Source organism: Vitreoscilla massiliensis (assembly GCF_001457815.1).
Taxonomy (GTDB): Bacteria; Pseudomonadota; Gammaproteobacteria; order Burkholderiales; family Neisseriaceae; genus Vitreoscilla; species Vitreoscilla massiliensis.
On record NZ_LN898221.1, the window covers coordinates 625728 to 682207 of the forward strand.

Below are 56480 nucleotides of genomic sequence, written 5' to 3' on the forward strand. Positions count from 1 at the left end.
AGGTATCGTTTAATTTCAATGGCTTTTTCAGGCCGATGAGCATCACATGGTAGCCGCCCGGTTGCAGGCTCACGCTTTGACCTGCTGGCACATCGACTTTGGCCACTTGGCGCATGCGCATCACGCCTTTGTCATTGATGTGGTTGTGGATTTCCACTTTCTTCGCCACCGGCGATGAAGCACTGACCAAGGCATCGGCTTGTGGACCAGCATTGTGCAATTGCATAAATACCACGCCAGTAGGCACACTCGGGGCGGTAAAACGTGACCATGCTTGTGAGGCATGGATATCGGCCAAAGCACTGGTCGACAGTGCCATTAAAGCCAAGATACTCAAAGACTTCAACATATCATTCAACTTTCAAAATCAAAACATTCAAAACCACATCGCAATATAATCACGCCACAATGCCAGCAACCATAAGGCTGATAACAAGGTCAAAGCCAAGGTTTGCGCCGCCGAAGCAGTGTCTTTGGCACGCTTGGCCAATTCATGACGGGCTAAAGAGGTATGGTCTACTGCAGCCTCGATGGCGGTATTGAACAATTCCACAATCAAGGTCAAAAATGAGGCAGCCAATAACACCATTTTGGTGGTCACACCAAAATCCAAACATAACAGCAACACAATCAGGACGGTATTGAGCCAAATCAATTGCCGAAAACCTTGTTCTTCATAAGCGGCCTGTAAGCCATCTTTGGAATAGCCACAGGCATTGATGATGCGTTTCAGGCCGGTTTTGCCTTTAATCGCTTGGGCGTATTCTTCTGTAGGCTCTGTACTCATACCGCATGTTCCTCAACCGCATCCATAAACAAAGCCGCCACATCCAAACCGGTTTGCTTCATGATTTCTTGGAAACCAGTCGGACTGGTCACATTCACCTCGGTCAAGCAATCGCCGATGATGTCCAAACCCGCCAACACGATGCCGCGGCGCATCAATTCAGGTGCCAATGTTTCAGCGATTTCCACATCACGTGCACTCATGGCTTGCGCCACGCCTTTGCCACCGGCAGCCAAATTGCCACGGGTTTCACCGTTTTGCGGAATGCGTGCCAAGGCATAAGGCAACGGTTTGCCATTGATGACCAACACACGTTTGTCGCCATGCACAATTTCAGGGATGTAGCGCTGCGCCATGATGGTGCGGGTATTGTTGAGCATCAAGGTTTCCAAAATCGAGCCGATGTTGGCGTCGTCAGGACGCAAACGGAAAATACCCATGCCGCCCATGCCATCCAAAGGTTTCACAATGATGTCGCCATGCTCGGCCAAAAATGCCCGCACTTGCACATCGCTGGTGGTGACCAAGGTCGGTGCGGTGAATTGGCTGAAATTCAAAATCGCCAATTTTTCATTGAAGTCGCGCATCGCCTGCCCGCTGTTAAGCACGCTCGCGCCTTGTTCGGCCGCCATGGTCAACAATTGCGTCGCATACAAATACTGCATGTTAAACGGCGGGTCGGTGCGCATGATGACCGCGCCAAAGTCTTTCAAAGCCACGGTAGTAGCGGCCTGTAACTCAAACCAAGCATGGTCATGGTCGTCTTTTGCGCCCAAGAAATTAAACGCGCGCGCCGTGGTTTGCACCAAACCCTGCGCCACATGCAAATCTTGGCTGAAACAATGAAACAATTGGTGGCCGCGCTTGGCGGCTTCACGCATCATCACATAAGTGGTGTCTTTGTATACTTTGAATGTCGCCATGTCATCGGCGATGAATAAAATATTCATTATAAAAGCGTCCTGTAAGAAGCTGGGATTGTAACACCGACACTGAAGCGGCTGCATTAACAAATAGTGAAGCAATGAGTGCTTGCCAGTCTAAACTTACCACGGGCCAAAACCCGCATTTTAAGCAGTCATACTGTTGCAACGTCCTTGCAGATATGGGCATTGCTAAAGCCGTGCTCTGTGTTCAGTGCCAGCGTCACTGTATTACGATGGCTGGATTTGGCACATGCAAGCACAAGTACCATGCCATCGCATTGAATTCTTTAATCACCCGCGCTGATAGCTGGCTCGATCTATCCACGCTTGCAGCAGCGCATTCACAGCGGCGGCATCGTCCATATTGGCATTGTGCCCTGCTCCGTTTATCACATGCAAAGGCACGCGCTCTTGCTGGTGCCAAGTGATGTTATACGCTTTGACCTTGCCCAAGCCATCGTGCTCGCCAACTATGGCTTGTACCGGCATGTTCAATGGCATTTCATTGGCGCTGTTAATGCCCTCAACCAACACACGCATGATGTGGATTAACTCGTCTTTGCTCACGTCTTGAAAACGCTGCACCACGTATGCTTGCGCCGCAGCAGTAGACGCAATTTTGGCCGCCATTTTCGGGATGGCGCGCTCATTGAAACTGAGTTTGGTGAAAAACGGCACAGTCTTCAAAGCCCAAGCATCGAGTTTGCTGCGATAGCGAGGATTGAGTGGTATGGAATCAATCAGGCTCAATGATTTGATGCGCTGCGGCGCCACTTGCGCCCAATACTGCGCCACCATCCCGCCCATGGACTGCCCCACCACATGCACCGCGCCCATGGCCTCATGTTCGACGATGTCTTCAATAAAGCGTGCCATTTGCAACATGCTCACCGGCATAAACGGCCGCGAAGCCCCATGCATGGGCATGTCCCACACCAGCACACGGTAGGTGTCAGCCAAGGCCTGATATTGCGCTGCAAACAGCGCATGGTCCATCACCGCTCCATGCAATAACACCACTGTTTCACGCGCCGCCGCCTGCGCCTGTTGCCAATACACAATGTCACCATAAGCGGTATGCCACACAGATTGCTGCATAAGCGTCTTCCTGTTTCATCTTATGAATATGAAATAATGACACGAAACACATCTGTTGTGGGCTGGCTTTAAACGAATTGACTTAAGCGCCATACAGATCAACATGCGGCCTGTAAGCGCTACAGGCCGCATGGACAATTAAATGCCTCAAAATATCATTTACTTAAAAATAATCTGCTCATGTACTGTTGACGCACACGCGCACTTCCCTTATGATTCGACTTCTCTTACGGAGGGGTTCCCGAGCGGTCAAAGGGGGCAGACTGTAAATCTGTTGCGCGAGCTTCGAAGGTTCGAATCCTTCTCCCTCCACCATTAAGAGTTCTTACTGCTGTTTATTGGCAAAATCTCAGTTTCAAATCCCGGTGTTTCTTTACTCTCTCTTTTATTTCTTTTGATGAAAAGCTGATCAATAACAGGTGTCATTTTGGTTTCTACCGATTGCCATTTCGTCAAAGACAAACCGCCTTTACCTACCAATTTATATTCAGCATTGGCCACCAACTCATGGTCTTGAAATAATTTCAACTCTGCCCAAGACATGTATGGGGTAAAGTCCCAAGAACGCTTGGCTGAATAATGAAGCTTGTATTGACAAGCCCCAGCCTCTTCTTCAGCCATGACCCTAGATGCAATTCCATGGTGTTGCAGACGTTTTTGCAATACAGGGACAAAATCCACCACCAAGACGGCTGGATTTTTGATAATACACACTTGCTCTATGGCATTCGCTTTATTTTCTGCAACAGCATTGACTTGAACACTGGTACAAGCAGAAACAGCAGTTAAACTAATGGCTAACGCAACACTTCTTTTCATGAAATACTCGATAATGTCATCTGGTTAAAAAGAGCACTCAATTTATCACATTAGCATAAAGTATTAAAAGCCTACACTCATGAATGAGTAAGGCTTTCATTGCGTATTACAGAGCTTATTTAAACAGAAAAATTAGTGATTGACCATCGCTGAACGTGGCACACCAAAAAGCTTGTCAAACGTCCATTGGAATCCAAATTGGTAAAACATAAAGAACAGCATCAGGCCAAAATTGGTGGCCAAGGCCGCTTGCCATGAGATGTCTAGCCAATACGCCACCACAGGTATCACCAAAGCGGCAAATCCGGCTTCAAAACCCAAGGCATGAATCACGCGGCGTTTGAGTGTGCGCTCGCGTTGGCTTTGGCGGATTTCCCACGCTTCAAACAGCGTATTGAAAGCAAAATTCCAAAACAAAGCCAAGAAAGACAAAAACACCGACAGGCCGGCTGCATTAGTTAAACTTTTACCAAACAGCATCGCCACCAACGGCGACACCATGATAACAGCGATGGCCTCATAGCTGATGGCTTGAACAATTTTTCGTTTGATGCCTTGCAATACCATGACAAACCTCTTGATAATGAATTATTTTAGGCCGCCATGATAAAAAAATCGGTGTTAACATACAAACGAGTTTTGTTGCTTTCCATTTAGAAAAACTAATGCGATGTTCAAAGACCTGCCCTTAAATGCCTTGCGCGCTTTTGAAGCCACCGCCCGTTTGGGCGAAATCAAACTGGCCGCGGCCGAATTGTATGTGACTCCCGCAGCGGTGTCGCAGCAATTAAAAAAGCTTGAACACAGCTTAAACCTCAATTTGTGGGTGCGCGTGGGCAATAAAATCAGTTTGACCACCGCTGGCGAGCAGCTGTATGCCATTTGCAATCAGTGTTTGCATGAGTTAAAACAAGGTATCGCATCGCTCAGCCCCAATCCCTCTTATTCCAGCGTGAGTTTGCAAGTGCCGGCCTCGTTTGCCAGCATGTGGCTGATACCGCGCTTGGGTGATTTTTACCGCTCTTATCCCGACATTGATGTCAAAATCCTCACCAGCACCGAATGGCAACACATTGCGCCCGATTTCAGCATAGATGTGTACATCCGCTGCCTGTCTGAGCACGAGTATTTCGATGCCGCTTACAGCCACCAGCAATTGTTTAACGAGCATTTTGGTGTGTATGCGGCGCCACATTTTAATTTGCAGCACAAGATTAACTTAATCGCGATGCAATCGCATGAGAGCGTGTACGACAGCATCAATTGGTCGCAATGGTTGCAGCGCTATCCACATGCGAGCTTGCACCAAGCTGATTTGCGCTATTTTGACAGCGAACACGACATGATACAGGCCGCTATTTCAGGCTATGGCTTGGTATTGGCCAGTAATGTGTTGGTATCAAAAAGTCTGGAACAAGGCTTGCTCAAAGCGGTATTCCCAAAGCAAACCCTGCCTTGGCACGAGTTTTATTACGCTGTGTATCGGTTGAGCAAGCAACGCCACCCTGCTGTGGCAACGCTGCTCAGATGGCTACAAGCACAGGCTTTGAAAGACCAATGAGTCAGCCATATTCCTACCATTGCAGACCCATATAGCCACTTACGGAGGTGCTTGTGATGCTGGCTAATTAATGTCAACGCTGTCATTGGTAAACATTGACTGACTTTAAACATGGTTCGCTCAGACTTATTGGAACTCGCTTTAAACAATACTCACATTAAATGCGTTATGTTATTTTTCGCATTAGTAAAATAAAGCCCAACCAATAAACTCACATCAAGCCACATCAAATTCATCAGCACCCATCCCTTACTGGTTCATACTCTTAAAGCGGCCTGTAAATCAGTTTTCCTAGCACCAAACATGTAACACTGACCTCATACTACGGATTGCTGTGCAATTGGGGGTCAAGACAGCTATATGAACGCCGCCCATAAATCAAGATAGGACTTATAAATATTAAAAATGCGGCCTGTAAATATTTACAGGCCGCATCTGCATTGCTTTAAATGAAAAACTAGAACTGATTCTTCAATTCACGCAAAGAAGCGAAAACCTCACTGCTGCTTGCATGCGGCATGTTTTTGGCGGCAATGCTGGCAATGATTTCTGGCGCTTCCAAACGCAAGAATGGGTTTACCGCTTTCTCATGGCTCAGATTGACGGGCAAAGTGGGGATTTTGCTCGCCGCTTCCAAGGCTTTGCTGGCGGCCTCATTGTTCGGTTCCACGCTCAAGGCAAAACGCAAATTGCTGACAGTATACTCGTGCGCAGGATAGAACAAAGTGTCTTTCGGCAAACCAGCAAAGCGCGCCAAGCTTTGCTCCAATTCGGCCATGGTGCCAGAAAACACGCGCCCACAGCCGGCGCTGAACAAGGTGTCGCCGCAGAACACATGCAAGCGGTTTTTGCCTTCGATGCGCAAGATATAGGCCAAATGGTTGTGGGTATGTCCCGGCACAAACCACACGCGCCACACCTGACCCAATAAATTCAACTCTTGCCCTTCTTTTAAGGCATGGTTGACGCAGTCTATGTCGTCGGGACCGTATACCGCCAAATCGGGCTTGGCCGCTTGCAAGGCTGCCACGCCGCCGATGTGGTCATTGTGATGATGGGTCAACACAACAGCGTCCAAATCCAATTGCTTTTGTTCCAAATACGCCAACACTGGCGCGGCATCGCCTGGGTCCACGCACACCGCCGATTCATCGTCGTGTATCAGCCAAATATAATTGTCGTTAAATGCCGGAATGGGCACGATTTTCATGGTAATTACCTCTTATACAATTAACAACGCACGCACATCGTTAATGTTGGTGCGCGTAGGCCCTGTCACCAGCAATTGGTTCAGCGCCTCAAAATAGCCATAGGCCAAGTCTTGCTGCAACATCTGTGCCGCATCCAAGCCAAAATCCTTGCCTTGTTGCCAAGACGCTGGCTCAAACCATGCGCCGGCATTGTCTTCGCTGCCATCAATGCCATCGGTATCTGCCGCCAAGGCATAAATGCCTTCTTGTCCTTGCAAAGCCTCGACCAAAGCCAATAAAAACGCGGTATTGCGGCCGCCTTTGCCGTGTGGGTTTTTCACCGTCACCGTGGTTTCGCCGCCTGAAAGCAGCAAGGCCGGTTTGGCAATCGGCAGGTTTTGCGCCGCGATGTGTTTGGCAATGCCGGCCATCACTTGCGCCACTTCTTTGGATTCACCACTGATTTGGTCGCCCAAATACAGCACGTTCAAGCCTTGTTCCCTCGCCCACGCTTCGGTATGCAGCAAGGCTTGATTGGGGGTCACCACCAAATGCGCCGTGCTATTGGGCAAGGCTTTCGGCGTTTCATCTGCCGCAGTAGCGGCCTGTAAATACGCGGCCACGGCTGTTGGCAAAGCAATGTCGTATTGGTTTATGATGCGCTTCACATCGTCAAACGTGGTGGCATCGGGCACGGTAGGCCCAGAACCGATGACGCTCAAATCGTCGCCAACCACATCGGAAATTGCCAAGGTCAACACTTGCGCCGGTGCCGCCGCTTGCGCCAAACGCCCGCCTTTGATGGCCGACAGGTGTTTGCGCACCGCATTCATGTGCTCAATCGGCGCACCGCTGTGGAGCAAGGCTTTATTCACCGCGCGTTTGTCTTCCAAGGAAATGTCAGCACACGGCAAAGACAACAGCGCCGAAGCACCGCCAGACATCAGCGCAATGACCAAATCATCGGCCTGTAAGCCTTGCACACTGGCCAAAATGCGTTTGGCAGCCGCTTCACCGGCCGCATCGGGCACAGGATGCGAGGCTTCCACCACCTCGATGTATTGGGTTGGGCATGCATGTTCATAGCGCGTAATCACCAAGCCGCTCAATGCCACTTCAGTATAAGGCCACACCCTCTCCAGTTCGGCTGCCATCGCCGCCGCGCCTTTGCCAGCGCCGACCACCACCACCCGCCCCTTGGGCGCTTGTTTTGGCAAGAAATCGCTGAGTTTGCCTTGCGCCGAAGCGGCATCTAAAGTCACTTGAAAACACTGTTGTAATAATTGTAGGGCTTGTTGCGCGTGCACTGCGTATCCTTTGTGGTTTTATCGTTTTATGGTGTTGTGTGTGTTGCCATGCGGCCTGTAAACATTTGCAGACGCTGGCGTCATGCCCAGCCAATGCCACCGCGGCAAACCTGCATCATAACGGGCTTTGCCCGTGCTGACCATGCTCAATCACGGCCTCAATCGCGTCTCACCCATGTTCATGAACAGGCTGGCTGCATTCTCGCTTGCAAACCACACCTATCAAACATGTTAAAACGCCAATACTACCAAGCCTGTCTTAACATTTGCACCACAGCCCTCTCAAAATACGCAACTTAACAACATCACAATAAATCCTGCACGCTCAAACACTAAGCTGCGCCAAGCTCGCCGGTACTGCGCAGACTGTGGGCAAGGTTTGGGCTTATTTGTTTCTTAATGGTAAACTGGCTTGCAGTGACGGCATCATGACAATATTTTAATTATGGCTATTGCTTGATTTATCGCAGCTTTTCAGCGAAATCGATTTTGCTACAATGCCTCGCAGGGACTAAAATGCATCTATCATTTATAAGGACAACAACATGAGCTCATCGGAAAAAGTCATCGCCTTTTTGCGCACATTACAGCAACATATTTGCACCGAATTGGAGCAAGCCGATGGTTCAGCCACCTTCATCGTCGATGAATGGCAATCGACGCTGGGCACAGGCGTGACGCGGGTATTGAAAGACGGCGCGGTGTTTGAACAAGCTGGTGTCAACTTCTCCCATGTCAAAGGCGACACCATGCCCGCTTCCGCCACCGCCCACCGCCCCGAATTGGCTGGTGCCGCATTTGAAGCGATGGGCGTGTCCTTGGTCATCCATCCGAAAAACCCATATGTGCCCACCAGCCATGCCAATGTGCGCTGCTTTTTTGCCTACCCGAAAGACGGCAGCGAGCCTGTGTGGTGGTTTGGTGGCGGCTTCGATTTGACGCCGTTTTACCCCTTTATCGGCGATGTACAGCATTGGCACGAAGTGGCGTCTTTATTGTGCGAACCGTTTGGCGACGATGTGTATGCCGAACACAAACAATGGTGTGACGACTATTTCTTCTTAAAACACCGCAACGAAACCCGCGGTGTCGGCGGTTTGTTCTTTGATGACTTAAACCAATGGGATTTCCATACCTGCTTCAAATACATCCAAGCCGTCGGCTTGGGCTTTACCGATGCCTACATCCCCATCGTGAACAAACGCAAAAACACTGCCTATGGTGAACGCGAACGCCAATTCCAATTGTACCGCCGCGGTCGCTATGTCGAATTCAATTTGGTGTGGGACCGCGGTACCCATTTCGGCCTGCATAGCGGCGGCCGCACCGAATCCATTTTGATGTCCATGCCACCACTGGTGCGCTTTGAATACCAATACCAACCCGAAGCCGGCTCACCCGAAGCCAAATTAAACGATTATCTGCGCCCACGCGATTGGTTGAATGAAAAAGTGTGATGTCAAAATAGAATGTTTAAAGCGGCCTGTAATACATTTACAGGCCGCTTTTTTGATACTTCAGCGTTTATTATTTGGTTACAGCTATGTGGAATTGGAATACTGCAGCATGTGATATTGAACGGCTGATAATCAAAACCACGGCCAGTTATTGGCTTTTGCTTCAGTACACACATGAAACATGCGGCCTGTAACGCTTACAGGCCGCTTATCCATACCGTAACGGTAACTTTCCCTGTATGCAAGCGTGATTCCACTCCAAGAACAATATAATGGGCTAACAATGATTACCCACCTGCAAAACACTTACCACAGCATGAATCTCGCTGAGTGCATCTTATTGACAGGCCGCATTGACACATTTTTTAATCTGCCCATCACAGCGTTTATCTCTTAAATCGCAATCATCTACCACCGCAAGCTTTTAACACTGGCACCGAAGCCATGCACAGCCATCGATAAGCGACAGCAAAACATAAGCAGCCAACAGTATTGAAACCACAAACCAAAGTGGCCTGTAAACCCTACTAAGGATTTACAGGCCGCTTTGATTCTATTCTCTCCACTTTTCACGCCATCAATGCTGCAAAGCCTGCACCAATAAATCGACATTGTGGCGGTAAAAACTGAAGTAATCGGGCGCATCCGAGCTTAAAGCGTCGGAGTATAACTTGCCATTGATTTGCAAACCGGTTTCGCGACCCAATTGTTGCAACAAGCGCGCATCGTTGACGTTTTCCACAAACACCGCTTGGATATGCTCGCTGCGCACTTGGCGGATTAAATCCACTAGCGTTTTGGCCGAAGCCTCGGCTTCATGGCCGCCGCTGACGGGTGCATAAAACTGGATTTGATAGCGCCGACCCATATACGCAAACGCGGCATGGCTGGTCAAAACTTTACGCTTGGCCACCGGAATGGCCGCAAATTTGCGCACGGTTTCGCCGTGTAATTGCGCCAATTTCAGTTGGTATAGCTGCCATTGCAAACTCAAACGCAGCGCTTGCTCAGGCTGTTGCTTGATCAAAGCCTTGCTGATGTTGGCGGTATACAGTGGCATGTTCAGCGGGTCTAGCCACACATGTGGGTCTAGCGCTGCCGCGTCTTCTGATTCGTGCGCGTGTTCGTCTGCGTGCCCATGTTCTTCGGCATGTTCATGTTCATCGTTATGCTCGTGCCCATCATGCTCATGCCCTGCTTGTGCATGTTGCTGCGCCAAGGCCTCGTGCTCATGCTCGGCGTGTTCAGCAGCGGTTTCACCTGCATGGTCGTGCGCGCCTTCATCGTGGTGGTCGTGACCACCGCGCAGCAGATTTTGCAAACCGGCACCGGCTTCCACTATCGGCAAACGGGTAGACTGCGCGGCGCGTTGCAAAGCGGCCGATTCAAAGCCCAAGCCATTGAAGATGATTAACTGACTTTTTTGCATGGTTTGCACATCGCGGGCGCGCAATTGGTAGGTGTGGCTGTTGCCATTGATGCCAACCAAGGTGTGCACTTGGGTGTTATTCGGCTTGCCCAATAAAGACTGAGTGATGTTTTCCAAGATGCTGAAGCTGGTGGTGACTTGGCGGGTGGGTGCAGCCAAAGCGGCCTGTAAACCCAAACTGGCAAGCACGACTGCAGCCAAAATATGTGTGCGTGTTTTCATGCTTTTTTGTGGCGGCCGCGCACCCATTGCGCCACCAAACCACCCTCTTTACCCAAAAATACCGACAGTAAATACACCAAGCCGCACAACAATATGATCGCAGGGCCAGATGGAATTTCGATGTAAAACGACAGCAGCAAGCCACCATAGCCGCACAGCAAGGCGATAAAAGCGCTGCATGCCAAGATCAGACCCAAGCGTTGCGACCACAAACGTGCGCTGATGGCAGGCAACATCATCAAGCCTACTGACATCAGAGTGCCCAAAGCCTGAAAACCAGCCACCAAATTCAACACCACCAACAGCATAAACAGCAAATGCCACCACGAGCCTTTACCGCCGACCGCACGCAAAAACAGCGGGTCTATGCTTTCTAAGACCAACGGACGGTACATAATCGCCAAAGCCACCACGGTCACGCTGGTGACGCAGGCAATCAAGGCCAATGATGGCGTGTCTATGCCCAAAATCGAACCAAACAGCAAATTCAACAAATCAACATTGTTGCCGCCACGGCTGACCATCAATACCCCTAATGCCAAGCTGCTGAGGTAAAATGCGGCAAAGCTGGCGTCTTCTTTCAGTGTGGTAAAGCGGCTGACCAAACCGGCCAATACTGCCATCACTACCCCGGCGACAAAACCGCCCAAACTCATGGCTGGCACACTCAAACCCGCCAACATATAGCCGGCAGCAGCGCCAGGCAAAACGGCATGGCTTAAGGCATCGCCCATCAAACTCATGCGCCGTATCACCAAAAACACCCCGACAGGCGCCGCACTCAAGGCCAAAAACACCACCGACACCAAGGCCGCACGCATGAATTGAAATTCGGTGAAGGGGCTCACCAACACATCCCACATCATTCTTCCACCAATTTGTTTTGCGGCACTTCACACCACTCTTTGTTTGCATGGCCGGTTTGCAAAGCCGCAAATGCGGCCTGTAAATTGGCATCGGTTAACACTTGCTCAGTTTTGCCACAGGCGATGACTTCACGGGCTATCATCACCGTATTGGGAAAATAGGCGCGCACTTGTTCATAATCGTGCAACACCGCTATCACCGATTTGCCTTGTTTTAAGCACTGTTGCAACACTTCCAATAAGGCAAACGTGGTCGCCGCGTCCACGGCGTTGAAAGGCTCATCCAGCAGCAAAAAGCGCGCGTTTTGCACCAACATGCGTGCAAATAGCACGCGTTGAAACTGGCCATTGGACAAGGCGCCGATGTTTTTATGCGCGACGCTGTCCATGCTGACGCGCTGCAAAGCCTCGTGCACACGCACTTTTTGGGCTTTGTTTACCCGTCCAAAAAAGCCGATTTTATACCACAAGCCCATGGCAGCCAATTCAAACACCGTCATCGGTTGGCTGCGGTCGACATCGGATTGTTGCGGCAGATAGGCAATGTCTTGACGCTGTAATTGTTGAAATTCCACCCGACCGGTATCGGCTTTGACCAAGCCCATCATCGCTTTTAACAAAGTGGATTTGCCCGCGCCATTGGGGCCGAAAATGGCATACGCACGCGCCTCATCAAATTGCACATTGATGTGGTGGATGGCAGGATGGTGGCGATAACTGACGGTCAGGTCTTGTACGGAAATGGGCATGGCTACACCGCCCACCCAAACAGACACCACACCAGCGCCAAAAGAACAGCAGCCATCACCAAACGTAGGGCGAGGCTGCTTAATAATAATGATTGCATGCCCAGAATATTCGTTGCAAAGATGAAATGATACTATATAACATTACATCTTCTCAAGCCTTATTCTGAGAGCATTATTTGTTCAAACGTTTGTGATTGGCGTGAACGCGGCGACTCAATGGTTTGATGGATTGATTGGCACTGCGTAAAGACTTGTTGATGACTTTTTGGTATTGCTGTGTCGACAATGGTTTATAGCAAGCGCTGTACATGATCCAAGGTGCGGTTTGTAACCAAACTTGCCACGCTTCCGCCCAGCCTTGCGCTTTTTCCGCAAACATCAATTCATATTCCGCCACAGTCTGTTCCGTCCATGGTTGACTGAACATCCACATGCGTTGAGACATCACCATAGGCACTTCCAAGGCCATGCGCGCGCTGGTTTGCCACAAATACCAGAAGTTACGGTTGGATGACATAATAATTCCCTTTTCAATAAACTGCACCCATAATTTGTTGCAGCGCACAAATTATAACACCATGACTTCATGGTATTGTATTTTTTACACATTTTGAGATGGTCTTGTGCGTGTTTGGGTACAAGTATAAATTGAAAGGCTGCCTTTGCGGCAGCCTATGGGAATGGGGTACTTGGATTGGATAGCAACTGTCTGGATGAAATGTTTACCAACATTAATGGTTTTGCCTATTACCAAGTAAACCATGTGTTTCTGAAGATACGTACAATAGACGCTCCTAAAGAAGTCACTGCTTGGATTAATCGGATACTGCACCAAATGTGTTACATACACTATGGGCAACTGCCCATCCTGATTCCGGAGTGTTGCGCTTAAACTTGGATGTCTTTCAAATAACGGTACATCTGGTCTTTCAATTGCAACTTCTGCCGTTTGAGTGATTCCAAATCTTCACCTTGCGCCAATAGGGCATCGTTACTTAAACGTTTTATTTGGTCATCTAACTGCTGATGCTGCTGGTACATCATAGAAAACTCCAAATCATCATCACGAAGTTTCAGCGTCAAATCACGGTATTCCGGGAACATCGCAATCCTCCATATTGCACAGGTTCGAATTAGACTAGCCTATGTAAATCAAGTTCTTAATATTAAAAAAACTTTACATTAATGCATTTGGTATATATGAAAACCTATTAACTATTCCCGTATCCATATCAAAACATTCAATAAGCAATGCGCTTACACACCCAATGCAGCCATTTACACATTTAATATAACAACAGCACTGTGCTTTTCATTTTTATACACATTAATTGATTCAGTTACTCCTGCCTTGAAACAAATAGAGAACTGTTACAGGCCGCATCAGTATGGCAAATTCACATTCATATCAATTAACTCTCCCATCTCGAGGCATCACTGCATCTGTCATCTGTCATTCGTCTAAAAACAAATACACTGACCCCACCTACTTTTATTCCAAGCCACACTCAAAGTCTGTTTTGTCTGGTAAGAGAAATCCATCTAGCTGACACATACTGCTATTTTTTGATAGAATTTACGTTTCGGGTTTTGGCATCGCCTTGATGCTGGTCTTGTTTGCCATGTTGATTTCCAAATATCAACAACTCAGTCAGCGCAAACAAGTCACCCATCTGCACAAAGTTCTGTACTAAACACAGACCATATGCAGAATTATTTTGAATTCACGACGTTTTACGACATGCCGTCCAAACAAGCATGCCAAATACTAAAAAGAGGTTTTAAAATGGCTGGTCACAGTAAATGGGCTAATATCAAACACAAAAAAGAACGCCAAGATGCCAAGCGCGGTAAGATTTTTACTCGCATCATTAAGGAAATCACTGTTGCTTCTAAAATGGGTGGCGGCGATCCTAACTCAAATCCTCGTTTGCGTTTGGCCATGGACAAGGCTGTTGATGCCAATATGCCAAAAGACAATATCCAACGCGCCATCGACAAAGGTACGGGCAATTTGGAAGGCGTGGAATACGTAGAATTGCGCTACGAGGGCTATGGCATCGGTGGCGCGGCAGTGATGGTCGATTGCTTAACCGATAACAAAATCCGTACCGTTGCCGATGTGCGCCATGCCTTCACCAAAAATGGTGGCAATTTGGGTACCGATGGCTGTGTGGCGTTTAACTTTAAACACCAAGGTTATTTGGTGTTTGAACCGGGTGTGGATGAAGATGCCTTGATGGAAGCGGCTTTGGAAGCCGGTGCCGAAGACGTGATTACCGATGAAGATGGTACGGTCGAAATCATCACCGATCCTTATGAATACAGCCATGTCAAAGTGGCATTGGAAAGTGCTGGTTTCAAATCGGTAGACGGCGATGTGACCATGCGCGCGCAAAACGAAGCCGTTTTAGAAGGCGATGAAGCAGTACGCATGCAAAAATTGCTCGACGCTTTAGAAGACTTGGATGATGTGCAAGATGTTTACACTTCTGCAGTGATTGAGTTAGATTAAGTCAAGATGGTTGGTTTTTCACTTGAGCTGTAATTTAATAAGGACAAGTATTCGCTTGTCCTTATTTTATTTGAGGTGAAAAATGACCAAATCTGTACTGAAATCATCATTGTTCTGCGCCACAGCAGGTATTTTAGCATTGTCTGCCTGCGCGCAAACCACTGGCCCCCAAGGCAACAATCCTGATCAGTATTTAAGTCAATACCATTGGAACCTGCAATCGGCAGTGAACCAAAGCAATCAAACTTTGCCTGCATTTTACGCAGGAAAACAGCAACCTGCGGTGACTTTGGACATCAATGAAGGTCGTTTTAATTTACACGGCAGTTGTAACCGCCTGATGGGTTCTTACACCACTAGCGCCAATACGTTTACAGGCGGCATGTTGGCCTCTACCAATATGGCGTGCGCGCCAGCGGCGATGGAACAAGATGGCTCTTTGGCTCTGTTTTTCAGTGAACAAAAAATCAATTATAAACTTAATAAACAAGAAGCACCGACCTTGACTTTCACCAACAACAAAGGTGAAAAACTGGTGTTTGTTGGCAGCCCAACCGCCGATACCCGCTATGGCAGCAAACCGGAAACCGTGTTCTTGGCCGTTTCTCATCAAACCCGTGCGTGCAGTGATGGCGTCAGCCGCGGCCGCCAATGTTTGATGGTCAAAGAAATTCGTTATGGTGAAAATGGCGTCAAGACTTATGAAGACAAAGAATGGTCTAATTTTTACGACCACATCGAAGGCTTTACCCACAATAAAAACACCGACACCGTGTTGCGAGTAAAACGCTACACCGTGGCCAATCCGCCAGCCGATGCCAGCAAATACGCTTATGTTTTAGACATGGTCGTCAGCCAAGCATTGGTTAAATAAATCCACAGCAATACCTGAAGCAATCAGACTGGTACAATAGCCACTTTGTTTAAAGTGGCTATTTGTATGTTTGATGTCTTGATTGAAGCCTGTCGCGACGAAGCGGCGGGCACGGTGGCAGAGATTTTGCAATTTTTCCTCGAAGAATGCGAACTTGAACAAGCACCCGATGCGGCAACGGTATTGCAATGCCGCGACATTCTGAGTGCCCGTGGTGGCAAATTCCAACGCTTGGCACAAATGTGCCAAGACTGGCTGGACGAATCATTACCAGAACCGAATTAACATGAACCGATATGCCATTTATGCCTGCGCTTGGTTTGTCCTCAGCGCTTATGGTTTTTTTATGCGCCCACCGAGCATAGGCGTGCCCTTGTTTCCGCATTTTGACAAATTTGTGCACTTTGCCTTGTTCTTTGGGCAATTGTGGTTGGTGGCACGGGCGCATACCTCGCAAATGCGGCCTGTAAATAACCAACTGTGGTTGGGTTTGGCCTTGGTCTGGGCCATTGCCATTGAGCTGATACAAAACACCTTGCCCAATCGCTCTGCCGATGTGTGGGATGCGGTGGCCGATATGGCAGGCGCTGCCTGCGCCTTGTACATCGCCCACAAAGTCATTCAAAACCGTCTGCGCTTACAGAAAGAAACCTCCTTATGAATCCCGATTACTCGGTGTACCGCAGCCGCCGTGAGCGTGTGTACGATGCCATAGGCAACGGCGTGGCCGTGTTGTTTGCCGCGCCCGAACGCATGCGCAGCAACGATACCGAATACCCTTACCGCCAAGACAGCTATTTTTATTATTTAAGCGGCTTTACCGAGCCCGAAGCAGTGTTGATTTTGAATGGGCAAACGCGCACCAGCACTCTGTGCTGCCGCCCCAAAGACCCTGATATGGAAACTTGGGTCGGCTTTCGCTATGGCCCAGATTTGGCTGCCGATGTCTTTGGCTTTGAAGCGGCCTGTAACACCGCAGAATGGCAAAACCGCTTGCAACAAGCACTGCACCACGCCGACAGCATTTACGCCTTGTGGCAACACGATGGCGTGGCCGACGCCGACATCATGGGCTTGTGGCGCAAACTCTGCGCCGATGTCGCTTACCGCAAAATCGATGGCAACATCATCACGCCGGCACAGCAATTGGGTGATTTGTACCCCATCTTGGACGAAATGCGTTTGATTAAAGACGCGCATGAAATCGACTTATTGCGCCGTGCTGGACAACTCAGTGCCGAAGCGCACAATAAAGCGATGCAAGCGGCCTGTAACGGCGTGACTGAATACCAATTGGAAGCCGAGATTCTGTACCACTTCATGCGCCACAATGCCCGCAGCCCTTCGTATAACAGCATTGTCGCCGCTGGCAAAAATGCCTGTACCCTGCACTACGTGCAAAACAATGCCACGCTTGTTGATGGGCAATTGGTGTTGATCGATGCCGGTGCCGAATACGGCTATTACGCTGGTGACATCACCCGTACCTTTCCCGTCAATGGTCGCTTTAGCGGCGCGCAAAAAGCCGTGTACGACATTGTTTTGGCTGCCAACCAACAAGCGATTGCCGCCATTAAACCCGGCGTGCTGTGGCAAGAGGTGTCGGATGTGGCTTTGCAGGTATTGGTACAAGGCTTGGTCGATTTGAAACTGTTGCGCGGCAGTGTCGACGACAACATCGCCACCCAAACCTACCGCCGCTTTTACATGCATGGCATCGGTCATTGGATCGGTTTGGATGTGCACGATGTCGGTGGCCGTTTCTACCAAGGCCAGCCACGCCGCTTGTGCGAAAACATGTGCACCACCATAGAACCCGGCCTGTACATCAATGCCGCCGATGACATTCCCGTTGAATTTCACAACATCGGCATCCGCATCGAAGACAATATTCGCGTCAGCGCCACTGCCGCTGAGGTGTATACCGCTGCCACACCGAAACAATGCAGCGACATCGAAGCCTTAATGCGTGAAAATAGATTCAGCCGTCAGTAAAACACATCGTTTGATGCAAAGCCGCGTAAATAATCACGGTCTGGCCTTGGATACGGCATACGATTTGCACTTGCAGCAACAGTGACACTCAACCAATATTTGGAGAAAGCAATGAAACAATTGTGGCAAAAATGGTATCTGGGCTTGTTGATGGTATTCGCACTGAATTTTGCCATGGCCAATGATTTGAACCACCCTGCGCAGGTTCAAATGCAGCAAAATTCAAAAGACATCATGGCGGTGATTAACAATACCGGCCTGTCCAATCCACAGAAAATCCAGCGTTTGAATGCGTATGGCGATCGCTATTTGGATTACCAACGCATCGCAGCCTTGGCTGTTGGTGTGCAATGGAAAAATTTCACCCCGCAGCAAAAACAAGACTTTATTGCCGCGTTTAAAGACATGATTATTTCCATGTACTCCAATACCGCACTGATGGCGGCGCAAAATGCCAAAATCAATGTCTTGGCCAAAAACAACAGCGCCAACAGCGCCAGCAAAGCCACGGTTTACACCCAAATCGTCAGCAATAAGAACAAGTCTTATGCTGTCGATTACCAAATGTACAAATCTGGCAGCGTGTGGAAAATCTACAATATCAATGTAGAAGGCGCTAGTTTGGTCACGGTATACCGCAATCAATTCAATGAAATCATCCAAAAACAAGGCATAGATGGTTTGATTACCGCCTTGCGCAACAAAGCCATCAAAAAAGTCAATTAAGCCTGTCAACTGTGGCTGGTTCACACAAGCGTCCTGTAAACTGACAGGACGCTTTTTTCATGTTTGCCTTTTGCAAACACCACCACAAGGAGAGAACCATGCACACTACCGCCATACGTTTATGTACCGTCGCTGATGCCCCATTGGTTGGCGAAATGGTTTGCGCCTTGATACACGAACTCAATCCGGAGTCACCGACCACTTTGGCCGAGTTCCAACTACGCGCCGCCAAGGCTTTACAACACCCACACTATGCCGCCTATGTCTTGAGCCTCAATGATGAAGCCATCGGCTTTATCAGCCTGAACGAATGCTGCTCCACTTATGCCGGTGGCGCTTTTGGCGAAATTGCCGAATTTTATGTGCAACCACAACACCGTTCTCGCCAATACGGCGAAGAACTGATTACCCATGTCAAACACATCGGCAAAGCCAAACAATGGCGCGTGCTTGAAGTGGGCGCCCCAGCCTTCCCCCGCTGGAGCCGCACCATCGCGTTTTACAAAAACAACGGCTTCAAAGAAATCGGCCCAAGACTGAATGTGTCTTTGGTGGATGCATAAGCTGTTTGCTTGTAAGTTGGCTGGCTTGATTGCGGTGCAATGAGCTTCTTTGGGTAACAATGTTATTTAAAAATCAAAGTGGTCTATCTTTCACAGAGCGATGGTAATAATTTGATTTTATAAACAATATCAAACCCATCAAAACAATGACTTTTCAGAGTCAATCATTGTTTTGTCTTACTGAGTGAGGCTTAGCAGCATTTTTTATACGGTGAACTGCCGGATAGGTAGCTTAGAAATGATGAGCTGTATCAAACGATAGAGCCTTTGATTGAACTGCCAGATAGGCAGCTTAGAAAGAATTGACCAAACAAATACAGGCCGCATTGCGGTGAACTGCCGCATAGGCAGCTTAGAAAAGTCAATTAACTCAATCAACGACAAGTCGCGCGTGAACTGCCGGATAGGCAGCTTAGAAAATTCAATCATGCGCCCAACTTGAAGAAGCTGGGTGAACTGCCGCATAGGCAGCTTAGAAATTGGTGTATACACAAATAGACGCGCCATTCTTATCCACTGCCGCACAGGCAGCACTCAAACACATATATGTATGCATACAACTTATAATCACTTACAGTTATAATCACTTACAGAACAACTCACTCATTAAAATAAGCGGCCTGTAAATGCATTCCACACATTTACAGGCCGCTTTTAGCTTGCTTAAAGCATGGCTAACTTACATACCCAATTCATTCAAGAAGCGGATGTCGTCGGCCCAGCCGGATTTGACTTTTACCCACACTTTTAAGAACACCTTGGTATCAAACAGTTTTTCCATGTCCATGCGCGCTTCGGTGGAGATTTTTTTCAAACGCTCGCCGCCTTTGCCGATGACGATGGCTTTTTGATTGTCGCGGTCGACCAATACGGCGATGTAAACGCTGTACATGCCGGTTTCGGCGTCTTCTTCAAATTGCTCTACTTCCACGTTCATCGCGTACGGCAGCTCTTCGCCCAAATAGCGGAACAGTTTTTCGCGCACGATTTCCATCGCCAAGAAGCGGCTGGATTTGTCGGTGACCATGTCTTCTGGGTACATGGGCTCGCTGTGCGGCAACATCGGTTTTAACAATTCGATGAGCTGGGTGATGCGCAAGCCGTGTTTGGCGCTGACCACTTCGGTGGCAGCAAAATCATATTCTTTTTCGGCATTGGCGATAAACTCGGCCAAGACTTCGCGGTCTTTGGCCTTGTCCAATTTGTTCACCACAAACACCACGGGCACATTCTTAGGCATTTGTTCCAATACCGCGCGGTCGGCATCGGTAAAGCGCAAGGCTTCGATGACAAACACCACCACATCGACGCCGTGCACGGTCTCGGTGACGTTCAAATTCAAGCGGTCGTTTAAGGCATTGCGGTGGTAGGTTTGGTAGCCTGGGGTATCGACAAACACCAATTGTGCGGTGTTATCGGTGTAAATACCGGTCACTTTGTGGCGCGTGGTTTGCGCTTTTTTACTGGTAATACTGATTTTTTGACCGATTAAATGGTTCATCAAGGTGGATTTGCCCACATTGGGACGGCCCACGATGGCGACAAAGCCGCAGCGGTAATCGGTCGTATCGGTATTCAAATTCATTTATGGCCTTTTAAAGGTACGTTTTTCTGTACGTAAGTTAATGCTTCTTTGGCAGCTGCTTGTTCTGCCAATCGGCGGCTGTGCGCCTGTGCTTGACATTGGAAGCCCAATTCGCCCAAATCACAAACAATCACGAAAGTCTGATCATGTGCTTCACCGAATTGATCCTCGATGCGGTATTTTGGCAATGGCAAACGGCGTGCTTGCAAGGCTTCTTGTAACAAAGTCTTGGAGTCTTTGCCATTGTTGCGCAAGTCTATGTTGCGGATGCGGTTATTGAACAAACGCGTGACCACGTGTTCGGCCTCGTCGAAATTGGCGTCGAAACTCACGGCGGCAAACATCGCTTCCATGGCATCGGCCAAGATAGAAGGCCGGCGAAAACCGCCACTTTTCAATTCGCCCACACCCAAAAACAAGCAATCACCGACGTTCAATTCGGTGGCGATTTCGGCCAAGGTGTCTTGGTTAACCAAATTGGCACGCAAACGCGACAATTCGCCCTCGGTCATGTCTGGGAAGGTCAAAAACAGGATTTTGGCCACGGTGTAATTCAAAATCGAATCACCGATGAATTCCAAACGCTCGTTATTGCGCGCGCCATAACTGCGATGGGTCAAGGCTTTGTGCAATAATTCTATGCGTTTAAAGCGATAACCCAATTTTTTTTGCAAACGTTCAATTTCTTGATTGCGTTGCACCGACAAACTCATGATGTGTCCTTTACCTTTAACAATGTGTCTGTGTGGTATTTAAAAACAGCAGGCTGCTCAAGTGCAGCCTGCTTAATGCTTGTTGCCCGCAAATTATAGCCTTATTTAATATGGGTTCCAATGCGTGACTTGTCACCAAAGTTCATCCACACAAAGAAGGCTTTACCAACGATGTTTTTGTCCGGTACGAAACCCCAATAACGGCTGTCGTCACTGTTGTCCCGGTTGTCACCCATGGCAAAGTAATGGCCTGCCGGCACTTTACAGGTAAACGCTTCACTGCCCTCGTATTGACACGCGCCTTGTTGCAAGACTTCAGGCCGCACCACTTGTGGGCTGAAAGTCGGTGCTTGTGGCAATTGGTAAATTGGGTAAGTGTGTTTGCCCAATTGTTCTTCCAATACCACAGGCTGCATGTTCACCTGCCCCATAGGCGTATTTTCGATGTACTCGTCTTTGCCTTTCGGGGTTTGCGGCACAGGTTTGCCATTGATGCTCAATACTTTATTGCGGTATTCCACGGTGTCGCCAGGCAAACCAATGATGCGTTTGATGAAGCTGACGCTTTCATTCTCTGGATAGACAAACACCACCACATCGCCGTGGTCTATCTTGTTCACCGGAATGACCACTTGGTTGCTGATGGGCATGCGGATGCCGTAGTTGAATTTGTTTACCAGAATAAAGTCGCCAACCACCAAACCCGGGCGCATGGAGCTGGACGGGATTTGAAACGGTTCGGCCACAAAAGTTCTGAGCACAAACACAATCAAAATAATCGGGAAGAATCCGCTCATGTAATCGACAAAATGGCCAACGCGTTTTTCATACGCATCTTGCTGCAAGATTTTGCGTGCTTCTTTGTCTTCAGGCAATTTGCGCCCAGCCAATTCTTGATTGGCCTTGCTGCGCACCATTTTGCTCACGCCCCAAATCACCCCAGTCGCCAGCACAAAAATCAGCAACACGGCGGTGAAAGACAGGAATTTGGCCAACACACCAAACACCCCCACCATCATCAGCAAATAGCCCCATTGCAAGGTATTTGACCATTCGCCGCTGTCTTGGCGCTGCTTATTGCTCAAGGCAAACAACACCACCCCGATAACGAAGGCGGCTATGGCCATGTACAACAAATTTTCACTCATGAATTACTTGTCTCCAACTTGTAAAATCGCCAAGAAGGCCGATTGTGGTATCTCCACATTGCCCACTTGTTTCATGCGACGTTTACCCGCTTTTTGTTTTTCCAACAGTTTCTTCTTACGTGAAATATCGCCACCATAACATTTGGCCAATACGTTTTTGCGCAAGGCTTTGACCGTTTCGCGGGCAATGATTTGCCCACCGATAGCGGCCTGTATGGCAATGTCAAACATTTGGCGGGGAATTTGTTCACGCATTTTAGAAGCCAATTCACGTCCACGATACACCGAGTTGGCACGGTGGACAATCAAACTCAAGGCATCGACTTTCTCACCGTTCACCAAGATGTCGAGTTTGATTAAGTCGGCGGCTTGGAATTCTTTGAATTCGTAATCCAAAGACGCATAACCGCGTGAAGTCGATTTCAATTTGTCAAAGAAATCCATCACCACTTCATTCATCGGCAAATCGTAAGTCAGCATCACTTGGCGACCCATGTATTGCATGTTTTTCTGAATGCCGCGCTTTTGATTGCACAAAGTCATTACCGCGCCGACATATTCTTGTGGCACCAAAATGGTTGAGGTGATAATGGGTTCAAATATCGTATCTATCGTGCCCAAATCCGGCAATTTGGATGGGTTTTCCACCTCAATTTTGCTACCGTCTTTCATCAACACTTCATATACCACCGTCGGCGCCGTGGTAATCAAATCCATGTCGAATTCGCGTTCCAAACGCTCTTGCACGATTTCCAAGTGCAACAAGCCCAAGAAACCACAACGGAAACCAAAGCCCAAAGCCTGCGATACCTCAGGTTCAAATTTGAGCGAGGCATCGTTCAATTGCAGTTTTTCCAAGGCATCGCGCAAAGCCTCGTAATCGTGGCTTTCCACTGGATACAGGCCGGCAAATACTTGCGATTGCACTTCTTTAAAGCCTGGTAAAGGCTTATCGGCTGGTTTGGCAGCCAAAGTCACGGTATCGCCCACTTTAGCGGCCTGTAACTCTTTAATACCGGTAATCAAGAAGCCCACTTCACCGGCAGACAATTGCTGTTTTTGCACCGATTTGGGCGTGAACACACCCAATTGTTCTACCAAGGTTTCAGACTTGGTCGACATGAATTGGACTTTGTCTTTCAGTTTCAACACGCCATCAATCACGCGTATCAACATCACCACGCCAACATAGTTGTCAAACCAAGAATCGACAATCAAGGCTTTCAATGGCGCATCAATCTCGCCCACTGGCGGTGGAATCTTTTTCACCACTTCTTCGAGCACGTCTTCGATGCCCATGCCGCTTTTGGCAGAACATGTCACAGCGTCAACAGCATCAATGCCAATGATGTCTTCAATTTCCTGCGCCACGCGCTCAGGCTCGGCTGCGGGCAAGTCTATCTTGTTTAAAACCGGCACCACTTCCACGCCCAAGTCGATGGCGGTATAGCAGTTGGCCACGGTCTGTGCTTCCACGCCTTGGGAAGCATCCACCACCAACAAAGCGCCTTCACAGGCAGACAAAGAGCGCGACACTTCATATGAAAAGTCAACGTGTCCTGGGGTGTCGATCAAATTCAATTGGTAGGTGACGCCATCACGGGCTTTGTAATGCAAGGCCGCGGTTTGGGCTTTGATGGTAATGCCCCGTTCTTTCTCAATGTCCATGGAGTCGAGCACTTGCGAACTCATCTCGCGCATGTCGAGACCCCCACAGTATTGAATGAATCGGTCGGCCAAGGTGGATTTACCGTGATCGATGTGGGCAATAATAGAGAAATTTCGAATGTGTTTCATATCGTCCAAAAGCGCGGTCTGAAGTTGTAGAGTGTGGCACATAAAAAAGACAGGCCATTGCCTGTCTTCAACGGCCAGCAAAGGGCGTTATTCTAACCCATTCGAGCCAAATATGCACTGAAAGCCGCATCATCAAAATGCCAGTGGCACAATTCTTCCCCAGCATCGTCCACCAACACAGGCACCAATTCATCGTAGCGGGCAATCAAGTCTTCGTCTTCATCAACATCCACAAACTGCACCGAGACCAAACCTTGCTCAATAGCGGCCTGTAAATGCTGCAACATGTGTTGGCACAAGCTGCAATATACACGGCCGTATAGGGTTAACGCATGCGGCTTACTTTTCATGGCTTTTTGGCATCACGCCCATGTCTTGCCAGAATTTCACCGTTTGTTGCTGCAAAGACTGCTGCCATGACAGCATTTGTTGGTTTTGCTGTTTTAAGCCATCGGTAAACGGATTACTGAACCAAGCACTGTTGCCGCTGCCTTGGTCTTGTGCCACTTTTTGCCAATCGTGAAACAGCTTCATGTTTTGCTCCATAAACGGTGCAAAAATAGACTGTGACGCTTGGCCATACATGCGGATGAATTGGCACAACATCAAATTGTTTAAAATGGGCGAACCGCCCGCCTCTTCTTCCAATAAGATTTGCAACAACACTTGGCGGGTCAAGTCTTCACCGGTTTTGGCATCCACCACTTGAATCTCGACAAAATCAATGATCATTTGTTTGACATCAGCCACCGTGATGTAACCACTGATGGCGGTATCATATAAACGTCGGTTGGGGTACTTCTTAATCAAGCGAATCTCTTTAGACATGTTTTCTCCTTTTGGTTTTTTAAACTGTTGTTAACTGTCATTTTGGCCATTTGTCACACATAATGGGCATACCCGCATTTAAATTGCCTCCAGTTTGAAATAAAGTATAGTATTAATATCCAAAATGGGAAATTACTGGCAAATTATCGCAAACTTATTAAATGCTTAGTGATAATGCTTGTGTTTTTGCAGTGCAACATTTATCATCTGTTCACGTCTAGATTGATACACATTACGCCTAGCATGTTACTGCCAGCGTGTTAGCTTGGCAACCGCAGTGCAACATTGTTCTAAAAGTTGTCCTTACCGAGTATTCGAGTTGTAAAACAGTTAAATTGATTCTTTCTACAAATACCATGGAGACCTCTATGTCTAACTTGAACGAAACCTTCAGCAAAACCAGCTTGGACGCTTTGGCTAAATTGAACGAAGCTACCACTTTGGCCTTAAAATCCACCGAAGAATTATTCCGCTTGAACTTGGATTACACCAAAAAAGCATTTGAACAAAACGCTCAAATCGCCGAATCTTTCTTCAAAAACCCGACCAACCCACAAGAAAGCGGCAAAGACGTTTCTCAGTGGGCCAACAAACAAAGCGAACAATTGACTCAACACTTGCAAGCCTTGTACAAATGGTCTGAAGATGTACAACAAAACACCCAAAAATTGGCTGAAAGCCAATTGGCAACTGCTCAAGAAGGCATCAAAACCCAATTGGACGCTTTGAAAGCCGCTGCTCCTGAACAAGCTCAACCTTTGTTCGACCGCGTACAAGCTGCGTTCCAAACCACCCAACAAACCGTTGCCTCTTTGCAAAGCACTGCCAAAGAAGTTCAACGCAACGTGGCTGAAACCGTAAAACAAACGCAAAAAGCGGCCACTGAAGCTGCTAAAAATGCAGGTATCAAAAACTAATTGAGCCAGAATACACACAACGCCTTTCATTTATGAAAGGCGTTTTTTGTTTTACAGGACGCATCAATTTGAATGCGCTACAATGGCTGCTTCACGAAAGGAAATACACACATGAAAATCAGTACCCAGTTTGATGCCGGTGCCATTACTGTATTGGCAGCAGATGATTTTGAAAACATTCGTTTGCGTTTGCGTCCTGACAATGCCTCAGAATTCAAACAGTGGTTTTACTTCCGCTTGCAAGGCGCAGCGTATGAACATTGTGTGTTGAACATTGAGGACGCAGGCGAATCGGCCTACCCAGAAGGCTGGATTGATTACGAAGCCGTGGCTTCCTACGATCGTGTAAATTGGTTCCGCGTGCCTACCCGTTATGAAAACGGTCAGTTGATTATTGATTACACACCTTTGTCTAACAGCATTTATTTTGCGTATTTTGAGCCTTACTCCAGCGAACAGCATTTGAATTTATTGGGTCAAGCCCAAGGCAGCGGACTGTGCCAAATTGATGATTTGGGCTCGACGGTTGAAGGCCGTGACATCAATTTACTGACCATAGGCAACCAAGCCGCCAGTGATAAAAAAATCTGGATTACCGCGCGCCAACACCCTGGCGAAACCATGGCCGAATGGTTTATCGAAGGCTTGTTGGGTCGCTTATTGGACAGCCAAGACCCGACTGCCCGCGCCTTGCTCGACAGCGCCACTTTCTACATCGTGCCGAATATGAATCCCGATGGTTCGGCTTTGGGCAATTTGCGCACCAACGCCGCAGGTGCCAATTTGAACCGCGAATGGGAAAGCCCTAGCATAGAAAAAAGCCCAGAGGTGTATTATGTGCGCCAAAAAATGCAGGAAATCGGCGTGGACATGTTCTTGGACATCCACGGTGATGAAGCCATACCCTATGTGTTTGTTGCCGGCACCGAAGGCGTACCATCTTACAATGAGCGCATCCAAGGCTTGGAAAACGACTTCAAACAGGCTTTATTGAATGCCAGTCCCGATTTTCAAACCGAATACGGCTATGAAGTTGACCAATTCGGCGATGCCAACATGACTTTGGCCACTTCTTGGGTCGGTCACAACTTCCAATGTTTGGCTTACACCTTGGAAATGCCGTTCAAAGACAACCACAATTTGCCTGATGTGGACTTTGGTTGGAACGGTCAACGCTCATTGCGCTTGGGCGAAGCCATGCTCAGCGCTGTTTTAGCGGTTTTAGGAAAAATACGCTAAAACGCAGCACAACACTGACACCGGCCAACAAAACCCGCTATACTCAATGTAAACGTCATCATTTAGGGAGCGGAATATGTTGCCGGTTTCGGTTTTGGATTTAAGTCCCATCAATGTCGGTGCCTCTATCGCCGATTCTTTTGCCCACTCAGTACAATTGGCGCAAACCGCCGAACGCTTGGGCTACAAACGCATTTGGTTCGCAGAACACCACAATATGCCCGGCATCGCCTCAGCCGCCACGTCGGTGTTGCTGTGCCACATTGGCAACCATACCCAAAAAATCCGCATCGGCGCGGGCGGCATCATGTTGCCCAACCACAGCCCTTTGGCCATCGCCGAGCAATTTGGCACGCTGGCAACGCTGTTTGGCGACCGTGTTGACCTAGGCCTAGGCCGTGCCCCCGGCAGCGATCCTGCCACCATGCGTGCCATGCGCCGCCATGGCCACCAAGAAGAAGACAGCTTCCCCGATGATGTGGTCGACATCTTGCATTATTTCGATGATGCCGGCACCTCGCGTATCCAAGCCATCCCAGGCGTGGGCACGCACATACCGGTGTGGATTTTGGGCTCAAGCACTTACGGTGCACAATTGGCCGCTCACCTAGGCTTGCCCTATTCATTCGCCTCGCACTTTGCCCCACAATTGCTTGGCCAAGCGATACACCTCTACCGCAGCAATTTCAAACCCTCCAAACACCTGTCCAAACCGTATGTGACTTTGGCAGTGAATGTGGTGATGGCCGACACCATGGAAGAGGCGCAATACCACTTCACCTCTTTGCAACAATCGTTCTTAAACAACCGCCGTGGCCAACGCACCGCCGTGCCACGTCCAGTAGAAAACATGAATGAAATTTGGAATGAGGCCGAAAAAGCCATGGTGATGCAAGGTTTGTCGTGTTCGTTTGTCGGCACACCAGTGAGCGTGCAAGAGCAATTAAACGCTTTCCGCGCCAATTACCAACCAAATGAAATCATGATCACACAACGGATTTTTGACCATGCCACGCGGTTGCGCAGCTTGGAATTGTTCAAGAGTTTGAATTTCGATTAAACCATCCCGCCGCATCAGGCGGGATATTCATATGCGGCCTGTAAACCATATTAGCATCTATGCCACTCGATTCAATAGCTACAATGACGCTAATCATTAATAGCAACGAAACAGATGGTGCATACACTGGGCCATGGGCAGTAAGCCTTCTAAGTTGATATGGGTAGCACAGCCACATCTCGCTTGCAGTGTTTTCAATACAATGAACCCATCAGAGCACCATTCAAGCCATCCAATAATTGTATCTTCATGATTTACAGGCCGCTTCAATGACAGAGCAAGCAACATATCAAGCCGCAACACCCTCTCATTACAGTGATGCCAATACCGCAAACATGCACACAGACGGCTCAAAAACACCGCATGCACAGCAAAGATGAACAGTAATAAGAACGCCATTAATCAACTGGCAACACACAGATGCGGCCTGTAAACCACATCAAAGCGACAGACAATAAAAAAGACACCCTGATAGGTGTCTTTTTTACGATTTGGCGCGGCGGACGGGACTCGAACCCGCGACCCTCGGCGTGACAGGCCGATACTCTAACCAACTGAGCTACCACCGCGTTTTTCTTGGTGGGTGATGACGGAGTCGAACCGCCGACATCCTGCTTGTAAGGCAGGCGCTCTACCAACTGAGCTAATCACCCTTAAACTGCTTCAATATCACTACTAAATCTTGGCGCGGCGGACGGGACTCGAACCCGCGACCCTCGGCGTGACAGGCCGATACTCTAACCAACTGAGCTACCACCGCGTTTTTTCTGGTGGGTGATGACGGAGTCGAACCGCCGACATCCTGCTTGTAAGGCAGGCGCTCTACCAACTGAGCTAATCACCCTTAAACTGCTTCAATAATACTGCTATAAATCTTGGCGCGGCGGACGGGACTCGAACCCGCGACCCTCGGCGTGACAGGCCGATACTCTAACCAACTGAGCTACCACCGCGTTTTTCTTGGTGGGTGATGACGGAGTCGAACCGCCGACATCCTGCTTGTAAGGCAGGCGCTCTACCAACTGAGCTAATCACCCGTAATTCGTTGAGGGGCGTATTAAACCATATGCATGCTTGCCCTGCAAGCGAAAAACACAACTCTTTTGAAAGGCGCTTGAAGTCTAAAGAAAAATAGTTTTCACTTCATGCAAAAATGAATAAACCACGCCCCATTTGCCTTACAGCATGTGGCCCAATTTATCGTGTTTGGTTTGCAAATACTGCTCATTTTCTTTGTTAAGACCGACTATCAATGGTTCTCGCGCCACCACTTCGATGCCAGTTGCCTCCAAAGTGGCCACTTTTTGCGGATTGTTGGTCATTAACACGATATCGGTGACATGCAAATAATGCAGAATATTGCGCGCCAACACAAAATTGCGCGCATCCACAGGCAAGCCCAGCGCCACATTGGCCTCAACCGTGTCCATGCCTTGATCTTGCAATTGATAAGCACGAATTTTGTTGATTAAGCCTATGCCGCGACCTTCTTGACGCAAATACACGATGCAGCCACGGCCTTTGGCTTGTATCGCTTGCATGGCGGCCTGTAATTGCGGGCCGCAGTCACAGCGCTGTGAAAACAAGGCATCGCCAGTCAAACATTCAGAATGCACGCGCGTGAGCACAGGTTCGCCGTCGTCTATGTCGCCCATGGTCAAAGCCACATGGTCTTGCCCGGTGGCCACTTCTTCAAAACCGTGCATTTGAAATTCGCCCCATTCAGTTGGCAAACGACAAGTGGCAATGTGTTTGACTTCAATGTTGGCTTGGATATTGGCAGGTTTAATTTCCGGTTGGTAAATCATCGTAGTTTTCGTCCTGTTGTCCCCACCAAGAAGCAGGGAAATGATGGTATAAGGCATCGGCCAAGGTCAAACATGCGGCCACCCACCATGCTTGTGCACTGGCATCAAACGCATGTGCTTCGGGTGAACTCACATACAGCAAGCCCAATACCGCACCAGAAGGCGCGCACAAAGGCAATAGCAATTGGCTAAAGCCCAGGCGGCATTCGTCTTCGGTCAATTCTTGGATGCGCAACCAATGCTGCGCGTCTTCGACCACATATGCCCAGCCGGTTTGCGCCGCACGGTGTGCCAACAAATGGCTGTGTTGCTCGTGGTTTAAGCTCGCTGGCAAGGTAAATTGGTTGTGCCACAAGCGCTGTAATTGCACAGGTTCTGACGCTGTTGCTTCGGCATCAGGCTCGACAGCTTGGCGTTCAGCCGTCATGTACAGCGCCACTTTGGCCGGAAAACGGTGCAAAGTGGTGTCGAGTACCGCATACACGGCGCGCAAAAAGGCATTGTTTTCGGCAGATTCGCTTAAAAAAGCGGTGGCATCAAAATAATGGCCTTGTGCCTGCCACAAATTCTCAGGCAAGTCTTTGACTTCGGCCAGATTGAAGACGGCACCCAAAGTCGCGTAGGCAATTTGCACCTCTTCCAAAGACAGCTTCAAACCTTGGGTATGCAAATAATCTTGAATATAAGCTTGACTCATGCTCGCCCTTAAAACTGTTCATCAGGGCGCACAAAACGCCATTGGCCTTGCGGCAAATTGCCCAATTTCACTTGGCCGATGCGGATGCGTTTCAAACCGACCACGCGCAAGCCCACCAATTCGCACATGCGGCGGATTTGGCGTTTCTTGCCTTGGCGCAGCACAAAGCGCAATTGGTCTTCGTTTTGCCATGTGACTTTAGCAGGTTTCAAGGCTTCGCCATCCAAGCTCAAACCATGGTTGAGCAAGGCCAAGCCGTTGGCTATCAAATCACCGCGCACGCGCACCAAATACTCTTTGTCGGTTTTGCTGTGCTCACCTATCAATTGTTTGGCCACACGCCCGTCTTGCGTCAACACCAATAAGCCGGTGGAATCGATGTCCAAACGCCCTGCTGGCGCCAAACCTTTGAGCATGTGTGGTTTGAAGGTGCGGCGACTGGTGTCTTCCGCCCATTGATTGTCAGCCGTAATCAATTCTATGGCCGCCTTATAGTCTTTTTCAGGCGTGCCCGATACAAAGCCCACTGGCTTGTTTAAGACAATGGTCACGCGCTCGGCTTGTGCCTCGTGCGCTTGTTTGGCCAAATCAATGCGGTCGCTGTCGCTGACTTTCTGACCCAAAACCGCCACTTGGCCATTGACTTTGACCAAGCCTTGTTCGATGTAAGAATCTGCTTCACGGCGTGAACACAAACCCAATTGCGCCATCCGTTTGGACAAACGCTGTAATTCTGCTTCCATGTCTTGCTTTCTATCGCCTCACGGCGTTGATTAAGGTTTACAGGCCGCTTGTATCGGCTCTAGGTACTGTGTTTACATCATGCCCAAGCCCGATACCTCGCGTGCCATTTTTGCGGCTGCGTTATCGGTCATGCCGCCAACAAAGTCCAACACCTTCATATAGGCGCGGTACAAGCTGTCTGTTTCGGATATGGGGTCTTCTTTCAATAAATCCAAGACCAAAGATTGGCGCGTATTCACTTGTTTGGTGACGATGAAAGCGTAAGCCGCCGGTATCATCAAATCCAATATCTGCCCCAAACATGGAAACGCGGCGATTTCCGTCATCAATTTGCTTGGATGGCGGAAGATATATATGCGTGCCGCTTCTTTGGCCACTTCCAAGGTTTCGCGCACCTCATCGGAGCAAAATGACAGCAAGTCTTTGCCTTGGAATTCGCCATTGAGCAAATCTTGCTGGTGCAGCATAAACGTGTGCGCCACATCGTCTACGGCGCGACCAATGGCAATGCCACGCAACATCGCGCATTTTTGCCGTGGCGATTGCGCTTGCCATGTCGACTCAATAAACGTCAGCTTGGACAAGATGGCTTCTACTTGCAAATCGGAAATCAAACCGATTTCCACCGCGTCTTCCAAATCCAGCAAGGCATAACAAATGTCGTCGGCCGCCTCCATCAAATAAGACAGCGGATGGCGCACCCAGCGGTCTTGGCCGTAAGCCAACAAGCCCAACTCAGCGGCGATGCGGCGCACATACGGCAGCTCGGCTTGGTAAATATTGAATTTGTGGTTGCCAATATTCGGCTCGGAGCTGGTCCAGGGGTATTTGAGCAGGCTGCCGATGGTGGCTGCGGTCAAACGCATGCCGCCGCGATGGCGGTACATTTCCAGTGCCGCCACCATGCGCAAGCTGTGCGAATTGCCCTCATACGTCTGCACATCATTGCGCTCGGCCACACTCAAAGGCGCCAACCAATGCGCGTGTGCCGGCGCCCGCATCCATTCGCGCAGCGCCTCTTCACCAGTGTGCCCAAATGGCGGATTGCCCAAATCGTGCGCCAAACACGCCACTTGCACCACCCCGCCTATGTCTTGGGCGCTGTTGTTGGCGGGCAAAAAGCCACCGCCACGCAACATCGCTCCGACACGGTTGCCTATGCTGCGGCCGACACTGGCCACTTCCACACTGTGGGTCAAACGATTGTGGGTCAAATCGTTTTCGGCAAACGGGTGCACCTGCGTTTTGCGCCCCAAGCGCCGAAAGCCGCCGGAAAACACCACACGGTCATAATCAATGTGAAAATCGGTGCGCAAAGCGTCTATGCCCTCATCGGTAGACGGGGTCTTGGTGGGCACCACCTCATCGCCGATTTGTTTGAAACGCTGCGCACTCAATAATTGCTGCCAATTCATTGCCATAGACACACCTCGTTGAAGACTGACCATTTTACAGGACGCTTACTCTGATGACAAAGCGGCCTGTAAACCGTTGATGGCTGTTGTACGGCAAGCAGATGACCAACAGATGACAATCTGCACAGACAAGTGAACGCACAACTCCCATCAAATCATGTTGGCAGCCCTTGAAAACATCTCCGTCATACCCTCAAGCGGCCTGTAAGCCGATAAGCTAATGACCACAGGCATTGCAAACGCACAATGTACTTAAACTTACGCCACTGCACGCTACCAAGCCCATAAAAAAAGCCTTGCGCCCAAAGGCACAAGGCTGATGTTTCAAGCACTGTTATTAAGCGTTTAAAGCGGCCTGTACTTTGGCAGCCACCGCATCCACAGCCACGGCTTGTGATTCAGCATCGCGGCGGGCTTGGTATTCGACCTCACCGTTTTTCAAACCACGGTCGCCTATGACGATGCGGTGTGGAATGCCCAACAATTCTGAGTCATTCAACAACACGCCGGCACGCTCATCGCGGTCGTCCAACAACACATCCACGCCAACAGCTTTCAATTGCGCATACAAAGCATCGGCGGCTTCACGCACGGCGTCGGATTTTTTGTAATTCATCGGCACAATCACCGCTTGGAACGGCGCCATCGCAGCGGTCCAGATGATGCCACGCTCGTCGTTGTTTTGTTCAATCGCGGCGGCAACAATGCGGGTAATGCCGATACCGTAGCAACCCATTTCCATCACTTGCGCTTTGCCGTTTTGGTCCAAGAAAGTCGCGTTCATTGCTTCTGAGTATTTGGTGCGCAATTGGAACACATGGCCCACTTCAATGCCACGCACCAATTTCAACACGCCTTGGCCATCTGGGCTGGCATCGCCATCAATGACATTGCGCAAATCGACAAACTCAGGCTCAGCCGCATCGCGACCGAAGTTAAAGCCGGTGTAGTGGTAATCGTCTTCATTGGCGCCCACCACGGTATCAGACAGCAATTCCACCGCATAATCGGCATAGACCTTGCCTTTGAAACCAATAGGGCCCAAAGAACCACCATTGGCACCAAACGCGTCTTTGATGGCCGCAGGCGTGGCCATGACCAATGGTGATTTCACACCGGCCAATTTTTCGGCTTTGATGTCGTTGAATTCATGGTCACCACGCAATAACAACAATACCAATGAACCTTCTTCTTCGCCCTCAACCACGATGGATTTCACGGTTTTCTCAATAGAGATGTTCAACAAGTCCACCAAGGCTTGGATGGTTTTGGTATTGGGGGTGTGGATTTTGGTTAAGGCTTCGGCAGCGGCGGCGCGCTCGCCTTGTTGACGCAAGGTAGGCGCCAATTCGATGTTGGCGGCGTAATCAGAACCGGTGCTGTAAGCAATCACGTCTTCACCGCTTGCTGCCAACACTTGGAATTCATGCGAACCGGTGCCGCCTATGCTGCCGGTATCGGCGGCCACAGGACGGTAGTCCAAACCCAAACGGTCAAACACATTGCAATACGCTTGGTACATCACATCGTAAGTGGCTTTCAAAGAAGCAAAATCGGCGTGGAATGAGTAAGCGTCTTTCATCACAAACTCACGCGCACGCATCACGCCAAAACGTGGGCGCACTTCGTCGCGGAATTTGGTTTGAATTTGGAAAAAGTTTTTTGGCAATTGTTTGTAAGAATTGATTTCGCGGCGCACGGTGTCGGTAATCACCTCTTCATGGGTAGGGCCCACGCAGAAATCACGCTCATGACGGTCTTTCAAGCGCAACAATTCTTTGCCGTAAAATTCCCAACGACCAGACTCTTGCCACAATTCAGCAGGCTGAATGGCCGGCATCAACACTTCAATCGAACCGGCTTGGTTCATTTCATCGCGCACAATGGCCTCAACTTTGCGCACCACGCGCAAACCCATCGGCATCCAAGTGTACAAACCCGAAGCCACGCGCTTGATCAAGCCGGCACGCAACATCAATTTGTGGCTAGGCAATTCCGCCTCAGCAGGGGCTTCTTTTAAAGTTGAAATAAAATATTGACTGGCTTTCATCACATTCTTTCCGCACCCAAATCAGTGCTGTTTTAATTGCTTGTCAAGCAAATTTTTTATCTTTAATCCTTGACAAAGACCCATTCATACACAGTGCTTACTTATTGTCAGAATAAGTTCATTTATCGAATAAAACAGGCTTGACAAGACCTACAATCATATTATCTTTTTGATTTTATTTGATAATTTTTAAAAGTCTATATTTTAGGCAAAGACGCTGCCAAGCTTGATTTTACTATCATTTTGGCAGCCACCCACAACTTATCTACATACTTATCCACAGGGAATGTGGACAATTGCCAAAAGCTTGATGGGACGGTACTTAGAGCCAAGATACAGCTTAGAGGCCTTATTCCAATTTGTTAAAATTGCCCAACAGCTTCAAAAATTATTAACATCAAATTATTTCACGCGAGTGAACACCAAATCCCATACGCCGTGCCCCAAACGCAGGCCACGGGCTTCAAATTTGGTTTCAGGACGGTAGTCTGGCGTTGGCGCATAGTCTTGTGCCGTGTTTTGCAAAGCGTCTATGCCTGACAACACTTCCAACATTTGCACTGCGTATTCTTCCCAATCGGTGGCCAAATGGATGTAGCCGCCAATTTTCAGTTTTGGCAGCAATTGTTCCACGAATGGGGTTTGGATTAAGCGGCGTTTGTTATGGCGCTTCTTGTGCCAAGGATCGGGGAAAAACACATGGATGCCGGCCAAACTCGCGTCGGCCAACATGTGCGTTACCACTTCGACCGCATCGTAACGCATCACACGCAAATTGGTCAGCTCGTTTTCATCAATCAGCTTCAGCAAATTGCCCACGCCTGGCGCGTGTACATCAATGGCAACAAAGTCTTTTTCTGGCAAGACTTTGGCAATGTGTGCGGTGGCCGTGCCCATGCCAAAACCAATTTCAAAGATTTTGTCATTGTCGCGGCCAAACACCGCGTTCAAATCGATGGTTTCAGGCTGGTATTCTATGCCCCATTTGGGCAGACCCTCGGCCATCGCCGCTTTTTGCGCATCACTCATGTGACCTTGGCGCAAAACATAACTGCGGATGCCGCGTTTGTGACTGACTTCATTGTCGATATCGGAGGTTTGGTAGTGCTTGTCTGGTTCTTGTTCGCTCATGCTCAAAACTGCATTTGATTTCAAAGATTGCCATTATACAAAATAAGCGGCCTGTAAGGTTACAGGCCGCTTATTTATTTCAAGTAAACTCATCTAGCAAAGAATTCTTTTTATCCTAAACCTCATATTTTATGAAGCAACATCATTCCGTTTTCACTTACACAACCAGTTTACCCAAATTGTTGACTTTAAAATACCCACTAAAATAATCACACCATGCCGACTATTAATAAGGATAAAAGGAATAAAAAACACATTAAAACTAGAGTCTACACCTCACTTGCGAGAATGTGTCTGTATGTCCAATTTTTCATTCTTGTATATACTCAACTGCAAGGCATTCTGTCTGCAGAATTGGAATTCAATGATAAATTTTAACACAACGATGTGATTTAATTTTTCCGTCCAAAATACTTTGAAAAGGCCACAGCTATGCTCATACGTTTAAGTGATATTGTTATTAATATAATTTTACCTGTTGTTCTTTTTGTGGTCATTGCCATTATATCAAAGAAAGTTTATCCCAAAGCCCTCAAAATATCAGTCCAACTTTACATTGCACTTTGGGTCATCCTGCTCATAATTTTAACTTTATACATGGTTATCACAGGGATTAGTGATAATTTTGACAAATTTGCTAGTTGGATGATAGTGTTAACAATGATAGTACTGCTACCTTTTTTTGAAATAGTGATGTTGCCTATACTAATGTTCATACATAAAAAAGATACCAGAACATTTAGCTTACTCTTATTAGTATTGTTTCTTGCATTTTTGTTTTATAAGAATTCTTAATCCAAAGTTTAACTATCATTTATCATACTTAAACCTCGATTCATTTTTCAATTTTCATGTCAAATACTATACATGGGCTCAATCTACTTACAAAATAGCGCGCCCAAAATGCACATGTTAAAAAGCGGCCTGTAAACATTTACAGGCCGCTTTTTTATCTAATCATCGATAACCGATATTAGTTTTTCTCTTGGTCTACCAATTTGTTTTTGGCAATCCAAGGCATCATGTCACGCAATTGTTTGCCGACGATTTCGATAGGATGTTCTGCATTCATGCGACGACGGGCAGTCATTGATGGGTAGTTCAACTGACCTTCGTTGATGAACATCTTCGCGTATTCGCCAGATTGGATGCGGTACAAGGCTTTTTTCATCGCCGCTTTGGTTTCAGAAGTCACCACTTCTGGGCCAGTCACGTATTCGCCGTACTCAGCATTGTTAGAGATTGAGTAGTTCATGTTGGCGATACCGCCTTCGTACATCAAGTCCACAATCAATTTCAATTCGTGCAAGCACTCGAAGTAAGCCATTTCTGGCGCGTAGCCGCCTTCAACCAAAGTCTCGAAGCCTGCTTTAACCAATTCAACCGCGCCACCGCACAATACGGCTTGTTCGCCGAACAAGTCGGTTTCGGTTTCTTCTTTGAAGTTGGTTTCAATCACGCCACCTTTGGTGCCGCCATTGGCTGCTGCGTAAGACAAAGCGATGTCACGAGCGCGACCGGTGTTGTCTTGGTAAACGGCGATCAAAGATGGTACACCGCCACCTTTCAAGTATTCACTGCGCACAGTGTGGCCTGGGCCTTTAGGCGCAACCATGATCACGTCCACGTTTTTAGGTGGCACGATTTGGTTGTAGTGAATGTTAAAACCGTGAGCGAAAGCCAATGCTGCGCCTTCTTTCAAGTTAGGAGCGATAGCATCGCGGTAAACAGCGGGTTGGCTTTCGTCTGGCAACAAAATCATCACCACGTCGGCTGAAGCAGTTGCTTGTGCCACTTCTTGTACATTGTGACCTGCGTTCTCGGCTTTTTTCCAAGAAGCGCCGTCTTTGCGCAAGCCCACTACCACGTTCACACCTGAATCTTTCAAGTTTTGAGCGTGTGCATGACCTTGTGAACCATAACCAATAATGGCAACGGTTTTACCCTTGATCAAAGATAAATCCGCGTCTTTATCGTAATAAACTTTCATTGTGTTTCCTTTATTTCCAAACAGGTGTTATATAAGGCGGCCTGTAAACGACTGCCTTGTGTGTCATCAATTAAATTCGCAACATTCTTTCACCGCGACCGATGCCAGCAGCGCCGGTACGTACGGTTTCCAAAATCAGGCTTTTCGTCAAGGCTTGCAAGAACGAATCGAGCTTCTCAGTCGTACCGGTCACTTCGATGGTGTAAGTGCGTTCACTCACATCAATCACACGGCCACGGTAGATTTCGGCCAAACGCAAGAACTCATCACGGTCTTTGCCGACGGCGCGCACTTTCACCAACATCAGTTCGCGCTCCACAAAGTGTGAGTCATTCAAATCAATCACTTTCACCACTTCAATCAATTTGTTCAATTGCTTGGTGATTTGCTCAATGATTTCCTCATCGCCACGCGTTGAAATGGTCATGCGCGACAAGGTTGGGTCTTCGGTCATTGCCACTGACAAAGAATCAATGTTGTAACCACGGGCAGAAAACAAGCCAATCACACGGGACATCGCGCCAGATTCATTTTCCATTAAAATCGATAAAATGTGTCTCATTATGGCACGCTCCGAGTATCGTAATCGCGGTCGTTAACGTCGTTAACGTCTGAGTCTGCAATGGTTTCACGCATGTGCGGTGGCAGAACCATTTCGTTCAAGCCTTTACCATTGCCCACCATAGGGAACACGTTTTGTTTTCTATCGGTAATGAAGTCCATAAACACCATGCGGTCTTTCATGGCCAAGGCTTCACGCAAAGCCCCTTCCACATCGCTTGGTTTTTCAATGCGCATGCCGACATGTCCATAGGCCTCGGCCAATTTCACAAAGTCTGGCAATGAATCCATGTAAGACTCAGAATAGCGGTCGTGGTAATAAAACTCTTGCCATTGGCGTACCATGCCCAAATAACCGTTGTTCAGGTTAATCACTTTCACTGGAATGCGGTATTGGTAACACGTCGACAATTCCTGAATGTTCATTTGTATCGAGCCTTCGCCGGTGATACAGCAAACATCTTGCTCAGGATTGGCCAATTTCGCGCCCATTGCATACGGCAAGCCCACACCCATGGTGCCCAAACCACCGGAATTCAACCATTGGCGTGTGCGTGTAAACGGATAGTGTTGCGCCGCGTACATTTGGTGTTGGCCCACGTCAGAAGTGATGATGGCTTGGTTGCCGGTCACTTTGGCCAAGGTTTGCACCACGTATTGCGGCAAAATCACATCGTCGCCTTGGTCGAAATACATGCAATCGCGTGCACGCCAAGCTTCGATGGTTTTCCACCATTTGTCTAACGCACCTGGATTAAGCATCAATTCTTGCTCTTTCCACAGCGCAATCATCTCTTGCAACACCAGTTTCACATCACCCACGATGGGCACGTTCACCTTCACACGTTTGGCAATACTGGATGGGTCGACATCAATGTGAATGACTTTTTTCGGCGTGGCCAAGAATTTGCTTGGTACTGAAATCACGCGGTCGTCGAAACGTGCGCCCACAGCCACCACCACGTCGGCTTCTTGCATGGCCAAATTGGCCTCGTAATAACCGTGCATGCCGAGCATACCAATGAATTGGCGGTCGGTAGAATCGTAAGCACCCAAGCCCATCAAGGTACCGGTAGTCGGTGCGCCCAACAATTTCACCAATTCGGTCAATTCACCGGCAGCATTGCCCAATACCACGCCACCACCGAAATAAATCAATGGGCGTTTGGCACCTGCCAACACTTGTAAGGCTTTTTTGATTTGACCGGTATGGCCTTTGGTTGCAGGCTGATACGAACGAATAAACACTTCTTCAGGATAGCTGAATTTCGCCATCGCTTGGGTAATGTCTTTCGGAATATCAATCACCACAGGACCTGGACGACCAGACTCGGCGATGTAGAAGGCTTTTTTGATGGTTTCGGCCAAATCGGCAATGTCGGTCACCAAGAAATTGTGTTTCACGCATGGACGGCTCACGCCCACCATGTCCACTTCTTGGAATGCATCCGAACCGATGGCAGGTGTGCCCACTTGACCTGAAATCACCACCAAAGGGATGGAATCGGTGTAAGCAGTGGCAATACCGGTAATGGCATTGGTGGCACCCGGACCCGAAGTTACCAGCGCCACGCCGGCTTTGCCTGTGCCACGCGAACGGGCAAACGCATCAGCAGCATGAATCGCAGCTTGTTCGTGTCTTACCAAAACATGTCGAAATTGTTCTTGCTGATAGATGGCATCATAAATCTCAAGTACTGCACCACCTGGATAACCAAAAACGTATTCAACGCCTTCGGCTATGAGAGATTGCACAATGATTTGTGCACCTGATAATTGCATAAACACCTCTTTGTATCACGGGGGCTTCAAAAGGCATAAACGATTTCACACAAGGCCCGCTAGCAAGAGCCACCGAATGTTGACGACGATTTAGGTACGTGCCAGCATTCTAGTCATGACAATCCATTTACACAGTCATTTAAAACAGCCGTTATGGGTTTGAACAAGAAAACTTGTGTCCAAGATACTGCAATGCAGCATTATTGGCAAGCCATTAAGCTGACACTTTTTAACAGAAAGTTACAAAGAGATAGTAAATGCCAATGTTAAAATAGTTTTAAGCATTTAATGCGATTGTTTTAGTCGATATTGGCATTTATTTTATAGGCACAATTCAAATTTATTTGGGCTTAAATCTTGATTCACAAGGATAAAATAGACAGATTGTCTAATCATTAAGATATTTACTCAAGAGGCGGCCTGTAAATCCGGATAATGCCTGCTTACAGGCCACATTCATCCTGTATCCTGCTTCACACAGCAGGTAATGAGCATTGATAAATGCGCGATGTCTCACCCCAAGGATGCCAACCGTCTGCCACATAAGCAAAGCCATAGCGCTCATACAAACCCACGTTGTCGGTACACAAATACAAGCTGTCAAAGCCTGCGCTCGCAGCATCGTGTTGACAACGCTCTATCAATAAACGCGCATAACCACGACCGCGTTCAGACTCTGTCACATGCAAAGCACACAGCCACGGATACAAATCCATGCGGCTGATGAAATCATTGCTGATTAAACCGGCACAAGCGATGATTTGCCCATCCAATAGCAATAGATACCATTGCGGCAAGGCCAGTGGCGCGTTCACGCTGTGCGCTATCGCATCTGCATACATGGCAGGCAAAACTTCTGGCCAGCTGTGTTGAAAATACGCAATCGCCGCGGTGGCATATTCGGGTTGTTCACGCACAGACACCAGCACAGGGCTGGCATTATCATTGGCAGTGGGCATAGTGTTTCTCTGATTTAAAATGATGAAGGTAGGTCAACAGTCTGCTTCCATCTGAGTCTTACAGGCCGCTGCTTAACACTGTTTGAACCTACTTCTAAACCATACAGTACAGATAGGCACCTGCATACAAGCGGCCTGTAAACCCTTAAAACGATGAATTCGGTTGCTGTAAGAACGCTTGCTCAGCCGCCGTAGAAACACGCCCCAACACGGCATTGCGATGCGGGAAGCGGCCAAATTCGGCCACGATATTGCGGTGGCGCACGGCAAAGTCATAAGTATTGGCATCGCAATAGCGCTGAAACAGCGGCAAAGACGCGTCTTGTATGGCCAAAGATTCCGAGTGCATCATCGGCAATAAGGCAAATTGGTGTTCAGTTTGGCTTAAAGCTGCAAAGCCGACTTGCGCTTGCAATTCTTGGCTGAGCACCAACGCCATGCCGTCTTGCGCAAACGAGCGCGCATCGCCGCGCCACAGATTGCGGCTGAATTGGTCTAACACGATGATTTCCGCCAAACGGCCACTCAAACGCGCACGCCAAGCCGACAATTCACCGCCAGCAGCGGCTTGCCATGTGGCGAAAAACTCACGGCGGATGCTGTTGTCTATGGCCTCGTCTTTGGCAAAGCGTTGCTCGGGACTTAAGCGTTCAAACCAAAAATTCAACACCTGCTCGGGATGGCAAACTGACATGGCAACTCCTTTCTGCATGTAAAAGACATATTCATCACAAAAACAAAGCATTTATTCCAAGCGCGCAGCATAGCACAAGACCAGTGCCCACAGGCTGTGCTAATCTTGTTGGCATCTGTATAAGGAGTGTTGTCATGGCCCAACTGGAAATCACCGTATTAAACAGCAGCGAATTGAGCCCCGGCTTTCAAATCCAACGCGCCCTGCCGCAACGCGGCTTGCGCCGTGTTGGTGCGTGGGCGTTTTTAGACCACATCGGCCCAGTCGAATTGAGTCCGACTTTGGGCATGCACGTGCATTCGCACCCGCACATCGGCTTGTCGACCTTTACTTGGATGATCAGTGGCCAAATCCAACACCACGACAGCTTGGGTCACAATCTGGCCATCAAACCCGGCCAAGTGAACTTGATGACGGCCGGCAATGGCATTGCCCATACCGAGGTCAGCATAGGCGAATCCGGCTGTTTGCATGCCGCCCAATTGTGGATAGCCTTGCCCGAACACGCCAAAGACATGCCGGCCGAATTCACCAATTATCCAGAATTGCCGCGCATCGCCAATGAGCATTTGACCGAAACGGTGTTAATCGGCCAGTGGCAAGACTGCATTTCGCCAGTGACAGCACATACGCCCATCGTCGGTGTGGACTTGGAAGCGCACGGCGATTACGCGCAAAGCTTTGAACTCAATCCCGAGTTTGAATACGGTTTCTTACCGATGATAGGCGATTTGAGCGTCAACGGCAGCTTGGTGAAAACCGGCGAATTTGCCTATTTGCCACAAGGCGAAGGCAGCGTGCACTTAGAGGCCAGCGCTGGCAGTCGCGCCTTATTGATCGGCGGCGAGCCTTTGGATGAGGAATTGATTTTGTGGTGGAATTTGATTGCACGCACACAGGCTGAAATCGAACAAGCCCGCAACGATTGGGAAGCGCAAAGCGAGCGCTATGGCGAATTGACCCAATTGGGCGACGGCTGGCTGCACGCACCTGAGATTGCAAACAAACTGATTGCCAGTAAAGGGCACCGTTAAGCCTTATTGGCTGGATATGGACTGGATGGATATGGGTATCACTGCCACCATCCATCACAGCTGATACACATCCATTCGGTGACAGCTGCCAATCCTTAATAAGCGGCCTGTAAATGTTTACAGGCCGCTTATTTGTGCTCTAAGACTCTGTGCTGATTGAAAACCCTTACAACTCGCTGACACCACCTAAACACAAGTCGTTAGAAGCACCTCTTATAGTATTGCCACAATAACCGCCTCAGCGCGCCAAACAGCTTTGTTCTGTGTCCTTCTCTTCGCCAACCCAATCTCAGTGGTTTTCATACTGTCGCCATCCACCACTATTATCGCCATAACAGGGCAAAAGCATTGCCAATCATCACAGCAATAACAGCACCGCGCTCACCTAAACCGCTTCATCACTGTGGATTTCATGTCCTCAGCAAACACAGCACTGTTTCGAGCCCAAACACAGAGAATTGTATAACTGGCTTGAAGCTGTTAGGCTGAGCTAACAATAAGGTGCGGCCTGAAGGTTTACAGGCCGCCTGTCTGGCAACACATGCTACAAATCAGAACCTATTTATAGAGAGAGCAAACATGCAGTTCGGCAAAAAAATCGACACCGTAGAAGTTCATACTGGCGGCGAAGCGTTTCGCATCGTCACCTCTGGCCTGCCCAAATTCCCTGGCGACACCATCGTGGCGCGCCGACAATGGATTAAAGAGCACATCGACCACATCCGCACCGCCTTGATTTTTGAGCCGCGCGGCCATGCCGACATGTATGCAGGCTATTTGACCGAAGCGGTATCGCCCAGCGCCGATTTCGGCGTGATTTTTGTGCACAACGAAGGCTATAGCGACCACTGCGGTCACGGCGTCATCGCCTTGTCGACCGCGGCGGTGGAATTGGGCTGGGTCACCCCTACCCAGCCGGAAACCCGCGTCGGCATTGATGCGCCATGCGGTTTTATCGAGGCTTTTGTACAGTGGGATGGCGAACGCGCTGGCCAAGTGCGCTTTGTCAACGTGCCGTCGTTTATCTACCAACGCGATGTCAGTGTCGACACACCGACCTTCGGTAAGGTCACCGGCGACATCGCTTTTGGTGGCGCGTTTTACTTTTATACCGACGGCCGCGCCCACGGTTTGGACATCAACGAGGCCAATGTGGCGCGCTTGATTCAGTTTGGCGACGAGGTCAAACAAGCGGCCAATCAAGCCTATCCGGTGGTACACCCGCACATTCCTGAACTCAATCACATTTATGGCACCATCGTCGATGGCGCGCCGCGCCATGCCGATTCCAGTCAGGCCAATTGCTGCATCTTCGCCGACCGCCAAGTCGACCGTTCACCGACAGGCTCAGGCACGGCAGGTCGGGTGGCGCAATTGTATTTGCGCGGCTTATTGGGCAAAGACGAGGTCTTGGTCAATGAATCCATTGTTGGCTCGGTGTTCCAAGGCAAGGTCTTATCCGAAACCCAAGTGGCCGACTTTGCCGCGGTCATCCCCGAAGTCACGGGTGATGCGCATGTGTACGGTTTTGCCAGTTGGTTGATGAATGAGCGCGACCCATTGGATGCGGGCTTCTTGGTGCGTTAAGCGCTGCAACACCTGTACCACTGATGCAAATGCGGCCTGTAAGCTTTTACAGGCCGCATTTTATTTACCAGCTCATGTAACACAAGGCATATAGTATCTCTAGCAGCGCGTGGCTTGATTGCTGACAATCTTTACCTCAGGCCGCCATGCAAATAGAATAAGGGCACGTGAATTGCATGCGAAACGGTGTTGTGTGGCTGTGCGCTTGTAAACCAAGCGCGCCAGCCGCTACCGAATGACAGACCAGACTCTCAGACAAAAAGGAATGATGATGAATGTAAAATTGACCGCTGCGTTGCTGTGTTCAAGCGTGTTTTTGGGCGCGTGTGCCAACAATATGACCACAGGCGATATGTTGAGCTTGGGTGCTTCGGGCATGCAAGCCTTGACCTTAAGCGACAGCCAATTGCGCGACACCGCCAATTTGTCGTGTGCGCAAATGGACAAGGCCAACAGCGTTGCCGCCGCTGGCAGCAAATACAACCAACGCCTGAACAACATCAAAAAAGGCTTGCCCACCAGCATAGACGGCGTGGCCTTGAATTACAAAGTCTACCAAACACGTGACATCAATGCTTGGGCCATGCCCAATGGCTGCATCCGCGTCTACTCTGGCTTGATGGACATGATGACAGACGACGAAGTGCGCGGCGTGTTGGGCCATGAAATCGGCCACGTGCAATTGGGCCACAGCAAAAACCGCTTCCGTGTTGCCGCCTTGGCCTCATTGGGTCGCGAAGTGTTGGCCAAGAGTGGCAACAGCACCATCGCCAATTTGAATGCGTCGGAATTGGGTGATTTGTCGGAAAAATTCTTGAATGCACAGTTCTCGCAAAAACAAGAATCCGATGCCGATGATTATTCATACAATTTATTGGTCAGCAAAGGCTTGAGCCCAAAACCACTGGCAACCAGTTTTGAAAAACTGTCGAAAATGTCGGGCGGCAAAGGCTCGGTGTTTGACAGCCACCCCGGCTCAGACAAACGTGCCCAACGCATATACGAACGCATGGCCAAAGACGGTAAGAAATAAGCCGTATTATTGCTGGTAAGGTGACTGTGCGGCCTGTAAACGTTTTATAGGCCGCATTTGAGCACAAACAGCATTGAGTCAGTGCGCATTTTCTCATACCATGCACAAGTCAATGCAAATGGCCTAACCATGCTCGCAGCAAAGAGAGCGTGGTGGTGTTGGCAGTATTATTTGCAGTATTGCGTTGCACTGGTCGTGTCAGCTGCTGCTACCGATGCAAGCGAACGCTGCACCAATGGCACGACGCCATTATGATGCACCCGATTCAGCCCCAAACCCGCCGTGTTACCGTATCATCGACAGAGGACAGCCATCATGAGTCGCAATCAAGTCAATTTCATCATCGGCGCTGTGTGCGTGTTTATCTTGCTGGGCTTTGCCTTGGCCTTTCATTACATCAGCAGCCAAAAAGACCCCAGCCTGACTCAGGCCAAAGCCGCCATTGAAGCGTCTGGGCCGGAAATCATCACCTTGGGAGAAGGGGCTTCGGTGCCGCTTACAGCCAGTGAGCCGCAAGATTCAGGCCGCTTGGCGCAATTGTTCAACCTGAAAACCATAGGCAGCAGCAAAAAAACCGTCGAAGCGATTACCGGCAAACCCGTACAAGCCAACGAGTTTGGCATGAGCGAATATGAACTCGATGGCTGTAACATCAGCGTGGTTTACGATGGCAACAAGCTCAAAAACATCGGCTTGTTGTTAAGCCCGACTTGTCGCGTCAGCCTGGCCTCGTTTGGCATTCCCAATACCGAAGCTGGCCCCAATCTGACTTATGGCCAAATTGAAGAAGCCTTGGGCGCGGGCAGCATCCGCAAATTCCAAGCCAGTTGCTTAATCGGCTGTGGCAATGCCGCCGACCCAACTGTGTCGGCCTTGTATGCGATAGATTCCAACCCAAACGAGCCTCAACCCTTGGAAATCCAATTGGAAACCGTGCAAGTGGGTGACACGACCTTAAATGCGGTCGAAAAATGGAGCAAAACCTTGGTCGATCAAGAGGGTGAAGACTGGGTGACCAATGGCGAATACAATTGTGAAGACCGCTACAATTATGTGGCTCAGCAATTGTTCAACAATGTCGAAGTGCACGCCATCACCATCGGTTACGACATCGCTACTGAGACTTGCCAATCGGCAGCCGGTTAAGTGGTGCATCCAAAAAAGCGGCCTGTAAACGTTTACAGGCCGCTTTTTGATTGTGTTTCAGCGCATTTCAGAACAGCGCGTTTAATCTGCCGAGTGCTCCGCTGGCAAACGCCGCGCATAGCGCTGCGCCAATACCGCGCACACCATCAATTGTATCTGATGAAAAATCATCAACGGCAATAACATCACCCCCACCACCGAGGCTGGAAACAACACATTTGCCATCGGCACCCCATTGGCCATGCTTTTTTTGGAACCGCAAAACACAATGGTGATTTCGTCTTCCTTATTGAAACGCAACACCCGCGCCGCATAAGTGTTAACGGTAATCACCACCGCCAATAACACACACGAAATCAGCGCAATCATCAGCAAGGAGTGGGCATCGACTTTGTGCCATATCCCTTCCACCACCGCCTCACTGAACGCCACATACACCACCAACAAAATAGACGATTGGTCGGTAATGCCCACCAGCTTGCGGTGGCGCGCAATCCAAGCGGCAATCCACGGCCGCGCCAAATGCCCAAGCACAAACGGCAACATCAATTGTAATAAGATAGAACCGATGGCACCGGCCGTGTCCAAAGCCTCGCTATTGCCATCGGTACTCATTAACCAGCCCACCAAAATCGGCGATAAAAACACCCCCAAGATGCTCGATGCCGATGCGCTGCACACCGCCGCGGCAATATTGCCACCCGCCACCGAGGTAAACGCAATTGCCGATTGCACCGTCGCTGGCAAGGCACACATGTACAAGAAACCCATGTACACCGTCATCGACATCCACATTGGCACCATAAAATGCAGCGCCAAACCCAATAAGGGAAACAGCACAAACGTGCTGGCAAACACCAATACGTGCAAACGCCAATGCCCCATGCCTTGCTTAATCGCCTCGCGCGACAACTTGGCACCATGCATGAAAAACAATAAGGCGATGGCGGCAGTGGTCAGGTGTTCAAAGCCGATTTTGACTTGGCCGCGCACCGGCAAAACACTGGCCAACACGATCACGCCGATTAACAGCAGTAAAAAACGGTCTATTTTCAGCTTTTGCAGCCAATTTTTCATTTTATCCTCGATTTTCTGTGTGTGTGCGGCCTGTAAACCCTCACCGCCTTATGCAAAAAAGCTTAAGCACAGACAGCGTGTTTGTCAAAATTTGGCCAACATCGGCATTTTGTTCAGCAAAATCAAGCAAAACCGCTGCAAAAATTCGGGTTTTGCAAGCGCAGCTTGCTTTTTATCCGTCATGTTTGCTCCAAATCATGGCCAGCGCACACACAATTACTGCACCCGCGACTTGCATTTGGCCTGCGCACTGGGCATGCTGTGGTTTTTTGTGAATCGAATCCGCCTTATGCGCATCAGTTTTATCGGTGCAGGCCGCCTCGCCAGCCAATTGGCACCTGCCCTCGCCGCCCACCATACCATCGACTGCGTCTACAGCCGCGACCTCGCCAAAGCGCAAAGCTTGGCCACACGCGTGAATGCATTGGCTTGCAACGATTTGGCCGCCATCCCAGTTAACACCGACTTGGTCATCATCGCCGTCAGCGACCGCGCCATCGCCGAAGTCGTGGCGGCGCTGCATCAACATCTGCCCCACACCCTCATCGTGCACACCTCAGGCAGCACCGCCATGTCGGTATTAAGCGCCATCCACCCGCGCGCCGGCGTGTTTTACCCCTTGCAAACCTTCAGCTTTGAACGCGCCACCGCGTGGGAGCAAACACCCTTACTCATCGAGGCGGTGCAAGACGCGGATTTGGCCAGTTTGCACAGCTTGGCGACGGCATTGAGCCCACGCGTGTACCACTACACCAGCGCACAACGCTTGAGCCTGCATTTGGCCGCCGTGTTTGCCTGCAATTTCAGCAATTATTGCTATGATATGGCCAAACAAATCTTGGACGCTCAACACGCCGACTTCGGTTTGCTCTACCCATTGATGCTGGAAACCGCCCACAAAGCCACGCAAGCCGACCCCAAAACCATGCAAACCGGCCCCGCCATGCGCGGCGACGATGCCATCATCGCCATGCACCAAACCATGTTGGAGCAAGCCGGACAAACCGACTTGCTCGCCACCTACCAATTGCTCAGCCAACAAATCGGGCAACGCCATCCAGTTTAAGCCCAGTGCAAACGACTTAAATCAATAAACAAGCGGCCTGTAAGCGTTTACAGGCCGCATTCTTTGTTACAATCAAGCCATAATATTGCCAAGTACTTGAACACATTCCCGCCTCGTCGCCACTGACCATGCGCCTTTTTGGAGACCCATGCTCAATTATTACCACTTGCTGTGCCTACACCCCAGCGCCAGTCGCAGCGACATACAAGCGGCTTTGGACAAGCAACAGGCCTTGGGCAAACTGCCGCCAGCGACCTTAAAACTCGCGGCCAATGCCTTGTTGTCACCAGAAAACCGCCAAATCTACGATGCACAATTGGCGGCCTTGCCGGAAATGCAGCAAACCTATGCGCAAGACACGAGCGAATGGCGCGCCGATGCTGCCAGCAACTCGGTTTCCGCCTATGCACAAGGCCAAAGTGCCGCTGCCACAGCAGCAGAAGAGCAAGACGACAGCGATGGCGTCACGCTTTACCACAACATCCGCCGCCCCGACACGCCTGCACGCGCTTTTTCACTGGCCAAAATGCGCGAAAACATCCTCAAATCGCCACTAACTTGGTTTGTGTTAGCGCTGTTATTATATGGTGCTTACCAACACATCACCGCCGCCACCGCTTTGCCACAACAAGCACAAGCCGCTTGTTTGGAAGCCATCCATGCCCAATTGCCACAACCGGACAGCTTTCAACAAAGTGCTGCACAACGCGAACGTCAATTGGTTTGGTCTACCCAAGAAGACATTGTTTTGGTCAGCATCCATTACAGCGCCACCGCCCCCAAGCAACAGCCCAGCCACTACGCCGCCCACTGTATTTACGATGGCGTGAATGCAAGCTTAAGTGACATCAGCATCACCACCCGTTCAGAATAAATTCAATGTAGGAAAACACAAACAAAGCGGCCTGTAAACGTATACAGGCCGCTTTGTTTGCTACAATAAACCCAAATTCACATTTTCTATGTTAAGAACAATGTGCTGCTTCGTCCCCACAGCCCCTTTGGAGACCCATGCTTAATTATTACCAGCTGCTCAATCTTGCCCCTACCGCCAGCCGCAGTGACATCGAAGCGGCTTTGGACAAACAACAGGCCTTGGGTACCTTGCCACCGGCCACACTCAAGCTCGTCGCCGATGTCTTATTGTCGGTTGAAAACCGTCAACTGTATGACGAAAAATTATCCACCTTGCCGGAAATGAACCAAGAATACGCATTGGCAAGCGAAGAATTGGCGCTCAGTCACAGCCCAAACGCACCAACAACACCCTCAAGCCAACAACTGCCTTATCAAGAGCCGCCGCGTCGCGCCGCAGTGGATGAAACAGCTGATGAAGATGCAGTTTTGGTGTACCCGCCGATTCGTCAGCCCGACGCGCACAGCCGCACATTCTCTATGGCCAAAGTCAAACACACCATCATGACATCGCCAATGATTTGGCTGTTGTTTGCGGTGTTAATCTTCAAATTGGTGGGCATGGCCACACAAGAAACCGATTTTGATGTGGCCGAACAACACTGCATCGCCGCCATTCAACAACAATTGGCTTATCCAGATAGTTTGCACATCAATACCGAAGAAGAAGTGGAGCGACCATGGCGGCACCGAAGGGTCGAATACCCTGTCACCATTGATTACAGCGCCCAACCGGTGTTCAACCAAACCCAAAATTACCGCGCCGAGTGTGTGTACAATTCAGACACAAAAAGCTTAAGCGACATCAAAATCAGCGCACTGTAAACCGCGAATAGGGAGATGCAGAATAACAGCAACCCTATTCTGCCGCTCGATCAACTCTGGCTGCTTCATGTGTGGGGAAATATCGAATGCACTTACAAGCAGCGTCAAGCTGCCAATTTCTGGACAATAACACGAGTGACAGTAAGCAAATTCTTTCACCTTGATAGACTTACTTGCAGACACTTACAGGCCGCATTGTGCTGATTGCACCCACTTGATTTAAGTTAAATAAATAAAGCTCAGTATTTTCATTTCTTTAAACTGGGCTTACTGAAATACGGGCAAGCGACTGCTATCATCAAGATGTCTTGCACTTGTAAAGCCATTCGCCATCTGTTGCTGATTCATGCTCTTGAAAATCGAGGTTTGCCATGTTGAATTTTTATGAACTCTTGGACATTACACCGTATGCCAAGCAGCAAGACATCAACACAGCGCTCGCGCAGCAACACAGCTTGGGGAAGGTGCCTACGCAAACGCTGCAACTGGCTGCCGCCACCTTGCTGTCTGAGCAACATCGTCAAAACTACGATTTGCAATTGATGGCTTTGGCGGATGAGCATCTGTCTGCCAAGCTCAATTCACCGACTTCACCCTATCCTGCGCTAACGAATAGCCACGCTGTGGATACTGCGGACTTTGCTGCTGCAAACACCCATACCAATGCCAGCGATGACATTGTTTTTTACAACAGCTTGCACCCACAGCGGCCAACGCAATCCCATCACGCCTCGATGCCAGGCAATATTGCCGACTCTTATTTGGCTGTAGATGCCGTCATCAGTGTGTTGGGTGATGTATTGGATGTGTCTTAATGCCATCGCCATGGATGGGTTTGAATCAACACATCCAGCACCATTTAAATATGCATGCAAAAAGCGGCCTGTAAACATTTACAGGCCGCTTTTAAAACATTGTGCTTCAATCTGAAGCATTCATGCGAGATTTAGATGCCGCGCAACAAGTCATTAACGCTGGTTTTGCTGCGGGTTTGTGCATCGACTTTTTTCACAATCACGGCGCAGTACAAGCTGTGGCTGCCGTCTTTGCTAGGCATAGAACCAGACACCACTACCGAACCGGCTGGTACGCGGCCGTAAGAGATTTCGCCGGTTTCGCGGTCCAAGATTTTGGTCGATTGACCGATGAACACGCCCATGGAAATCACTGAACCTTCGCCGACAATCACGCCTTCAACGATTTCAGAACGTGCGCCGATAAAGCAATTGTCTTCAATGATGGTAGGGCTCGCTTGCAATGGCTCCAATACGCCACCGATGCCGACGCCACCTGACAAGTGCACGTTTTTACCGATTTGTGCGCAAGAGCCAACGGTGGCCCAAGTGTCGACCATGGTGCCTTCGTCCACATAAGCACCGATGTTGACGAATGAAGGCATCAATACCACGTTTTTACCGATGAATGAGCCGGTACGGGCAACCGCACCTGGCACCACGCGGAAACCGCCTTGACGGAAATCTTGTTCGCTGTAGCCGTCGAAACGGGTAGGCACTTTATCGAAATACTCGCTGACGCCGTCGTTCAACACGATGTTGTCGTTCAAACGGAAAGACAGTAAAACCGCTTTCTTCACCCACTCATTCACCACCCAAGCACCGTCTTGCTTTTGGGCGCAACGCAATTCACCGCTGTTCAATTGAGTGATGACTTGGTTGACCGCTTCTTTCACGTCGGCAGGCGCAGCTGCAGGGGTGATTTCGGCACGGTTTTCAAATGCTTGTTCGATGATGGTTTGTAATGTAGACATGATGCTCCCTAGTTGATTTGATTCACCAACAATTTGGCTGAAACCATTTCAGGCAAATCTTGTTGGCAATACAGATTCAAAGCGCGCTGAAACTCATCAAAATGGATTTCTTCAGCGCCAAAACGTGCCAAATGTGGCGTGTTCATTTGGCAATCGATCAATGCGATGCCGCATGATTGTAAGTATTTCACCGCGTGGACGAAAGCAATTTTTGAGGCGTCGCCCGTTAAGGCAAACATCGATTCGCCAAAAAACACCCGCCCAATTTGGATGCCGTACAGGCCGCCCAGCAATTGCAAGGTGTTGGCATCGGCCTCGCTGGCTTGCCAGTATTCAAAGCTGTGCGCATGGCCGGCGCGGTACATTTGCGTCAAGGCCCATTGCAATTCGTGTGTGAGCCAAGTGCCGTCTTGGCCGGGGCGCGAGATGCGTGCACACGCGCTGATAACGGCTTTAAACTGCTGGTTTACACTGATGGCATAGTGGCGATTACGGATGTTTTTCGCCAACGAGCGGCCAACATGCAGATTTTCAGGTTTGAGCACCATGCGCGGCGACAGCGCCCACCAACAAATCGGCTGGTCTTCGCTGTACCACGGAAAAATGCCGCGTTGGTACGCGGCAAGCAGGCGCTCTACACTTAAATCGCCGCCAACGGCCACCAAACCATCGCGTTGTTGCTGTGCTTCGGTAAGGTCTGGCCAGTCGTTGACGTCTTCATCCAGCCACTGTAAGGCCATGGTTTATTTTTTGGCTTTGCTTTGGCAATCGGCGCACACACCGTACATGTACAGCGAGTGGTCGACAATTTTGTAGCCACGTTCGGTGGCGATTTGTTCTTGAATTTCCTCAATGCGTGGATCGAAGAATTCGGTCACTTGATTGCATTTCACGCACACGATGTGGTCGTGATGACCGCCGCGATTGAGTTCATACACGGCTTTACCGGTTTCAAAATGGTGGCGGATGAGGATTTCCGCTTGTTCAAATTGGGTTAACACGCGGTATATGGTTGCCACACCGATGTCACTGTCATCCTCGAGCAACAAGCGGTACACATCTTCAGCACTCAAATGCGCTTCAGGGCGCTGTTCAAACAAGTCCAAAATTTTCAGACGTGGACCGGTGACTTTCAGGCCGCTGTCTTTTAATTGGGCAATATTGTTGTTGTGATCCATGATGATTCCCACGAATTGGCATAAGTCGCTATAATACCCACTTTCTGAGTGATAGACCACCTTGATTGCCGCCATTGATGGGCTTCATAGTGGTTCATACCGAAACCGCACATCCCGTTTTGAATCGAGGAAACCAGTGAATAAATTTATCATCCTGACTTTGGCTGTGGCCGCCATGGGTTTAAGTGCCTGTTCTTCAGAACGCGTTTCCAACTTCCCTTCTTACAAATTGAAGGTAGAGCAAGGCAATGAATTGGATGCCAACAAGGTCAAACAATTACAGGCCGGCATGACACGCGAGCAAGTGCGTTTGTTATTGGGCACCCCAAGCATCCGCTCTGCCTTCCATGCCAACCGTTGGGATTACCAATTCCTGATTTCACGCAATGGCGTGGTCAAAGAAAACCACAATTTGACCGTGTATTTTGACGGTGATTTGTTAAGCCGCGTTGAAGGCTCAGCCGTCGATGCAGCGGCACAAGCCACACCAGCGGCAGCCGAATAAAGCCAGCAGTGGCGAGAGGCCACTGCGGCGGTGTTTTAGCCAACTGCACAACCTTAAAGTAGAGAAACATGTCTGAATTATTGAATGTCGCCATCGTCGGCGCCAATGGCCGCATGGGCCGCGCTTTGGTACAAGCCATCCACGATCACCCACATTGCCGCTTGTCTGGCGCTTTGGAACACGATGAATCGCCTGCCTTGGGCATGGATGCGGGTTTTACCTTGGGTTTGGAAACCGGCGTGCTCATCAGCCACGATGCGGTCAAAGTCTTGAGCCAAAGCGATGTGTTGATTGATTTTAGCCGTCCAGAATCCACTTTAAACTACCTCACTGCCTGCGAAAAATTGGGCATCAACATGATCATCGGCACCACCGGTTTTGACGACGCAGGCAAGGCGCGCATTGCCGAAGCGGCCAAGAAAATTGGCATCGTATTCGCCGCAAATTACAGCGTCGGGGTGAATTTGACTTTCGCCTTGATTCACAAAGCGGCGCAAGTGTTGAACGAAGGCTTTGACATTGAAGTCATCGAAGCGCACCACCGCCACAAAGTCGATGCCCCATCAGGTACGGCGCTGCGCATGGGTGAAGTCTTGGCCGATGCCATCGGCAAAGACTTGAAAGAAGTCGGCGTGTTTGCGCGCGAAGGCATTACTGGCCCACGCGAGGCTGGCAGCATCGGTTTTGCTACTGTGCGTGGTGGCGACATTGTTGGCGACCACACGGTGATGTTTGCCGCCGATGGCGAACGCGTGGAAGTGACGCACAAAGCCTCTAGCCGCGCCACTTTTGCCAACGGCGCGGTGCGTGCAGCCGCATGGTTGCGCAACCAGCCTGTGGCTTTGTACGACATGCAAGACGTCCTTGATTTGCGCTGGTAAGCCATTCATCCATCTGCATTAATTTAAAGCCAAAGCGGCCTGTAACTGAGTTTACAGGCCGCTTTGTTATATTCCATCAATATTTATTTATGTAGAGTAAATACCTGCACCCTCATGCAACTATTTATTGAGTATAAACGTCATAATCTCATTCTTCACACCCATCATGTTTGTCCGCGGTTCTCTCACGCCGTATCAATAGCAATCTATCTCTTGAGTAGTCACAAACATGGATACACTGACAATGCGAGACTATTATGGCTTCTGATTCTTCCAACCACAATCCACTCTGGACCGTGGCCATTCCCATCGCCGCCATGCTGATTTTGGGCATGTATGCGTTCAATTCCACCTTCCCCGGCGTGGTGGTGTTATTGTCACTGGGCTTAATTGGCTCGGTGGTGACCGCCGTGCACCATGCGGAAGTGATTGCGCACAAAGTGGGCGAACCGTTTGGCACTTTGGTATTGGCCTTGGCCGTGACCATCATTGAAGTGGCGCTCATCGTGTCGATGATGATGTCGGGCGGTGACGGTGCCATGGGCTTGGCGCGCGACACCATTTTTGCAGCGGTCATGATTATTTTGAACGGCATCATCGGTGCCAGTTTGCTGATGGGCGGGCGCAAACACATGGTGCAAAACTTCAGCTTGGAAGGTGTGACCGCCGCTTTGGGCGTCATGACCGTCATTGTCACCTTTGCCTTAATCGTGCCCACTTTCTCGACCACTGCCCCCGGCCCGGTCTACACCAGCAAACAATTGATGTTTGTGGCAGTGGTGACCTTGATTTTGTTTACCGCCTTCACTTTTTTCCAAACCGTGCGCCACCGCGAATACTTTTTGCCCGTCAATAAAAAAGGTGAAATCAAAGTCATCGAACATGGCGAGCGCCCGAGCGGCAAAGACACTGCCATCAGTTTTGTGTTTTTATTGGTGTCGTTGGTGGCCGTGGTCTTGAGCGCCAAAGGCATTTCGCCGTATTTGGAAAGCCTGCTCGCGACCGTGGGCGCACCGGCCGCGACCTTGGGCATCATTATTGCCGCGATTGTGTTGATGCCAGAATTCGGTGCCGCCATGCGCGCCGCCCGCGCCAATCGTTTGCAAACCAGCTTGAATTTGGCCATAGGTTCGGCCATCGCCAGCATAGGTTTGACCATCCCGGTGGTGGCGACGGTGGCCTTGGTGATGGAATGGCCATTGGAGCTGGGTTTGGACGCCAAATCCATCACCTTATTGGTCTTGTCTTTGTTTGTGGTGTCCA

58 protein-coding genes and 7 tRNA genes (2 of these 65 cut by a window edge) are annotated in these 56480 nt (G+C 49.3%); 24 read left to right on the forward strand and 41 right to left on the reverse strand.

The genetic code is table 11. The features are described from left to right. The 4 genes from BN3003_RS14580 to BN3003_RS14595 all read right to left on the reverse strand — a co-directional run. Window positions 1-349 carry the 5' portion of a copper chaperone PCu(A)C gene (locus BN3003_RS14580; protein ID WP_058357371.1) on the reverse strand. The gene continues 98 nt to the left of window position 1, outside the view, so 349 of the gene's 447 nt are visible here — the first part of the coding sequence; the start codon lies at window positions 347-349; its stop codon lies beyond the left edge, outside the window. 27 nt (window positions 350-376) lie between these two features. Continuing rightward, window positions 377-787 carry a diacylglycerol kinase gene (locus BN3003_RS14585; RefSeq protein WP_058357372.1) on the reverse strand — a complete coding sequence of 137 codons (411 nt, stop codon included), beginning with the start codon at window positions 785-787 and terminating at the stop codon, window positions 377-379. Further along, window positions 784-1740, reverse strand: coding sequence for a glutathione synthase (gene gshB, locus BN3003_RS14590; protein ID WP_456154791.1), 957 nt, complete (start codon window positions 1738-1740; stop codon window positions 784-786). Before gshB ends, BN3003_RS14585 begins: the two co-directional genes overlap by 4 nt. 264 nt (window positions 1741-2004) lie before the next feature. Further along, the gene (locus BN3003_RS14595) at window positions 2005-2811 is read right to left on the reverse strand and encodes an alpha/beta fold hydrolase (RefSeq protein WP_058357374.1); all 807 of its coding nucleotides are present in this window, start codon (window positions 2809-2811) and stop codon (window positions 2005-2007) included. A gap of 231 nt (window positions 2812-3042) precedes the next feature. Here BN3003_RS14595 and BN3003_RS14600 point away from each other — a divergent pair. Then, window positions 3043-3126: transfer RNA gene (locus tag BN3003_RS14600), tRNA-Tyr, on the forward strand. Here BN3003_RS14600 and BN3003_RS14605 read toward each other — a convergent pair. Together BN3003_RS14605 and BN3003_RS14610 are read right to left on the reverse strand one after the other, a co-directional pair. Continuing rightward, a complete protein-coding gene (locus BN3003_RS14605) occupies window positions 3127-3630 on the reverse strand; it encodes an Sbal_3080 family lipoprotein (RefSeq protein ID WP_058357375.1) in 504 nt (167 codons plus the stop codon). Between the two features lie 132 nt (window positions 3631-3762). Next, a complete protein-coding gene (locus BN3003_RS14610; RefSeq protein ID WP_199822601.1) occupies window positions 3763-4197 on the reverse strand; it encodes a PACE efflux transporter in 435 nt (144 codons plus the stop codon). 103 nt (window positions 4198-4300) lie between these two features. On the opposite strand from BN3003_RS14610, the gene BN3003_RS14615 reads away from it, so the two are divergent. Continuing rightward, window positions 4301-5191 (forward strand): LysR family transcriptional regulator, encoded by an 891-nt coding sequence (locus tag BN3003_RS14615; RefSeq protein ID WP_058357376.1) that lies wholly within the window; start codon window positions 4301-4303, stop codon window positions 5189-5191. 457 nt (window positions 5192-5648) lie between these two features. Here BN3003_RS14615 and gloB read toward each other — a convergent pair whose 3' ends face one another. Both gloB and BN3003_RS14625 read right to left on the reverse strand, forming a co-directional pair. Further along, entirely contained in the window at window positions 5649-6401 is a 753-nt protein-coding gene (gene gloB / locus BN3003_RS14620) for a hydroxyacylglutathione hydrolase (protein ID WP_058357377.1), read from the reverse strand. Window positions 6402-6413: 12 nt separating this feature from the next. Beyond that, complete coding sequence (locus tag BN3003_RS14625) at window positions 6414-7688, reverse strand: glycerate kinase type-2 family protein (protein WP_058357378.1); 1275 nt, start codon at window positions 7686-7688, stop codon at window positions 6414-6416. Window positions 7689-8233: 545 nt separating this feature from the next. On the opposite strand from BN3003_RS14625, the gene hemF reads away from it, so the two are divergent. Next, window positions 8234-9145 carry an oxygen-dependent coproporphyrinogen oxidase gene (gene hemF / locus BN3003_RS14630; protein WP_058357379.1) on the forward strand — a complete coding sequence of 304 codons (912 nt, stop codon included), beginning with the start codon at window positions 8234-8236 and terminating at the stop codon, window positions 9143-9145. Between the two features lie 577 nt (window positions 9146-9722). Here hemF and BN3003_RS14635 read toward each other — a convergent pair. The 5 genes from BN3003_RS14635 to BN3003_RS14655 all read right to left on the reverse strand — a co-directional run bounded on the left by BN3003_RS14635 (window position 9723) and on the right by BN3003_RS14655 (window position 13515). Further along, window positions 9723-10796, reverse strand: coding sequence for a metal ABC transporter solute-binding protein, Zn/Mn family (locus tag BN3003_RS14635; protein ID WP_159061468.1), 1074 nt, complete (start codon window positions 10794-10796; stop codon window positions 9723-9725). Further along, the gene (locus BN3003_RS14640; protein ID WP_082625685.1) at window positions 10793-11659 is read right to left on the reverse strand and encodes a metal ABC transporter permease; all 867 of its coding nucleotides are present in this window, start codon (window positions 11657-11659) and stop codon (window positions 10793-10795) included. Before BN3003_RS14640 ends, BN3003_RS14635 begins: the two co-directional genes overlap by 4 nt. After that, a complete protein-coding gene (locus tag BN3003_RS14645) occupies window positions 11659-12411 on the reverse strand; it encodes a metal ABC transporter ATP-binding protein (RefSeq protein WP_058358072.1) in 753 nt (250 codons plus the stop codon). Before BN3003_RS14645 ends, BN3003_RS14640 begins: the two co-directional genes overlap by 1 nt. A 172-nt stretch (window positions 12412-12583) precedes the next feature. Next, complete coding sequence (locus BN3003_RS14650) at window positions 12584-12928, reverse strand: hypothetical protein (protein ID WP_058357382.1); 345 nt, start codon at window positions 12926-12928, stop codon at window positions 12584-12586. 371 nt (window positions 12929-13299) lie between these two features. Next, entirely contained in the window at window positions 13300-13515 is a 216-nt protein-coding gene (locus BN3003_RS14655; RefSeq protein WP_058357383.1) for an HP1242/YdcH family protein, read from the reverse strand. A gap of 682 nt (window positions 13516-14197) precedes the next feature. On the opposite strand from BN3003_RS14655, the gene BN3003_RS14660 reads away from it, so the two are divergent. The 7 genes from BN3003_RS14660 to BN3003_RS14690 all read left to right on the forward strand — a co-directional run bounded on the left by BN3003_RS14660 (window position 14198) and on the right by BN3003_RS14690 (window position 19084). After that, the gene (locus BN3003_RS14660) at window positions 14198-14926 is read left to right on the forward strand and encodes a YebC/PmpR family DNA-binding transcriptional regulator (protein WP_058357384.1); all 729 of its coding nucleotides are present in this window, start codon (window positions 14198-14200) and stop codon (window positions 14924-14926) included. 82 nt (window positions 14927-15008) lie between these two features. Continuing rightward, the gene (locus tag BN3003_RS14665) at window positions 15009-15800 is read left to right on the forward strand and encodes an META and DUF4377 domain-containing protein (protein WP_058357385.1); all 792 of its coding nucleotides are present in this window, start codon (window positions 15009-15011) and stop codon (window positions 15798-15800) included. Window positions 15801-15866: 66 nt separating this feature from the next. Then, window positions 15867-16085 carry a hypothetical protein gene (locus BN3003_RS14670; RefSeq protein WP_058357386.1) on the forward strand — a complete coding sequence of 73 codons (219 nt, stop codon included), beginning with the start codon at window positions 15867-15869 and terminating at the stop codon, window positions 16083-16085. Between the two features lies 1 nt (window position 16086). Beyond that, window positions 16087-16461 carry a VanZ family protein gene (locus BN3003_RS14675; RefSeq protein ID WP_058357387.1) on the forward strand — a complete coding sequence of 125 codons (375 nt, stop codon included), beginning with the start codon at window positions 16087-16089 and terminating at the stop codon, window positions 16459-16461. Further along, window positions 16458-17795: an aminopeptidase P N-terminal domain-containing protein gene (locus BN3003_RS14680; protein WP_058357388.1), complete on the forward strand. Its 1338-nt coding sequence runs from the start codon at window positions 16458-16460 to the stop codon at window positions 17793-17795. The genes BN3003_RS14675 and BN3003_RS14680 overlap by 4 nt, the downstream gene beginning before the upstream one ends. A gap of 111 nt (window positions 17796-17906) precedes the next feature. Then, the gene (locus tag BN3003_RS14685) at window positions 17907-18521 is read left to right on the forward strand and encodes an MlaC/ttg2D family ABC transporter substrate-binding protein (RefSeq protein ID WP_058357389.1); all 615 of its coding nucleotides are present in this window, start codon (window positions 17907-17909) and stop codon (window positions 18519-18521) included. Between the two features lie 98 nt (window positions 18522-18619). Then, the gene (locus BN3003_RS14690) at window positions 18620-19084 is read left to right on the forward strand and encodes a GNAT family N-acetyltransferase (RefSeq protein ID WP_058357390.1); all 465 of its coding nucleotides are present in this window, start codon (window positions 18620-18622) and stop codon (window positions 19082-19084) included. A gap of 204 nt (window positions 19085-19288) precedes the next feature. Here BN3003_RS14690 and BN3003_RS14695 read toward each other — a convergent pair whose 3' ends face one another. The 7 genes from BN3003_RS14695 to phaR all read right to left on the reverse strand — a co-directional run bounded on the left by BN3003_RS14695 (window position 19289) and on the right by phaR (window position 25155). After that, a complete protein-coding gene (locus BN3003_RS14695; protein ID WP_058357391.1) occupies window positions 19289-19591 on the reverse strand; it encodes a hypothetical protein in 303 nt (100 codons plus the stop codon). 172 nt (window positions 19592-19763) lie between these two features. Next, window positions 19764-20669 carry a GTPase Era gene (era, locus tag BN3003_RS14700; protein ID WP_058357392.1) on the reverse strand — a complete coding sequence of 302 codons (906 nt, stop codon included), beginning with the start codon at window positions 20667-20669 and terminating at the stop codon, window positions 19764-19766. Continuing rightward, window positions 20666-21382 (reverse strand): ribonuclease III, encoded by a 717-nt coding sequence (gene rnc / locus BN3003_RS14705; protein WP_058357393.1) that lies wholly within the window; start codon window positions 21380-21382, stop codon window positions 20666-20668. The genes era and rnc overlap by 4 nt, the downstream gene beginning before the upstream one ends. A 101-nt stretch (window positions 21383-21483) precedes the next feature. Further along, complete coding sequence (lepB, locus tag BN3003_RS14710) at window positions 21484-22530, reverse strand: signal peptidase I (protein ID WP_058357394.1); 1047 nt, start codon at window positions 22528-22530, stop codon at window positions 21484-21486. A gap of 3 nt (window positions 22531-22533) precedes the next feature. Next, on the reverse strand, window positions 22534-24327 hold the full coding sequence (gene lepA, locus BN3003_RS14715; protein WP_058357395.1) for a translation elongation factor 4: 1794 nt from the start codon (window positions 24325-24327) through the stop codon (window positions 22534-22536). Between the two features lie 92 nt (window positions 24328-24419). Continuing rightward, window positions 24420-24677 carry a glutaredoxin family protein gene (locus tag BN3003_RS14720; protein ID WP_058357396.1) on the reverse strand — a complete coding sequence of 86 codons (258 nt, stop codon included), beginning with the start codon at window positions 24675-24677 and terminating at the stop codon, window positions 24420-24422. After that, the gene (gene phaR / locus BN3003_RS14725) at window positions 24667-25155 is read right to left on the reverse strand and encodes a polyhydroxyalkanoate synthesis repressor PhaR (protein WP_058357397.1); all 489 of its coding nucleotides are present in this window, start codon (window positions 25153-25155) and stop codon (window positions 24667-24669) included. The genes BN3003_RS14720 and phaR overlap by 11 nt, the downstream gene beginning before the upstream one ends. Before the next feature lie 368 nt (window positions 25156-25523). Here phaR and BN3003_RS14730 point away from each other — a divergent pair, with 368 nt between their 5' ends. The 3 genes from BN3003_RS14730 (at window position 25524) to BN3003_RS14740 (ending at window position 28371) form a co-directional block, all read left to right on the forward strand. Next, on the forward strand, window positions 25524-26072 hold the full coding sequence (locus BN3003_RS14730) for a phasin family protein (RefSeq protein ID WP_058357398.1): 549 nt from the start codon (window positions 25524-25526) through the stop codon (window positions 26070-26072). Between the two features lie 111 nt (window positions 26073-26183). Beyond that, on the forward strand, window positions 26184-27311 hold the full coding sequence (locus BN3003_RS14735) for a M14 family metallopeptidase (protein ID WP_058357399.1): 1128 nt from the start codon (window positions 26184-26186) through the stop codon (window positions 27309-27311). A gap of 76 nt (window positions 27312-27387) precedes the next feature. After that, complete coding sequence (locus tag BN3003_RS14740) at window positions 27388-28371, forward strand: LLM class flavin-dependent oxidoreductase (RefSeq protein ID WP_058357400.1); 984 nt, start codon at window positions 27388-27390, stop codon at window positions 28369-28371. Between the two features lie 492 nt (window positions 28372-28863). Here the strand turns inward: BN3003_RS14740 and BN3003_RS14745 are convergent. The 17 genes from BN3003_RS14745 to BN3003_RS14830 form a co-directional block, all read right to left on the reverse strand. After that, window positions 28864-28940 (reverse strand) — tRNA-Asp (locus BN3003_RS14745). A gap of 8 nt (window positions 28941-28948) precedes the next feature. Further along, window positions 28949-29024, reverse strand: a tRNA-Val gene (locus BN3003_RS14750). A gap of 30 nt (window positions 29025-29054) precedes the next feature. Continuing rightward, window positions 29055-29131: transfer RNA gene (locus BN3003_RS14755), tRNA-Asp, on the reverse strand. An 8-nt stretch (window positions 29132-29139) separates the two neighbouring features. Beyond that, window positions 29140-29215 (reverse strand) — tRNA-Val (locus BN3003_RS14760). Window positions 29216-29247: 32 nt separating this feature from the next. After that, window positions 29248-29324 (reverse strand) — tRNA-Asp (locus BN3003_RS14765). An 8-nt stretch (window positions 29325-29332) separates the two neighbouring features. Continuing rightward, window positions 29333-29408: transfer RNA gene (locus BN3003_RS14770), tRNA-Val, on the reverse strand. Between the two features lie 141 nt (window positions 29409-29549). Continuing rightward, window positions 29550-30179: a GTP cyclohydrolase II gene (gene ribA / locus BN3003_RS14775; RefSeq protein WP_058357401.1), complete on the reverse strand. Its 630-nt coding sequence runs from the start codon at window positions 30177-30179 to the stop codon at window positions 29550-29552. After that, entirely contained in the window at window positions 30157-30876 is a 720-nt protein-coding gene (locus BN3003_RS14780; protein WP_058357402.1) for a GAF domain-containing protein, read from the reverse strand. Before BN3003_RS14780 ends, ribA begins: the two co-directional genes overlap by 23 nt. A gap of 8 nt (window positions 30877-30884) precedes the next feature. Further along, on the reverse strand, window positions 30885-31619 hold the full coding sequence (locus BN3003_RS14785) for a pseudouridine synthase (protein WP_058357403.1): 735 nt from the start codon (window positions 31617-31619) through the stop codon (window positions 30885-30887). 72 nt (window positions 31620-31691) lie between these two features. Beyond that, the gene (locus tag BN3003_RS14790; RefSeq protein WP_187119864.1) at window positions 31692-33041 is read right to left on the reverse strand and encodes a deoxyguanosinetriphosphate triphosphohydrolase; all 1350 of its coding nucleotides are present in this window, start codon (window positions 33039-33041) and stop codon (window positions 31692-31694) included. 331 nt (window positions 33042-33372) lie between these two features. Continuing rightward, window positions 33373-35085: a proline--tRNA ligase gene (locus tag BN3003_RS14795; protein WP_058357405.1), complete on the reverse strand. Its 1713-nt coding sequence runs from the start codon at window positions 35083-35085 to the stop codon at window positions 33373-33375. Between the two features lie 402 nt (window positions 35086-35487). After that, on the reverse strand, window positions 35488-36216 hold the full coding sequence (gene trmB / locus BN3003_RS14800) for a tRNA (guanosine(46)-N7)-methyltransferase TrmB (protein WP_058357406.1): 729 nt from the start codon (window positions 36214-36216) through the stop codon (window positions 35488-35490). A gap of 973 nt (window positions 36217-37189) precedes the next feature. Beyond that, window positions 37190-38206 carry a ketol-acid reductoisomerase gene (ilvC, locus tag BN3003_RS14810; RefSeq protein ID WP_058357408.1) on the reverse strand — a complete coding sequence of 339 codons (1017 nt, stop codon included), beginning with the start codon at window positions 38204-38206 and terminating at the stop codon, window positions 37190-37192. Between the two features lie 70 nt (window positions 38207-38276). Next, a complete protein-coding gene (gene ilvN, locus BN3003_RS14815; RefSeq protein WP_082625688.1) occupies window positions 38277-38768 on the reverse strand; it encodes an acetolactate synthase small subunit in 492 nt (163 codons plus the stop codon). Continuing rightward, window positions 38768-40549, reverse strand: coding sequence for a biosynthetic-type acetolactate synthase large subunit (gene ilvB, locus BN3003_RS14820; protein ID WP_058357410.1), 1782 nt, complete (start codon window positions 40547-40549; stop codon window positions 38768-38770). Before ilvB ends, ilvN begins: the two co-directional genes overlap by 1 nt. 473 nt (window positions 40550-41022) lie before the next feature. Continuing rightward, complete coding sequence (locus BN3003_RS14825; RefSeq protein WP_058357411.1) at window positions 41023-41508, reverse strand: GNAT family N-acetyltransferase; 486 nt, start codon at window positions 41506-41508, stop codon at window positions 41023-41025. A 145-nt stretch (window positions 41509-41653) separates the two neighbouring features. After that, window positions 41654-42202: a DUF924 family protein gene (locus BN3003_RS14830; protein ID WP_058357412.1), complete on the reverse strand. Its 549-nt coding sequence runs from the start codon at window positions 42200-42202 to the stop codon at window positions 41654-41656. A gap of 134 nt (window positions 42203-42336) precedes the next feature. Here BN3003_RS14830 and BN3003_RS14835 point away from each other — a divergent pair, with 134 nt between their 5' ends. The 4 genes from BN3003_RS14835 (at window position 42337) to BN3003_RS14850 (ending at window position 47002) form a co-directional block, all read left to right on the forward strand. Continuing rightward, window positions 42337-43236 carry a pirin family protein gene (locus BN3003_RS14835; protein WP_058357413.1) on the forward strand — a complete coding sequence of 300 codons (900 nt, stop codon included), beginning with the start codon at window positions 42337-42339 and terminating at the stop codon, window positions 43234-43236. A gap of 579 nt (window positions 43237-43815) precedes the next feature. Continuing rightward, complete coding sequence (gene lhpH, locus BN3003_RS14840) at window positions 43816-44823, forward strand: trans-3-hydroxy-L-proline dehydratase (RefSeq protein WP_058357414.1); 1008 nt, start codon at window positions 43816-43818, stop codon at window positions 44821-44823. A gap of 271 nt (window positions 44824-45094) precedes the next feature. Further along, entirely contained in the window at window positions 45095-45856 is a 762-nt protein-coding gene (locus tag BN3003_RS14845) for a M48 family metallopeptidase (RefSeq protein WP_058357415.1), read from the forward strand. A 315-nt stretch (window positions 45857-46171) separates the two neighbouring features. Next, entirely contained in the window at window positions 46172-47002 is an 831-nt protein-coding gene (locus BN3003_RS14850) for a hypothetical protein (RefSeq protein WP_058357416.1), read from the forward strand. 81 nt (window positions 47003-47083) lie between these two features. Here BN3003_RS14850 and BN3003_RS14855 read toward each other — a convergent pair whose 3' ends face one another. Continuing rightward, on the reverse strand, window positions 47084-48079 hold the full coding sequence (locus BN3003_RS14855; protein ID WP_058357417.1) for a bile acid:sodium symporter family protein: 996 nt from the start codon (window positions 48077-48079) through the stop codon (window positions 47084-47086). 289 nt (window positions 48080-48368) lie between these two features. On the opposite strand from BN3003_RS14855, the gene BN3003_RS14860 reads away from it, so the two are divergent. The 4 genes from BN3003_RS14860 to BN3003_RS14875 all read left to right on the forward strand — a co-directional run bounded on the left by BN3003_RS14860 (window position 48369) and on the right by BN3003_RS14875 (window position 51700). Beyond that, a complete protein-coding gene (locus BN3003_RS14860) occupies window positions 48369-49145 on the forward strand; it encodes a Rossmann-like and DUF2520 domain-containing protein (RefSeq protein WP_058358073.1) in 777 nt (258 codons plus the stop codon). 148 nt (window positions 49146-49293) lie between these two features. Beyond that, complete coding sequence (locus BN3003_RS14865; protein WP_058357418.1) at window positions 49294-50019, forward strand: hypothetical protein; 726 nt, start codon at window positions 49294-49296, stop codon at window positions 50017-50019. A 137-nt stretch (window positions 50020-50156) separates the two neighbouring features. After that, the gene (locus BN3003_RS14870) at window positions 50157-50885 is read left to right on the forward strand and encodes a hypothetical protein (protein WP_058357419.1); all 729 of its coding nucleotides are present in this window, start codon (window positions 50157-50159) and stop codon (window positions 50883-50885) included. A gap of 371 nt (window positions 50886-51256) precedes the next feature. After that, on the forward strand, window positions 51257-51700 hold the full coding sequence (locus BN3003_RS14875) for a hypothetical protein (protein ID WP_058357420.1): 444 nt from the start codon (window positions 51257-51259) through the stop codon (window positions 51698-51700). 131 nt (window positions 51701-51831) lie between these two features. On the opposite strand, the gene dapD is transcribed toward BN3003_RS14875, so the two are convergent. The 3 genes from dapD to fur are packed head-to-tail and all read right to left on the reverse strand — an operon-like array spanning window position 51832 to window position 53831. Further along, window positions 51832-52653 carry a 2,3,4,5-tetrahydropyridine-2,6-dicarboxylate N-succinyltransferase gene (dapD, locus tag BN3003_RS14880; protein ID WP_058357421.1) on the reverse strand — a complete coding sequence of 274 codons (822 nt, stop codon included), beginning with the start codon at window positions 52651-52653 and terminating at the stop codon, window positions 51832-51834. An 8-nt stretch (window positions 52654-52661) separates the two neighbouring features. Then, entirely contained in the window at window positions 52662-53393 is a 732-nt protein-coding gene (gene aat / locus BN3003_RS14885) for a leucyl/phenylalanyl-tRNA--protein transferase (protein ID WP_058357422.1), read from the reverse strand. Window positions 53394-53396: 3 nt separating this feature from the next. Beyond that, window positions 53397-53831, reverse strand: coding sequence for a ferric iron uptake transcriptional regulator (gene fur / locus BN3003_RS14890; protein ID WP_058358074.1), 435 nt, complete (start codon window positions 53829-53831; stop codon window positions 53397-53399). Window positions 53832-53967: 136 nt separating this feature from the next. Here fur and BN3003_RS14895 point away from each other — a divergent pair, with 136 nt between their 5' ends. From BN3003_RS14895 to BN3003_RS14905, 3 genes are all read left to right on the forward strand, one after another. Next, window positions 53968-54336: an outer membrane protein assembly factor BamE gene (locus tag BN3003_RS14895; RefSeq protein WP_058357423.1), complete on the forward strand. Its 369-nt coding sequence runs from the start codon at window positions 53968-53970 to the stop codon at window positions 54334-54336. 68 nt (window positions 54337-54404) lie between these two features. Continuing rightward, window positions 54405-55217 carry a 4-hydroxy-tetrahydrodipicolinate reductase gene (gene dapB / locus BN3003_RS14900; protein WP_058357424.1) on the forward strand — a complete coding sequence of 271 codons (813 nt, stop codon included), beginning with the start codon at window positions 54405-54407 and terminating at the stop codon, window positions 55215-55217. 257 nt (window positions 55218-55474) lie between these two features. Beyond that, window positions 55475-56480, forward strand: the 5' portion of a protein-coding gene (locus tag BN3003_RS14905; RefSeq protein WP_058357425.1) for a calcium:cation antiporter. The gene runs 92 nt beyond the window's last position; the window shows 1006 of its 1098 coding nt (coding positions 1-1006); the start codon lies at window positions 55475-55477; its stop codon lies off the right edge, out of view.

What these genes read in the sequence shown, in the direction of transcription:
- BN3003_RS14830 (WP_058357412.1), bottom strand. Translation starts at nt 42,202, where the DNA reads ATGTCAGTTTGCCATCCCGAGCAGGTGTTGAATTTTTGGTTTGAACGC.
- BN3003_RS14670 (WP_058357386.1), top strand. Translation starts at nt 15,867, where the DNA reads ATGTTTGATGTCTTGATTGAAGCCTGTCGCGACGAAGCGGCGGGCACG.
- era (WP_058357392.1), bottom strand. Translation starts at nt 20,669, where the DNA reads ATGAATTTGAATACCGATACGACCGATTACCGCTGCGGCTTTGTCGCC.
- BN3003_RS14695 (WP_058357391.1), bottom strand. Translation starts at nt 19,591, where the DNA reads ATGGCGCGTCTATTTGTGTATACACCAATTTCTAAGCTGCCTATGCGG.
- aat (WP_058357422.1), bottom strand. Translation starts at nt 53,393, where the DNA reads ATGGCCTTACAGTGGCTGGATGAAGACGTCAACGACTGGCCAGACCTT.
- BN3003_RS14865 (WP_058357418.1), top strand. Translation starts at nt 49,294, where the DNA reads ATGCTCAATTATTACCACTTGCTGTGCCTACACCCCAGCGCCAGTCGC.
- BN3003_RS14605 (WP_058357375.1), bottom strand. Translation starts at nt 3,630, where the DNA reads ATGAAAAGAAGTGTTGCGTTAGCCATTAGTTTAACTGCTGTTTCTGCT.
- BN3003_RS14785 (WP_058357403.1), bottom strand. Translation starts at nt 31,619, where the DNA reads ATGGAAGCAGAATTACAGCGTTTGTCCAAACGGATGGCGCAATTGGGT.
- BN3003_RS14740 (WP_058357400.1), top strand. Translation starts at nt 27,388, where the DNA reads ATGTTGCCGGTTTCGGTTTTGGATTTAAGTCCCATCAATGTCGGTGCC.
- ribA (WP_058357401.1), bottom strand. Translation starts at nt 30,179, where the DNA reads ATGATTTACCAACCGGAAATTAAACCTGCCAATATCCAAGCCAACATT.
- BN3003_RS14870 (WP_058357419.1), top strand. Translation starts at nt 50,157, where the DNA reads ATGCTTAATTATTACCAGCTGCTCAATCTTGCCCCTACCGCCAGCCGC.
- gloB (WP_058357377.1), bottom strand. Translation starts at nt 6,401, where the DNA reads ATGAAAATCGTGCCCATTCCGGCATTTAACGACAATTATATTTGGCTG.
- rnc (WP_058357393.1), bottom strand. Translation starts at nt 21,382, where the DNA reads ATGAGTTTGTCGGTGCAACGCAATCAAGAAATTGAACGTTTGCAAAAA.
- hemF (WP_058357379.1), top strand. Translation starts at nt 8,234, where the DNA reads ATGAGCTCATCGGAAAAAGTCATCGCCTTTTTGCGCACATTACAGCAA.
- BN3003_RS14635 (WP_159061468.1), bottom strand. Translation starts at nt 10,796, where the DNA reads ATGAAAACACGCACACATATTTTGGCTGCAGTCGTGCTTGCCAGTTTG.
- BN3003_RS14680 (WP_058357388.1), top strand. Translation starts at nt 16,458, where the DNA reads ATGAATCCCGATTACTCGGTGTACCGCAGCCGCCGTGAGCGTGTGTAC.
- BN3003_RS14615 (WP_058357376.1), top strand. Translation starts at nt 4,301, where the DNA reads ATGTTCAAAGACCTGCCCTTAAATGCCTTGCGCGCTTTTGAAGCCACC.
- BN3003_RS14610 (WP_199822601.1), bottom strand. Translation starts at nt 4,197, where the DNA reads ATGGTATTGCAAGGCATCAAACGAAAAATTGTTCAAGCCATCAGCTAT.
- trmB (WP_058357406.1), bottom strand. Translation starts at nt 36,216, where the DNA reads ATGAGCGAACAAGAACCAGACAAGCACTACCAAACCTCCGATATCGAC.
- BN3003_RS14850 (WP_058357416.1), top strand. Translation starts at nt 46,172, where the DNA reads ATGAGTCGCAATCAAGTCAATTTCATCATCGGCGCTGTGTGCGTGTTT.
- BN3003_RS14835 (WP_058357413.1), top strand. Translation starts at nt 42,337, where the DNA reads ATGGCCCAACTGGAAATCACCGTATTAAACAGCAGCGAATTGAGCCCC.
- BN3003_RS14595 (WP_058357374.1), bottom strand. Translation starts at nt 2,811, where the DNA reads ATGCAGCAATCTGTGTGGCATACCGCTTATGGTGACATTGTGTATTGG.
- BN3003_RS14675 (WP_058357387.1), top strand. Translation starts at nt 16,087, where the DNA reads ATGAACCGATATGCCATTTATGCCTGCGCTTGGTTTGTCCTCAGCGCT.
- lepA (WP_058357395.1), bottom strand. Translation starts at nt 24,327, where the DNA reads ATGAAACACATTCGAAATTTCTCTATTATTGCCCACATCGATCACGGT.
- BN3003_RS14685 (WP_058357389.1), top strand. Translation starts at nt 17,907, where the DNA reads ATGAAACAATTGTGGCAAAAATGGTATCTGGGCTTGTTGATGGTATTC.
- BN3003_RS14795 (WP_058357405.1), bottom strand. Translation starts at nt 35,085, where the DNA reads ATGAAAGCCAGTCAATATTTTATTTCAACTTTAAAAGAAGCCCCTGCT.
- BN3003_RS14690 (WP_058357390.1), top strand. Translation starts at nt 18,620, where the DNA reads ATGCACACTACCGCCATACGTTTATGTACCGTCGCTGATGCCCCATTG.
- ilvB (WP_058357410.1), bottom strand. Translation starts at nt 40,549, where the DNA reads ATGCAATTATCAGGTGCACAAATCATTGTGCAATCTCTCATAGCCGAA.
- BN3003_RS14585 (WP_058357372.1), bottom strand. Translation starts at nt 787, where the DNA reads ATGAGTACAGAGCCTACAGAAGAATACGCCCAAGCGATTAAAGGCAAA.
- BN3003_RS14650 (WP_058357382.1), bottom strand. Translation starts at nt 12,928, where the DNA reads ATGTCATCCAACCGTAACTTCTGGTATTTGTGGCAAACCAGCGCGCGC.
- BN3003_RS14780 (WP_058357402.1), bottom strand. Translation starts at nt 30,876, where the DNA reads ATGAGTCAAGCTTATATTCAAGATTATTTGCATACCCAAGGTTTGAAG.
- BN3003_RS14875 (WP_058357420.1), top strand. Translation starts at nt 51,257, where the DNA reads ATGTTGAATTTTTATGAACTCTTGGACATTACACCGTATGCCAAGCAG.
- ilvN (WP_082625688.1), bottom strand. Translation starts at nt 38,768, where the DNA reads ATGAGACACATTTTATCGATTTTAATGGAAAATGAATCTGGCGCGATG.
- BN3003_RS14660 (WP_058357384.1), top strand. Translation starts at nt 14,198, where the DNA reads ATGGCTGGTCACAGTAAATGGGCTAATATCAAACACAAAAAAGAACGC.
- ilvC (WP_058357408.1), bottom strand. Translation starts at nt 38,206, where the DNA reads ATGAAAGTTTATTACGATAAAGACGCGGATTTATCTTTGATCAAGGGT.
- dapB (WP_058357424.1), top strand. Translation starts at nt 54,405, where the DNA reads ATGTCTGAATTATTGAATGTCGCCATCGTCGGCGCCAATGGCCGCATG.
- BN3003_RS14720 (WP_058357396.1), bottom strand. Translation starts at nt 24,677, where the DNA reads ATGAAAAGTAAGCCGCATGCGTTAACCCTATACGGCCGTGTATATTGC.
- BN3003_RS14730 (WP_058357398.1), top strand. Translation starts at nt 25,524, where the DNA reads ATGTCTAACTTGAACGAAACCTTCAGCAAAACCAGCTTGGACGCTTTG.
- fur (WP_058358074.1), bottom strand. Translation starts at nt 53,831, where the DNA reads ATGGATCACAACAACAATATTGCCCAATTAAAAGACAGCGGCCTGAAA.
- BN3003_RS14845 (WP_058357415.1), top strand. Translation starts at nt 45,095, where the DNA reads ATGAATGTAAAATTGACCGCTGCGTTGCTGTGTTCAAGCGTGTTTTTG.
- phaR (WP_058357397.1), bottom strand. Translation starts at nt 25,155, where the DNA reads ATGTCTAAAGAGATTCGCTTGATTAAGAAGTACCCCAACCGACGTTTA.
- BN3003_RS14655 (WP_058357383.1), bottom strand. Translation starts at nt 13,515, where the DNA reads ATGTTCCCGGAATACCGTGATTTGACGCTGAAACTTCGTGATGATGAT.
- BN3003_RS14855 (WP_058357417.1), bottom strand. Translation starts at nt 48,079, where the DNA reads ATGAAAAATTGGCTGCAAAAGCTGAAAATAGACCGTTTTTTACTGCTG.
- BN3003_RS14640 (WP_082625685.1), bottom strand. Translation starts at nt 11,659, where the DNA reads ATGTGGGATGTGTTGGTGAGCCCCTTCACCGAATTTCAATTCATGCGT.
- BN3003_RS14790 (WP_187119864.1), bottom strand. Translation starts at nt 33,041, where the DNA reads ATGGCAATGAATTGGCAGCAATTATTGAGTGCGCAGCGTTTCAAACAA.
- dapD (WP_058357421.1), bottom strand. Translation starts at nt 52,653, where the DNA reads ATGTCTACATTACAAACCATCATCGAACAAGCATTTGAAAACCGTGCC.
- BN3003_RS14665 (WP_058357385.1), top strand. Translation starts at nt 15,009, where the DNA reads ATGACCAAATCTGTACTGAAATCATCATTGTTCTGCGCCACAGCAGGT.
- BN3003_RS14825 (WP_058357411.1), bottom strand. Translation starts at nt 41,508, where the DNA reads ATGCCCACTGCCAATGATAATGCCAGCCCTGTGCTGGTGTCTGTGCGT.
- BN3003_RS14860 (WP_058358073.1), top strand. Translation starts at nt 48,369, where the DNA reads ATGCGCATCAGTTTTATCGGTGCAGGCCGCCTCGCCAGCCAATTGGCA.
- lepB (WP_058357394.1), bottom strand. Translation starts at nt 22,530, where the DNA reads ATGAGTGAAAATTTGTTGTACATGGCCATAGCCGCCTTCGTTATCGGG.
- lhpH (WP_058357414.1), top strand. Translation starts at nt 43,816, where the DNA reads ATGCAGTTCGGCAAAAAAATCGACACCGTAGAAGTTCATACTGGCGGC.
- BN3003_RS14735 (WP_058357399.1), top strand. Translation starts at nt 26,184, where the DNA reads ATGAAAATCAGTACCCAGTTTGATGCCGGTGCCATTACTGTATTGGCA.
- BN3003_RS14645 (WP_058358072.1), bottom strand. Translation starts at nt 12,411, where the DNA reads ATGCCCATTTCCGTACAAGACCTGACCGTCAGTTATCGCCACCATCCT.